We start from the raw sequence: 56302 nt of genomic DNA on the forward strand, positions 1-56302 counted from the left end.
GGCCGGGCCCAGCCCTTGAACGGGGCGCCGTCGTAGCCCAGTTCCACCCGCAGTCTGAGGGTCTCCCCCGTCATCTGTGCGTTCCTCCCGAGGACGACGACGCCGCCGCAGGAACCAGCGGCGGCGTCGTGACGGTCGTGCTACTCAGAAGTCCCGATCACTCGGAGATCTTCTGGGCGGCGGCACCGCCGGCGGGCTGGAAGCCGGCTGCCTCGGCATTGGCCGGGGAGTCGAACCAGATCTCGGCGGTCGTGCCGGAGTACCAGCGCGAACCGGGCACGTGGTACTTCATGGAGTTGCGGTTGCCCTTGACGGTGAAGCCCTCGGGGGCCTCGCCGGACTCGAGCGGCGCATGGGAACCGGCGAACTCGGCGTCCTGGTTCTCCTCGGCGACCTCGGCGGCCTCCTCGGAGCCAATGGCCGGAGCCTGCTCTTCGGCGGGGATCTCGTTCTTCTTGACGTCCTCGGCGGTAGAACCGGCGGGGGTGTCCACGGGAGCGGCGGGCTCGGCGGCGGCCTTGGTCGTGGCGCGCTCAGCCTCGGCCACGGTCTCCCGCTTGGCCACGGGCTCCATGACGAGCTCGATCACGGCCATGGGGGCGTTGTCGCCCTTGCGGTTGCCGATCTTGGTGATGCGGGTGTACCCGCCGTCGCGGCCTTCCATGGCGGGCGCGATGCTGGTGAACAGCTCGTGCACCACGGACTTGTCGGTCAGCTGACGCATGACGCGACGGCGGGCCGCGAGGTCACCGCGCTTGGCGAACGTGATCAGGCGCTCGGCCACGGGACGCAGGCGCTTGGCCTTGGTCACGGTGGTGGTGATGCGCTTGTGCTCGAACAGCTGCTGCGACAGGTTCGAGAGGATCATGCGCTGGTGGGTCGGCCCGGCGCCGAGACGGGGTCCCTTGGTAGGGGTAGGCATAGTAGGTCTCCTGATGATCGGGCCCGTGCGGTCCGCTCAGCGGCCGCGGGGCACGGAAAGTGGTGTGGGCGTCAGTCGAGATCGACGTCGAACGGGTTGTTGTTCTCGTCCTCGTCCTCGAGCGACGCCGCGTGGGCGGCGAGGTCGTAACCCGGAGGGGAATCCTTCAGGGCCAGACCGAGCTCACCGAGCTTCTCCTTGACTTCATCGATGGACTTGGCACCGAAGTTGCGGATGTCCATGAGGTCCGCTTCGGAGCGGCCCACGAGTTCACCCACGCTGTGGATGCCCTCGCGCTTGAGGCAGTTGTACGAACGCACGGACAGCTCGAGGTCCTCGATGGGCAGCGCCATGTCCGCGGCAGCCGCGGCGTCCGTGGGCGAAGGCCCGATCTCGATGCCCTCGGCAGCCGAGTTCAGCTCGCGCGCCAGGCCGAACAGCTCGACCAGCGTGGTGCCCGCCGAAGCCACCGCGTCACGCGGGGAGATGGCTTCCTTGGTCTCGACGTCCAGGATGAGCTTGTCGAAGTCGGTGCGCTGTTCCACACGGGTGGCCTCCACGCGGAAGGTCACCTTCAGGACGGGGGAGTAGATGGAATCCACGGGGATCCGACCGACTTCCGCGTCACCCGACTTGTTCTGCGACGCCGATACGTAACCGCGCCCGCGCTCGATGGTCAGCTCGATCTCGAGCTGGCCCTTGGAGTTCAAGGTCGCGATATGCAGATCGGGGTTGTGGACCTCGACACCGGCCGGGGCGGAGATGTCCGCCGCGGTGACCTCGCCCGGACCCTGCTTGCGCAGCCACGCGGTGACGGGCTCGTCCTCCTCGGAGGACAGGGAGAGTTTCTTGATGTTGAGGATGAGCTCGGTGACGTCCTCTTTGACACCCTCCACGGTGGAGAACTCGTGCAGCACACCGTCGATGCGGATGCTGGTCACGGAGGCCCCGGGGATGGAGGACAGGAGCGTACGGCGCAGGGAGTTACCGAGGGTGTAACCGAAACCCGGTTCCAGCGGTTCGATCACGAACCGGGAACGGTTCTCGGCCACAGCCTCTTCCGTGAGGGTGGGGCGCTGTGCGATGAGCACTGATGTTTCCTTTCAGCGTGCCTCCGCCATATGACGCACGCAGGTGGTGGAAAACAAAATGGGTGGGTGCCGCGGTGAGCAGGCGTGAAACACCGCGTCGAAGCGTGGTCACCCGCACCCAGGGGGCACGGGCGACCACGCGGGACGTGTCAGACGCGGCGGCGCTTGGGGGGCCGGCAGCCGTTGTGCGCGGACGGGGTGACGTCCTGGATGGACCCGACCTCCAACCCGGTGGCCTGCAGTGCGCGGATCGCGGTCTCGCGGCCCGAACCGGGGCCCTTAACGAACACGTCCACCTTGCGCATGCCGTGCTCCTGCGCGCCCTTGGCAGCGGCCTCGGCGGCCTGCTGCGCGGCGAACGGGGTGGACTTCCGCGAACCCTTGAAGCCCATGCCGCCGGCCGAGGCCCACGACAGGACCGCACCCGAGGGGTCGGTGATGGAAACGATGGTGTTGTTGAACGTGGACTTGATGTGGGCCTGGCCCTGCGTCACGTTCTTGTTAACCTTGCGACGCGGCTTGCGAGCAGCCGTCGCGCGAGTCTTCTGAGCCATGAATTCTCCTACAAAGATCTTCGACGTAGATCAGCCACCGGCGGCGGTGGCGACCACGATTACTTCTTCTTGCCGGCGACCGTGCGCTTGGGACCCTTGCGGGTGCGAGCGTTGGTCTTCGTGCGCTGGCCGTGGACCGGGAGGCCACGGCGGTGACGCAGTCCCTGGTAGCTGCCGATCTCGACCTTGCGGCGAATGTCGGCGGCAACCTCGCGGCGCAGATCGCCTTCGACCTTGTAGTTGCCTTCGATGTAGTCGCGCAGCTCCACGAGCTGGGCGTCGGTGAGATCCTTGACGCGCACGTCGCCCGAGATGCCGGTGGCATCCAGGGTTGCGAGAGCGCGCGTGCGTCCCACGCCGTAGATGTAGGTCAGCGCGATTTCCAGCCGCTTTTCGCGGGGGAGGTCGACGCCTGCGAGACGAGCCATATCGGCGGTTCTCCTTGTACTGTCCGGAGGTCTTGAACACTGCGTCCCGGATGTTTCGTCACATCCGGTCTCCGGCCTCCGTGCCGGGGGTTGCCGCACCCGTGGGTGCCAGCTGCAGTGCCCGTTCTGTCAATCCACTTGCGTGGGGGCGTTCCCGTCAGCCCTGGCGCTGCTTGTGCCGGGGGTTCTCGCAGATCACCATGACCCGCCCGTTACGGCGAATCACCTTGCACTTGTCGCAGATCTGCTTGACGCTCGGTTGGACCTTCATCGCATTCCTTCGCGTACTCGTAATGGCGTGTGCACCGGAGACACCGCGCCCGGGCCGAGGTACCGGCCGTGCACGGTGGTTCTGGGTCTTACTTGTAGCGGTAGACGATCCGGCCTCGGGAAAGGTCATAGGGGCTGAGCTCCACCACGACGCGGTCCTCAGGGAGGATCCGGATGTAGTGCTGGCGCATCTTGCCAGAGATGTGGGCGAGCACCTTGTGACCGTTGGTCAGCTCAACACGGAACGACGCATTGGGCAGTGCCTCGACCACAGTGCCTTCGATCTCGATGACTCCGTCTTTCTTGGCCATATCCTCCGCTAACTTCTCGAGGGGTCCGGTTGTCCTACCGGACGGCGGTGCCCGGACCGGTAGTCCCCCCAGACGAACAACCCCGCACTACGATTCGCAGTGGGGGTCATGGGATGGGTGGGCACGGCTCGGTCTGCGAGCACAAACAACCAACGCACGACACTACGCTGTTTCGCCCGTCTTCGCAAGCTGGAGGGCAGCGCCACGACGACGCCGCGCTGCCCCGCCGTCAGCCCCCGGCACCGCGGTAGTGCTCTTCCGTGAGTGTGGTGCTCTTCCGTGAGTGTGGTCCCGCTAGTCCCTGAGCCTGGTCCCGTCGGCCGACACCGGGCCGCCCGTTCGCTGGGCCCACTCCTCACGACGCGGGTGGCCCCGCGCCGGTTCAGACGTCCGTGGCCAATTGGCCGCACGCGCCGTCGATGTCGGAGCCGCGAGTGTCCCGCACCGTGGTGGGGATGCCGTGGGCGCGCAAGCGCTCCACGAAGTTCTGCTCCACGCCACGGCGCGAGGCCGTCCACTTGGAGCCGGGGGTGGGGTTGAGCGGGATGGGGTTCACGTGTACCCACCCGGCACCACGCTTGTTGAGCTTCTCCCCCAGCAGGTCCGCCCGCCAGCCCTGGTCGTTGATGTCACGGATCAGCGCGTACTCGATCGACACGCGCCGGCCGGTGGCGTCGTAGTAGTCGCGCGCGGCGTCGAGCGCCTCGTCCACCTTCCAGCGAGTGTTGATGGGGATCAGTTCGTCGCGCAGTTCGTCGTCCGGGGCGTGCAGGGACAGCGCCAGCGTGATGGGCAGCTTCTCGAGGGTGAACTTGCGGATCCCGGGAACCAGACCCACGGTGGACATGGTGAGCCCGCGCGCAGAGATCCCGAGTCCTTCCGGGGAGGGGTCGATGATCCGATGTACGGCGCCCATGGTGGCCTTGTAGTTGGCCAGGGCCTCCCCCATGCCCATGAACACGATGTTGGACACCCGCTGGGGCACGTCCTCCGGGTCCCCCACCACGCCGTCGCGCAGCGCCCGCACACCCTGGACCACTTGATCGGCGATCTCGGCGGCGGAGAGGTTGCGTGTGAGGCCGGACTGGCCGGTCGCACAGAACGGGCAGTTCATCCCGCACCCCGCCTGGGACGAGATGCACATGGTCACGCGCTTGTCGTAGCGCATGAGCACCGACTCGACCATGGCGCCGTCGAACAACCGGTGGACGGACTTGACGGTCATCCCCTGGTCCGCGCGCAATTGCCGCACGGTGGTCAACAGCGGCGGCAGGGCCTTGGCCGCGAGCTCGTCCCGCTGGGCGGCGGGCAGATCCGTCATGGCCGCGGGGTCCGCCTCGAAGCGCTCGAAGTAGTGCTTGGACAGCTGCGACGCCCGGAACGCGGGGTAGCCCGCGTCCTGCAGGAACTGCTTGCGGCCGGCCATGTCGAAGTCCGCGAGGTGCAGCGGGGGCTTGCCGCGCCGCGCGGGCTTGAACACGAGCTGGCCGGTCTTGGGTTTCGGGGTGATCTCAACGGGTTGTGCCGTCATGGGAATCCTCTCCCTGTTCTCGGGGTGGTTCTGTGGTGTCAGGGGTCGGGTGGACGTTGCGGGACGAGCTGTGACGATCGGACCTGCGGCGGCAGGCCGTCAGGCAGCGGGGATCGGGACCGGGCGGACCCCCAAGGGTTCGAGTTCGGAGCGGCCACCGTCCTCCGCGGTGAGCACCCACACGCCCTGGCTGTGGCGGCACACGGTGTGCTCCCACTGGCTCGCGCGCGAGCCGTCCGTGGTCACGACCGTCCATTCGTCCTCGAGCACGCGGGTCTCGATCCCGCCGCGCACGAGCATCGGTTCGATGGCCAGAGCCATGCCCGTGACGAGTTTGGGCCCGCGATTGCTGACCGCGTAGTTGGGGACGTCCGGGGCCATGTGCATCTCGGTGCCGATGCCGTGGCCCACGTAGTCCTCGAGGATCCCGAGACGCCCGCCCACGGTGTCCCGCACGTGGTCCTCGACCGCGCGGCCGATGTCCCCCACGTGGGTACCGGTGGCCATCGCGGCGATGCCGCGCCACATGGCCGCACGCGTGACGTCCGACAGTTCCTGGTCGGCGGGGTCGTGGGTCGTCCCCACGAGCACGGTGCGCGCGGAGTCCCCGTGCCAACCGGCCACGATCGCACCGCCGTCGATCGATACGATGTCACCGTCCGCCAAGACGCGCTGCCCGGGGATTCCGTGCACGACCTCGTCGTTGACGGAGGTGCACACCGTGGCCGGGTAGCCGTAGTAGCCCAGGAAGTTGGACTGCGCGTCGTACTCGTCCAGGACCTCGCGGAATGCACGGTCGAGGTCCGCGGTGGTGGCCCCGGGGACGGCGGCCGCGACCGCGGCGTCGAGCGCGAGTGACGTGACCACGCCCGCCCGGGACATGGCCGCCAACTCGGCGTCCGACTTCAATTGGATCTTGCGGCGTCCGAACACGGTGCTCGGGACCTCCCCTGATGGTTGATGTTCGTCTGACGGGCGAGCCCCCAGACCGACTCTTCGCGCCGGTCTGGGGGCTCGTGATGGTTCTGGTGTTCGACGGCGCGCCCCCGGCCGCGGCCGAGCGGCGCCGTTCGTGTGGATTGCGGCTCAGGCGGGCAATGCCGCCAGGATGCGCTCGGTGACCTCGTCGATGCCGCCGAGTCCGTCCACGCGCGTGACGATGCCCCGGTCCTCGTACAGCTCCACGACCGGTGCGGTCTGCTCGTCGTAGACGTCCAGACGGTGCCGGATGACGTCCTCGGTGTCGTCCGTGCGGCCCTGGTCCTGGGCGCGGCCCAACAACCGGGAGACGAGTTCCTCGTTGTCCGCGGTAAGCAGCAGCACCACGTCCAGGGAGACCCCGTTGGCCTCGAGGATCCGGTCCAGTTCACGGACCTGGGCCACGGTGCGCGGGTACCCGTCCAGCAGGAAGCCGTCGCGGACGTCGTCGTGCGACAACCGGTCACGCACCATGTTGTTGGTCACGGAATCCGGGACCAGGTTCCCGGCGTCCGTGTAGCGCTGGGCTTCCTTGCCGAGTTCGGTCTGTTCCTTGATGTTGGCGCGAAAGATGTCACCGGTCGAGATGGCGGGAACGCCTAGTCGCTCGCAGATCCGCGCGGCCTGGGTGCCCTTGCCCGCGCCCGGCGGTCCAATGATCAACATGCGGGTCATGTTCTCTCCTTGCGTCAACGTCAGGTTCTCCCCCACTCTACCGGGCGGTGGACCAGCCTGCCGTGGCCGTGCACGGGCTCAGGTGCGCAGCAGACCCTCGTAGTGGCGCTGTTGCAACTGGGCGTCGATCTGCTTGACGGTGTCCAGACCCACGCCCACCATGATCAGCAGCGACGGGCCGCCGAAGGGGAAGTTCTGGTTCGCGTCGAAGAGCACGAGCGCCACGAGCGGGATCATGGACACGATGCCCAGGTACAGCGCACCGGGCAGCGTAATCCGGGAGAGCACGTAGCGCAGGTAGTTCTCGGTGGGACGGCCCGCGCGGATCCCCGGGATGAAGCCGCCGTAGCGCTTCATGTTGTCGGAGACCTCTTCGGGGTTGAACGTGATGGACACGTAGAAGTACGTGAAGGCCACGATCAGCAGGAAGTAGACCGTCATATAGATCGGGTGGTCACCGCGAGCCAGGTACGTGTTGACCCAGTTGACCCACCCCGGAACGGGGCTGCCGTCGTCGGGCATCGCGAACTGCGCGATCATCGTGGGCAGCATGAGCATGGAGGACGCGAAGATGATGGGGATCACGCCGGCCATGTTGACCTTGAGCGGGATGTAGGTGCTGGTCCCGCCGATGGTGCGGCGGCCCACCATGCGCTTGGCGTACTGCACCGGGATCCGGCGCTGCGACTGCTCCACGAACACCACGCATGTGATGACCACCAGTCCCACGGCACACACGCCCAGGAACAGGCCCCAACCGCGGGTGCGCAGGATGTCACCGAGCGCGGACGGGAACGTGGCCGCAATGGAGGTGAAGATCAGCAGGGACATGCCGTTACCCACGCCGCGGTCCGTGATGCGCTCACCGAGCCACATGATCACGGTGGTGCCCGCGGTCATCGTGAGGATCATGATCACGAGCACCAAGAGGGAGTCGTCCGGAATGACGGGCAGGGGGCAGTTGCCGAGCAGGTTGCCCGAACGCGCCAGGGAGATCACGGTGGTCGCGTTCAACGCGGCCAGCCCGATCGTGAGGTAGCGGGTGTACTGCGTGAGCTTGGTCTGCCCCTGCGCACCCTCCTCGTGCAGTTCCTGGAACCGCGGGATCACCACGCGCAGCAACTGCACGATGATGCTCGCGGTGATGTAGGGCATCACGCCCAGCGCGAAGATGGACAGCTGCAACAGGGCCCCACCGCTGAACAGGTTGACCAGGTCGTACGCGCCACCCGTGGTGTTGCCCAGGGCGAGACACTGCTGCACGTTGCCGTAGTCCACACCCGGTGCGGGGATGAACGTCCCCAACCGGTAGATCACAATGATCCCCAGTGTGAACAGCAGCTTGTTGCGCAGCTCCGGCGTGGTAAACGCCCGTGCGAAAGCACTGAGCACAGGTCCTCCTCCAAAAACGTGGTGGCCCGGTGGGTTCCGACCCCGGGCAAGTCTAGCGAAGGATCCGCCGCGACCCCGGCGGTCGGTCTTGCGACATCCTGGTAAAGCGATTCGGGCGACGCGGTCCGGGCGTCGTCGTGGGGGTAACGCAACGGGCCCCGCGGCCCCGCCAACCCCCCGCGGGCGCGGCCGCGAAAAGGGGGAAACCAAAAAAACACACAAAGGGGGGGGGGGGGGGGGGGGGGGGGGGCCCCCCCCCCCGCCCCCCCCCCCCCCCCCCCCCCCCCCCCCGCGCCCCGGGGCCCCCCCCCCGCCCCCCCCCCCCCCCCCGCCCGCCCGCCCCCCTCCCCCCCCCCCCCCCCCGTCCGCCGTCGTCAGATGTACCGCCTGGATCCCGGGAACGGGCGGCGACGTACGAGGTCGTCAGCCTCCGAAGCCGATGTCCAGGGACACGACGCCCACGCCGATCACCATGGCGGTGGCCAGCAGGAACGCGAGCACGATCAGAATGAGCCCCCACGGGGTGCCCTTCTGCGGGTTGCTGGGCTGAGTTTTGGGCGTGTCTTCCATGATCTTCCCTTCGTGTGGTCGGAGTTAAAGTCTGGCAGGTCGCGGAGAGTTCAGGGGAAAGTGACATGGGGCGGGGCGGTTGCCGCTCTTGCCCTGGCGTCTGTGCGTGCTGTTGTGGCCATGAACACTTTCTTCAACTCCATGCGCAACCTCGGCTTCCGACGCGAGTTCCCGCGAGCAGCGTTCCCAACCGTTCGCCACCCCCGGTCCCGAGATCCACTGATCGGGACGCACTGCGCACGGCCGCGAGACAGTCCGCCTCGACATCCCACGGTGGCTCAGTAGCGGTCAGTCGGCCTTCCAACCGTGAGAAGTCCCAGCCGACCATCCGGGTGCGGTCGTAAACGGCGCGCAATGAGTCGATCGTCATGCTTCATTGTGGTCTCCCACCGCGCCCCGTGAGGCTGTGTGTTCTCAGCTGCCGGAGCTCTCTGCCCCATCGAGTTCCTCGGCGGCGGCGCCGTCGGACTCCGGATCCTGCAGTGCGGGCCCGCCCACGGCCCGGTCCTGCCAGGTGAGCACGCGCCATGCGCCGGGCTCGCCGTCGAGCACGACGACGCCCGTGTTCGACAATCCGTTGGTCGCCGTGAACTTACGGTCCAGGTTGGCGCACCGCAGCGCACACCACGCACGGATGACGGCGCCGTGCGACACGAGAACAGCCACGCGGTCCGGTGCCAGAGCAGTGGACGCTTCCTCGACGACGGCGTCGAAGCGCGCCATGACGTCGTGGCCGTTCTCGTCCGACCCGGGGATCCTCGAATCAAGGCCGCCATCCGCCCAGCTCAACGCTGATTCCAGATAGGTCTCGATCGAATCGTGGTCGTTGGCCATTTCCAAATCCCCGGCACCGATCTCACGCAGACCCTCACGGATCTCGGTCGACAACTCGCGCGCATCCGCGAGCGGGGCGGCCGTCTGCTGGGTGCGCACGAGGTTGGAGGCGTAGATCGCACTGATGGGCTCACCCGCCAGCGCCTGCACGAGGGCCCGCGCCTGCTCACGCCCCAGGTCGGTGAGGTCCGCGCCGGGTGCGGCGGTGTCCAAGTGATGGCCCACGTTGGAGGAGGTCTGGCCATGACGCACCAGGATGAGTCGCACGGGGATATGCCCCTTTTCAGTTGCCGGGGGTCTTGGAGGTCCTACCCGGTCCACGGTAGCTCAGGGAGGAATCCTCTGAGCCACGCACCACGACTGCGGGCCGAGGAGCGACCCTGGCCGTACTGGCCGTCACGCTGCTCACCGGGTGTGGGGGCGGGACGCCCCGTAGCGCAGGACCGCCCCGGAGCCGAGCCACTCCACGACCCGGTCTGCCAGCAGACGGCCGATCGTCATGGTTGCGGAGAAGGCACCACAGGCGACGGCCGCGGTGCCCGCGGAGGTGCCGAGCGCGTCCTTCAGGCTGCGCTCGCGCGGAGCTCCACCCGATTGTCACTGACTCTCCCGCCGCCGAGACGGACGTGGCGTCCCTGCGTGCGACAGGAGCCACCGTCACTGTGACGGCCTAGGGCTGAGCCGCAGGAAATACCCTAGAGTAACTTCTATGTCTGACCACCGGAACTCCCCCGTAGCCGGCATCCGCCGCGAAAACCTGAGCATTCCCGTCGCCTCGGACGCCGTGGCGGGCACGCTGTGGCTGCCCGAGAGCGAGCCGCGCGGCGTCGTCGTCATCCACCCCGCCACCGCAACGCCCGAACGGTTCTACGCCGGGTTCGCCGAGTACGTGACGGGCCGCGGTCTTGCGGCGGTGACCTATGACTACCGCGGCACGGGCCGCTCCGGGGAGCCCCGGAAGAACCCGCACCTGCGCATGCGCGACTGGATGGGCGGGGACGTCCCCGCCGTGGCCGCCTGGACCCGCGCACGGTTCCCCGGGCTTCCACTGCACGCCGTGGGTCACAGCATCGGCGGGCACGCCATGGTCCTCGGCCACGGGCTCGAGGGCCTCGACCGGTTCGCGGTGGTCTCCTCCCACCTGGCGCACACCCGCACGATCGCCCCGCGGAAGGAGCAGCTGCGCGTGGCCGCCATGCTGCATGTCGTGGGCCCGGCACTGAGCCGGACCCTGGGGTACATGCCCGGCAAGCGGCTCGGCATCGGAGAAAACATGCCCACAGCCGCGATGGTCGAGTGGGGGTCGTGGGTACGGCGTCCCGGCTACTTCTTCGACGACCCGTCCATGGACGCGACGGCCCGTGCGGCCGCGGTCACCCAGGATGTGCTCGCGCTCGGCGCCTCCGACGATCCCTGGGCCAGCCCCGCGCAGATGAGGGCCCTGACCGGGCGGCTCACCTCCGCCGCGGTGGAGCACCGCACGTTCACCCCGGAGCAGCTGGGCGTTCCGCGCATCGGCCACCACGGCCTGTTCCGCCGCTCCGCCGCCGACGCCGTGTGGCCGGGCCTCGTGGACTGGCTCACCGCGCCGTCACCCCAGGGCTGAACGGCCCGGCTTCCCGGGACTGCACGCTCCGGGTGGAGAAGGGCAGCCGCGACGTCGCCCTGGGCGCTCAGGCGTTGACGGGTCGGCGCACGGGCCTGTCCGCCGGCTGGCGCCACACGAGGGCCGCCACGGTCAGCATGAGCACCTCGGCGATGAGACCGAACGGCACGGGCAGCAGCGGGATCAGTGCAGCAGCAGTGTGACGGACAGCGTCGTGGGCTCGAGGGCCCTCACGGCGTGCAGCAGCCCCTCCGTGAGGTGCAGCACCTGGCCCGGCCGCAGCTGCACGGGACCCTCCGGGAGCTGGAAGTCCACGCTCCCCCGGACCACCTGGATCAGCGCCGGGTGCGGTGCGGCGTGCTCGTGGAGCTCGTCGCCCTCGTGGAACTCGAAGGCGACCACCTTGACGCCGTCCTCCTCCACCACCGTGGCAGCACTGGGGCGGCCCGGACGGGGTTCGCTGCGGCCGACCAGCTCTGTAAGGGTGGCGACTCCACTCCCGGAGCCGTGGTGGGTGGTGTGCTCGAACGAGTGGTGCGCCATCGCTTCTCAGGTCCCCTCCGTGAATTGCTCGAAACATAATCAGCATATTGCGTGCAAGTTATTGGATCAACGGGGGTTCACCCGGCCGGAACCGCCGAGGGGCAGTCGCCCTCCTCCTGCGGCACCTCCCAGCTGACCCGGCGCACCGAACGGCCCACCCGCGAGGAGGTCGTGGCCCGCCTGAGGACGCGCCCCCAGACACTCACCCGAGGGGCGCTCACACGAGGGCCAGCACGAACGTCCACACGCACACCACTACGAGCATGCCCAGGCTGTAGGCGATGGAGCCGCGCATGATCTCACTCTCCCGCCCGTTGAGACCCACCGCCCCAGCGGCGATCGCGATGGACTGCGGGGAGATGACCTTTGCGGTGGTGCCGCCTGTCGTGTTGGTCCCCACGAGGAGGGACGGGGCGGCGCCGATGCCCTGCGCCGTCGCCACCTGCAGCGGCGCGAAGAGGGTGTTGTTGTTGACCACCGAGCCCGTGAGGAACACGCCGATCCAGCCGATCACCGGGGCGATGAGCGGGAAGATGGGACCGACCGCGGCGAGCGCGGTGCCCATGGCGGTGGAGCCGCCGGAGTAGTTGGCGATGTTCGCGAGCACCAGGATCACGGCGATGAGCAGGATGGCCGGGCCCAGCGCCTTGAGTGCGCCCGCCAGCTCCTCCCCCAGTGCTTTGGCGTGCAGCTGCGGGGTGGTGAAGAACGTGATGAGCACCGCGATCAGGATGGCCGTTCCGGTGGCACCAAGGATCGAGAAGGTCCAGGTGGCATTGACGACCGTTCCGGCGGCGGTGGTCACGTGACCGGTGAGCCCGGGCATGGGCACCTTGAAGGTCGTGAAGCTCAGCGCACCCTCGGTGAAGAGGCCCTGCACGGCGGGCACGGACCACAGCAGGATCACACCGGTGAGGATGTAGAAGGGGCTCCACGCGCGGATCACCTCGCTCGCGGGATGGCTGGCCTCAGCGGTCTCGGGGGCCTCCGGGGCACGCGAGATCCGGCGCGGTGACCACACGTGGCACACCGCGAACAGGGCGACCATGGCTAGCAGGCCGGCCGCGAGATCTGCCAGCTCGGGGCCCATGAACCACAGCAGGCCACCCTGCACCGCGCAGAAGACCACCGAGGAGACGAGCGCCGGGAGCCAGGTCTCGCGCAGGCCGCGCACCCCGTCGACCATCCACACGAGCAGGAACGGAACGAGGAACGTGAGCGGCTGGAGCAGAAGCACGAGGGCTCGCGAGAGTTCCTGCGTCTCCATGCCGGTGACCTGCGCGCCCACGAGCACGGGCACGCCAATGGCGCCGTAGGCACCGGCGGCCACGTTGGCCACGAGGCACAGCACTGCGGCGCGCACGGGCGGGAACCCCAGCTGCACGAGCAGTGCCGCGCAGATCGCAATGGGCACGCCGAAGCCGGCCACGCCTTCCAGGAACGCGCCGAACGCAAACGCAATGAGCAGCACCTGCACGCGCTGGTCAGCGGAGACCGCGGCGATCGAGGAGCGGATCACGTCGAAACGGCCCGAGCGCACGCTCAGCCGGTACAGCCACACCGCCATGACGATGATGTACGCGATGGGCCACAGCGCGGTGAGCAGCCCCAGCAGACCTGCACCGGCCGCGGCGGAGACGGGCATGTGGAACACGAGCAGCGCCACCAGGATCTGCACCACCAGCGCGATGAGCCCCGATGTCAGCCCCGTGAGCTTGAACAGCATCATGCAGGCCAGGAACACGACTATCGGGATCGCGGCCACGAGCGCGGTCAGGGGCAGGCTGCCTAGGGTGTCAAGAGATTGGGTCCACATTGGAGCCTCCACGACGTCCGGCGGGTGAGCAGTCTTCAAGGCGGGCTCGCGACGTCGCCGCGGTGCGCGCCGTCGTCAGCCGCCGGTCGCGCAGCGGGGCGGTTTCTGGGAGCCAGCGGACTCTCGTAGCACCACGTGCGACGCGCCGCAGCGACGCCTTGATCACAGGGTCAACGCTAGTCCTGAACCGGGCAGTTCGGGCGGGAACCCTCCGGGGAGAGTGACAGGTGCGAGGCGAGACACTCGGCTGCGGAACTCCTGGGCAACGGCACAGCCGCCCAGGGGTCCGGAACCCCGCGAGTGGGAACAGGACACCGTAAAAATACCCACACTGTGAAATTACAATAGGCAAATCTTAGTTATTCTCAATGCCCTCGGCACCCGCCACAACCCTTTCTGGCGGCAGTACCGGAAACGCCTCAGAACGCGTCCCGCAAGACCCCTCCCGGCGTAGAATTGAGGGTGATGAACTCCCGGAGTTCAGCACTCGGCTCGCCCACTGACGAGGGGCAACGATGACGGCGACCATTCAGCGAAAACAACGCACGTCAGCCCCGCCGCGCACACGGCTGCCGGTATCGAACTTCGCCGCGAAAACCACCATGGCCGTCACCGGTCTCATTTTCGTCGGATTTGTGTTCGTGCACATGTACGGCAATCTGCACATCTTCCGCGGCCAGGAGGAGTTCGACCACTACGCACACTGGCTGCGCGAGATCCTGATGCCGCTCATGCCCTACGAGGGTGTCCTGTGGGTGCTGCGCGTCGTACTGCTGATCAGCCTGGTGCTGCACGTGGGCTGCGGGCTCCTGCTGTGGACGCGCGCCCGTCGAGCCCGCGGGGCGTTCCCCCGCACCGGGCTGCGCCGCGGCGAGGCGTGGCTGGCCCGGACCATGCTGGGCACCGGTGTGGTGATCCTGCTGTTCGTGATCTTCCACATCCTCGACCTCACGCTGGGGGCGCCACCGGCCGCCACCGGCTCGTTCGAGGCCGGCTCGGCGTACGCCAACCTCGTCGCCAGCTTCCAGCGCCCCGTCGTCGCGGCGTTCTACATGCTCACGATGCTGGTGCTCACCGCCCACGTGGCCCACGGCACGTGGACCGCCGCCAACGACCTCGGTGCCACGGGCAGGCGGCTGCGCCAGGTCGCGGCCTGGGTGGCCGGGCTGGTGGCGATCGCCATCTGCGTGGGCAATGTGACCATCCCCCTCATGGTTCTGCTGGGAGTGATTCAGTGATGACGGCATCCACACAGGCCCAGGCCCTGCTCGACGAGCTCCGCACGGTGGGTTCGGACCTGCCCGGCCTGCAGGCGGAGGTCCCCGCGTCCCAGATCTGGGCGGACCGGCGGCTGCACTACCGCCTGGTCTCGCCGCTGAACCGCCGCAAGTTCACGGTCATCGTGGTGGGCACCGGTCTCGCGGGGGCGGGCGCCGCCGCGGCCCTCGGGGAGCTCGGGTACAACGTGGAGTCGTTCACCTTCCACGACGCCCCGCGCCGCGCCCACTCGGTGGCCGCCCAGGGCGGCATCAACGCAGCACGCGCCCGCACGGTGGACAACGACTCGATCGCCCGGTTCGTGAAGGACACCGTCAAGGGCGGCGACTTCCGCGGCCGCGAGGCCGATGCCTGGCGGCTGGCCGAGGAGAGCATCCGGGTCATCGACCACATGAACGCGATCGGCGCGCCCTTCGCCCGCGAGTACGGGGGCGGGCTGGCCACCCGCTCGTTCGGCGGCGTACAGGTCTCCCGGACCTACTACACGCGCGGGCAGACCGGTCAGCAGCTGCAGGTTGCCGCCGCCCAGGCGCTGCTGCGGCAGGTCTCCACGGGACAGGTGAACCTGCACACTCGCACCGAGATGCTGGACCTCATCGTCGTGGAGGGCCGCGCCCAGGGCATCGTGGTGCGCGACCTCGTGACCGGGAAGATCTCGGCGGTCACCGGGGACGCCGTGGTGCTCGCCACCGGCGGCTACGGCAACGTCTACTACCGCTCCACGCTGGCCAAGAACTCGAATGTCACCGCCGCATTCCGGGCTCATCGGCGCGGCGCGCTGTTCGCCAACCCGTGCTTCATCCAGTTCCACCCCACGGCCCTGCCGGTCTCCAGCGAGTGGCAGTCGAAGACCACTCTCATGAGCGAGTCCCTGCGCAACGACGGCCGAATCTGGGTTCCCGTGAAGGCCGGGGACCACCGGCCCCCGAACGAGATTCCCGAGGACGAGCGCGACTACTACCTCGAACGCCGGTACCCGGCCTTCGGCAACCTCACACCGCGCGACGTCGCCAGCCGGGCCGCGCGCACCGAGATCGACGCGGGGCGCGGCGTCGGGCCGCTGAAGAACTCCGTCTACCTCGACTTCCGGGACGCCATCGAGCGCCTGGGCCGCAAGGTGATCGCGGAGCGCTACGGCAACCTCTTCGAGATGTACTCGGACGCCACCGGCGAGGACCCGTACGAGGAGCCCATGCGCATTGCGCCCGGCGCGCACTTCGCCATGGGCGGGCTGTGGAGCGACTACGACATGATGACGTCGATCCCCGGGCTGTTCGTGGGCGGCGAGGCCGGCTGGGGTTACCACGGCGCCAACCGCCTCGGGGCCAACTCGCTGCTCTCCGCGTGCGTGGACGGGTGGTTCACGCTCCCCTACTCGGTGCCCAACTACCTGGCACCGCTGCTGGGCAAGCCGAAGCTCTCGCCGGACGACGACGTCGTGCGGGCCGCGGTGGCCGAGGCCGAGGCGGGCGTGCAGGCGCTGGTCGAGATCGGCGGCACGCAGGGCCCGGAGCGCTTCCACCGCCGGCTGGGCGACCTGCTGTACAAGAAGTGCGGGGTGACGCGCACCGCCGAGGGGCTGGCCGAGGGTCTGCGAGGCATCCAGGAGCTGCGCAGGGAGTTCTGGAGCGACCTGCGGGTGCAGGGGCGCCCGGACGGCTTCAACCAGGAGCTCGAGCGCGCCGGCCGCGTGGCCGACTACCTGGACATGGCCGAGCTCATGTGCCTGGACGCGCTGGACCGGGACGAGTCCGCCGGTGCGCACTTCCGTGAGGAGCATCAGACCGAGGGCGGCGAGGCCCAGCGCGACGACGAACACTGGCTGTTCGCGTCCGCGTGGGAGCGTGCTGATTCCGGCGAGACCGGCGAAACGGGACCGCGCTACATCAGGCACCAGGAGCCCCTGGAGTTCCCCAGCGTCCCGCCCGAGACCCGCGACTACCGATGAGAGGACCATCCTCATGAAACTCACGTTGAAAGTCTGGCGTCAGGAGTCCGGCGCCGCGGAGGGGCACTTCGAGGAGTACCTGCTGGAGGAGGTCGGACCCGAGTTCTCCCTCCTGGAGGCGCTCGACAAGCTCAACGACGACCTCGTTACCCGTGGCGAGGAGCCGATCGCGTTCGACTCGGACTGCCGCGAGGGCATCTGCGGGGCGTGCGGCGTGACCGTGGACGGCAGACCCCACGGCCCTCAGGAGAAGACGCCGTCCTGCCGGCAGCACCTCCGCTCCTTCGAGGACGGCGCCACCGTGCAGCTCGAACCGTTCCGCAGCGGCGCGTTCCCCGTGGTCAAGGACCTCGCGGTGGACCGCAGCGCGCTGGACCGGGTGATCGAAGCCGGTGGTTTCGTCTCCACCTCCGTGGGCACCGCCCCGGACGCGGACGCCATCCCGGTGTCCCACGAGGCCGCGGAGTGGGCGCTGGACCTGGCCGCGTGCATCGGCTGCGGTGCGTGCGTGGCCGCGTGCCCCAACGGTTCCGCCCAGCTGTTCGCCGGGTCCAAGACGATGCACCTGGCCACGCTGCCCTCCAGCCAGAAGGAGCGCAGCCGCCGGGCCAAGGGCATCACGCGTGCCGCCGAGGAGGAGTTCGGCCCGTGCTCGGTCTACGGCGAGTGCGCGGAGGTGTGCCCCGCGGGCATCCCGCTCACCGCGATCGCCGGGCTCAACCGGGAGAAGCTGCGGCAGGTGCTGCGCAACAAGGACGACTGACCCGGCCGCTTTCCACAACAGACGACGACGCTCGGTGCCCCGGGGGGGGTACCGCGCGTCGTCGTGCGGGGAGGGTTTGCCGGGCGGACTACATGGCGAGGTCGCCGAGGACCCACATCCAGCCGCTGCCCACCACGGTCCAGATGACGATGATCGCGACGGACATGATGAAGGCGACCTTGAACCACTCGGAGACCTTGACGTACCCGGAGCCGTAGACCACCCCGGACGGGCCGGACGCGTAGTGGCTGATGGCGCCGAAGAGGTTGCCGATGAAGCCGAGAGCGAGGGCCGCAAACATCGGCGGGGCACCGGCGGTGATGGCCGCGCCCAGGAACACGCCGTACATGGCGACGATCTGCGCGGTGTTCGAGGCGAACATGTAGTGCGCGTAGAAGTACACGAGCGCCAGGATGGCAAAGGCAACAGCCCAGGGCATGCCGCCGACGGCACCGGAAACCACCGAGCCGATCCAGGTGATGACGCCCAGGTTGTTCAGGTTCTCCGCCATGCCCACCAGGACCGCGAAGAAGATCAGGGTGTTCCAGGCGGAGCCGTTCTTGGCCATGTCGTTCCAGGTGAGCACCTTGGTCACGAGCAGCACCGCAATGCCGACGAAGGCCGCCGTGGTGGCGTTGACGCCAATGGCCGTGCCGAAGACCCACAGCAGCAGGAGCAGCACGAACGTGGCCGCCATGATGATCTCACCGCGGGTCATGGACCCCATCTTCTGCAGCTCGCTGCGCGCCATGGTGGGCGCTTCCGGGGTGCTCTTCAGCGTGGGCGGGTAGACCTTCATGAGCAGCCACGGGACCACCGCCAGGCTCACGAGGCCGGGAATCAGGGCGGCAAGGGCCCACTGGCCCCAGGAGATGTGCACGCCGAGCTTTTCGGCGGAGGCCACGGCCAGCGGATTGCCGGCCATGGCGGTGATGAACATGGCGCTGGTGATCACGTTGACGTGGGCAGCGGTGAACGTGAGGTAGGAGCCGAGCTTCCTGCGGGACTCGTCGGTGTCCGGGGTGGAACCCTGGACCTCCGCGACGGAGCGGACGATCGGGTAGATCACACCACCCGCGCGGGCCGTGTTGGACGGGGTGGCCGGTGCGAGCAGGAGGTCCGTGACGGCCATGCCGTATGCGATGCCCAGGGGCGATTTGCCGAGGACCCTGAGGAACATCAGGGCCACGCGGCGCCCCAGCCCGGTGAGCAAGAAGCCGTCCGCGATGAAGAACGCCGCGACGATGAGCAGCACGGCGGAGTTGGAGAATCCACTCAGCGCCTCCCCGCTCTTGACATCCATGGCACCGGTGATCATGGCCGTGGCCAGACCGATCAGCGCCACCGACGGGGTGGGCAGAGGCTGCAGGATGAGCCCCAGGATGGTGGCAACGAAGATGCCGAGCATGTGCATGCCGCGGGGGTCCACGCCCTCGGGTGCCGGGATGAAGAAGATCACCGCGCCCACCAGCACCATCAGTCCGAACTTCCAGAGCATGGAGACGGTGCCCCGATCCATTCTTCTCGAACTGGTTGTGGAATCGACCTGGCTACTCGACATTGTCCTCTCCGGGCCTCGCTTCAGCGAAGGACGTTTACGGTAACAACTGTAGACCTGGTGCTGGCCCGCCCTGGGGGGCCACGCCGGGGTATGCAGACAGGGACCGGTTGCTGTTTGAACGCGCCCTCATGTCCGGCGGGGTCTGCCAAACCGATCGGCCTGAGACATATGTGCTGGGTCGTACGGGTTCGTGCCCCATCCCCCGGAAAGCTTCGGATTGGGCGCTTCTCGCCCCCCTCCCCCCGCACAAATGTTTCATGCATCCAGGACCGCAAGGGAACCAGAAGGAGGAAGAATGACCACATGGCCAAGGAGAGCAGGACAGCAATCGATTCGTTCGTCACGGCTTCACGACCGACGCCCGACATGGATATCGCGCGGGACGTGCACGATCTGATCTCTCACATGCTGGGGGATGGCGCCTCAACCATAGATCCACACACGAAGATCTGGACGGTCGACGCTGCAGAAGACCTTCGCAGGCGCGTGGAGGACAATCCCATCGAGGGCACGGCACAGGGACAGTGGGACAAGCTGGAAGTGCAGCTGACCGGAGCCTCGCGCGCCGTCGTCCTTCTGGCCGCGGAAATTTCCTTCCTGCGCGAGCACCCAGTGCGGAACGCGCGACCCGCAACACGCCGACAGCACGTTGAAAGAATTCTGCGCCACCTCGACGACCCGTCCATCAGCATACCGGCCGTCATATCACGCTGTTTGGACCGCCGTTCCAACACTGCTGGTTTCGTACCTGGCATGGGGTACAACGGGGCCTTGTGGAAACACATCATCTGGGTCTCCACATTCATTCGTCACTGGGATTCGTTGAGTGATCCAGAACGGGAAAAAGCGCGCGCAGACCCGTGGGCTCTGCAACGAGTGATGCTCGCTTCTGGAACCGACCGTCCCGACATTCGAAACGCCTTCCAGTTCCTCGCCGCCCCGGACACGTTTGAGCCGATCTCTTCCATGCAGATGAAGAGAAACATTCGAGATGCGCTGGCCAACCGGGTCTCCACTTCCTCCGGAGACGACCCTGCGGCCATCGACCGCGACCTTTTCGCCATTCGTGGTGATCTGGCCAAAGAGTTCTCGGAACCGTTCCATTTCTGGACAGCGGGCGTCGCGGAGCTCTGGCAACCAGACCCGACGAACCCCTCCGAGGAGGAGTCGAGTGTCACCTCGGCGGAGCCCCGCCCCACCCACTACTGGCTCTACTCCCCTGGGCCCCAGGCATGCATGTGGTCCCAGTTCTTCACCGAAGGAATCATGGCCATCGAATGGGACGAACTGGGCGATCTTGCGCAGTACCCGAGCCGCGAGTCGATTCGCCAAGCCCTGAGTCGAGAAGGATCCGGTGCCACCGCTCACAGTCATGACGCACTAGCCCTGTGGCAATTTCAGCACGACCTCAAAATTGGGGACGTGGTCTACGCCAAGCGAGGACGACGCGAGGTGATCGGGCGCGGCGTGGTCGTCTCCGAGCCCAGGTTCGAGCCGGACCGGGAGACGTACCGCCATGTGGTAGCCGTGGAGTGGGACCGGCAGGGTTCTTGGCCGCATCCGGGCGACGCCGTGACAAAAACACTGACCGACATCACGAAGTACCGTGACTACGTCGAACAGCTCGAAGAACTCACCACTGGGGAAACCGGGGTGGAACTGACGGCGTCATCGAGACCCGCCCCTGCATACGGCAAAGAAGACTTCCTGGAGACGGTGTTCATGTCTGAGGACAGCTACGACCGCCTGAGTTCCCTGCTGCGGCGCAAGAAGAACGTCATCATGGCAGGGCCGCCAGGAGTCGGGAAGACGTACGCGGCGAAGCGTCTGGCGTACTCCATGATCGGGGCGAGAGACCCTCACCGCGTGCAGATGGTGCAGTTCCACCAGAGCTACTCGTACGAGGACTTCATCATGGGTTATCGACCCACGGAGTCCGGGGGTTTTGTCCTGACCGAGGGCCCCTTCTACAGGTTCTGTGAAACCGCCCGCGCGGATGACGGTTCCCGCCCGTACTTCTTCATCATCGACGAGATCAACAGAGGGAACATCTCCAAAATATTTGGTGAGCTGCTGATGCTCATCGAGGAGGACAAACGGGGTCAGGAGATCCGCCTGCTGCACAAGAATGAGTTGTTTTCTGTACCCGAAAACCTTCACATCATCGGCATGATGAACACCGCTGATCGAAGTCTTGCTGTGCTCGACTACGCCCTGCGCCGCCGTTTCGGGTTCTTCGACATGCGTCCGGGGTTTGATTCCGAGGGTTTCCGGACGTGGCTCGACGAGGCGGAGAACCCCGCACTGGAAAGAGTCGTGGAGACGGTCGTGCAACTCAATAAAAAAATTTCTGGGGACCCCGCACTGGGGCGGGGATTCGAAATTGGCCACAGCTTCCTCTCCAAGCCTTCGAGGGCCGTGGAAGCGGACCGGGCGTGGTTGGCGTCGGTCATTCGTCACGAACTGGTTCCGCTGCTGGAGGAGTACTGGTTCGACGAGACGGCCAGAGTCAAGGAGTGGTCGGACAAACTGTGGGCCGCCGCAGCATGAAAGATCGCACGGCCACTATCCGCAACATCTACGTGATGCTGGCCTATGCCTTCCGCGCGATACGCACTCCGGACGCGTCTGACGTGGGCACGGAGGAATTCACCCACATCCATGACCTTTTCGCGGAGATCTTGGCGCAGGGAGTGTCCGCGCAGGTGAAGCGCGGGGTGCATCACGACTACCTGCGCCGCGATGAGCAGCTGACAACAGTGCGTGGACGAATCGACGTGACCGCCACCATGGTGGCCCGGGCCGTCACCCCGGGCAGTGTCTCCTGCACCTTCGACGCGTACGAACCGGACACGCCGTTCAACCAGGCCCTCAAATCAGTAATGGTGCTGCTGATCCGTCATGGCGAGGTGGGGCAACCCCGCAAGGACGCGTTGCGGCGGCTGCTCCCCTATTTGGACGCCGTCACGCTGGTATCGCCCCGGTCGATCCGCTGGGAGAAATTCACCTACCACCGCAGAAACGCCGCGTATCGAATTCTTCTCGGAGTGTGCCAGCTCGTTGTGGAAGGGTTGCTGCCCACCGAAAACTCCGGCGATACGCAACTTGCCGAATGGTTGTCTCAGGAAGCCATGAGTGCCCTGTACGAGCGTTTTCTCCGGGAGTACTACGCTTTCCACCACCCGGAGCTCTCCCCCGCGGCACGACACGTAGCCTGGGACTACGACCCTGTGACCGCCGTGGGGGCAGATCAGCTACCCGCGATGAGAACTGATGTGACGCTGACGTCTGGCACCCGCACCCTGATCATCGACGCCAAGTACTACTCCCAACCGTTGACGTCAGGTGCCTACGGCAAACTGACGGTGCACTCCGCCAACCTCTACCAGATGCTGTCGTACATCAAGAACGCCGACGTCAGCAACGATGGGACTGTCAGCGGCCTGCTCTTCTACGCCCGTACCGACGCACCGGCGCAACCCAACGTGGACGTGGTCATCCAGGGAAACCGGCTCGGAGCGCGGACGCTTGACCTGGCTGCCCCGTGGCCCGATCTGAGGCATGAGCTCGAGGCCCAGCTTGCGTGGCTGTGACCGGCAAAACTTTTGATGGTCCCCATGCCCGGGACCGGGTCTGGGTCTGTTGCCAGTCTTAGACGTTAAACCGGAACTCCACCACATCCCCATCCTGCATCACGTACTCCTTGCCCTCCATGCGCACCTTGCCCGCGGCCTTCGCATCGGCCATGGACCCGGCGGCCATGAGGTCGTCGTAGGAGACGATCTCCGCCTTGATGAAGCCCCGCTCGAAGTCCGAGTGGATCACCCCGGCGGCCTTGGGGGCGGTGTCGCCCCGGTTGATGGTCCACGCACGGGCCTCCTTGGGGCCGGCGGTGAGGTAGGTCTGCAGGCCCAGGGTGGAGAAGCCCACGCGGGCCAGCTTGTCCAGGCCGGACTCGTCCTGGCCCTCCATCTCCAGCATCTCGCGGGCCTCCTCCTCGGAGAGCTCCACCAGATCCGCCTCGAGCTTCGCGTCCAGGAACACGCACTGCGCGGGCGCCACCAGCGCCTCCAGCTCAGCCTGACGCTCGGGTGAGGACAGCACGCCCTCGTCCGCGTTGAACACGTAGATGAACGGCTTGGCGGTGAGCAGGTTCAGCTCGCGCAGATTGTCAGTGTCCAGCTTCTCCGGCCCGGCGGCCTCGAAGATCGTGCGGCCCTCCGCCAGCACCTTCTCCGCGGCCTGGTACGCCGCGAGCTGCTCGGGCGAGCCCTTCTTGATCTTGACCTGCTTCTCCAGCTTGGGAATCGCGTTCTCCAGCGTCTGCAGGTCCGCCAGGATCAGCTCGGTGTTGATGGTCTCGCGGTCCGAGGCCGGGTCGATCTTGCCGTCCACGTGGATCACGTCCGGATCGTCGAACACGCGGATCACCTGGGCGATCGCGTGCGCCTCACGGATGTTCGCCAGGAACTGGTTGCCCAGCCCCTCCCCCTCGGACGCACCCTTCACGATGCCCGCGATGTCCACGAAAGACACCGTGGCCGGCACCACCTTCTGCGAACCGAACATCTCCGCGAGCCTGTCCAGCCGCTCGTCCGGCAGGTTCACCACACCCACGTTCGGCTCGATGGTCGCGAACGGATAGTTCGCGGCGAGCACCGTGTTGCGCGTGAGCGCGTTGAACAGGGTTGATTTTCCGACGTTCGGCAGACCGACGATTCCAATAGTAAGAGCCACGGCAGACCAGTCTACCGGTGCCCGGTCCGCCGGGGGGCCCGCCCGCGCACGTTCCGTCCCCGCGTCAGCAGGTTCCATCGGAAGTGCCCACCCCTGACACTTGTCACCCCCACGTCGTGACAAACCACGGTTCCGGGCCCGGGCCGCCCGCGGGAGGGTGGAGTCATGAACACCACAGCACCCCGGGAAGCCCCCGCGATCACCGTGACGGACGCCGTCAAGTCCTTCCGCACCCGCCGGGAAACGGTGCGCGCCGTGAGGGGTGTCTCGCTGCGGGTCCCGCGCGGCGACGTCGTCGCCCTGCTCGGTTCCAACGGCGCCGGGAAGACGACCCTGCTGGACATGGTCCTCGGCATGACCGACCCCACCGAGGGCGAGGTGCGCGTGTGCGGTGAGACGCCGCGCGCCGCGGTCGCGTACGGGAAGGTCGGCGCGGTGCAGCAAGCGGGCGGGCTGCTCGGGGACCTGTCCGTGCGCGAGACCGTGACCATGATCGCCTCGCTCTACCGCGACCACGCGCCGGTGGCCGAGGTGCTCGAGCGGGCCGGAGCCGCGCAGTTCGCGAACCGCAAGGTGTCCAGGTGCTCGGGCGGTCAGCAGCAACGCGTACGGTTCGCGCTCGCTCTGCTCCCCCGCCCCGAACTGCTCGTGCTGGACGAGCCCACCGCGGGCATGGACGTGCAGTCCCGCGCCGAGTTCTGGGACACGATGCATGTCGAGGCCCAGCGCGGGCTCACGGTCGTGTTCGCCACCCACTACCTCCAGGAAGCGGAGGATTTTGCGCGGCGCGTAGTGCTCATGGACCACGGCATGGTCCACCACGACGGGACGCTCGACAGCTTCCGTTCCGCCTCCACCCGTCAGACCGTCTCCTTCTCCTGGCCGGGGACGACGCCGCTGCCGGACCTTCCCGGCGTCACGCACCTCGATCGGGCGGGCACCCGCGTCACCGCGCACACCCGGGAATCGGACCGGCTGGCCCGCGTCCTGCTCACCGAGACCCCGGCCACCGAGCTGGAGATCTCCCGCGGCGGGCTCGAGGACGCCTTCGCCGCCCGCGTGAACCGCTCTGGCGAGCACTGAACCGCAGCGTCCCCGCCTCATCCGACCCACGAAGGATCCCGTCATGAACCTCACCTACACACTCCACGATTTCTGGCGCCAGGTCAGGGACGTCGCGAACATGTTCTTCATCGCCGTCCTGCCCGCCGCATTGTTCGTCATGTTCGGCGTCACCCAGGGCTGGTCCGGGGAATCCTCGGGCCACGGCAACGTCTCCGCGTACCTCATGGTGTCCATGGCCGCGTACGGAGCCGTCACCGCCACCACGTCCATCGCGGGCAGTGCGGCGGTCGAGAGGCTGCAGGGGTGGGGCCGCCAATTGGCCATGACCCCCATGGGCACGGGCGGGTACGCCGCGACCAAGGTCACGGTGGCGGTCTCCGTGGCCGTGATACCGGTGATCATCGTGTATCTGGCCGGCCTGCTCACCAATTCCATGCTGGACGACCTCTGGCGCTGGTTCGCGACCGCCGGGATCGTGGTGGCCAGCTCCTCGGTCTTCGCGCTCTACGGACTGGCCGCGGGGTTGTTGTTCCGCTCGGACGGGGCCGTGAGCGCGGCGTCCGGTCTGCTCGTGGTGCTCGCATTCCTGGGCAACGTGTTCATGCCGCTGTCCGGTGCATTGCTGGACTTCGCCCGCTTCACGCCCTTGTATGGGATCGTGGGACTTGCCCGCTATCCGATTACCGAAGGCTGGGTGGTCGCCGTGGACGGCACGGCCGAACAGGACAGCGTGTGGCTGCTACTGGCCAACGTGGGTGTCTGGGCCGCGATCTTCGGCGCCATCGCCCTGATCGCGGCCCGGAGAGCAACGGCCCGCCGATGACCACCAGGACTTCCGAGAACCCCGCGGTCCGGGGTACCGCGTGCGCGAGCGACCCCGCCCCGGGGACATCGACGTGGCCGGACGTCCTCTACGCGTCCGTGTGGTTGGTCTTCCTCTTCTTCCCGGCCTCCGGGGTGCTCTCCGCACCCGTCTCGAGCGGCACGAAGGCGCTGGGCCTGACCGGTCTGGGCCTGTTCGCCGCACTCTACGTGGTCTCGTGGTTGCTCGAGTACCCGTTCCCGCGCCGCAGCGAACGGGCCAACGCCCTGTTCTGGTGTCTCGTTCTCTTACTGCCGCTGGCTCTCGTGGTGCCGGCCGCGGGGCTGGCCGTCACGTACGTGGCGCCGTTCTTCGTGGCCGTGTGCATCTTCCGGTTCAGTATGCGGGCCTCACTGATCTCCGCGGCGGTGGTGGTGCTCGCGGCGAGCGTCCCGTGGCTGCTCGCCCGACCGCCGCACGAGTGGGGGTGGCCGCTGATCGGGACCCTGCCCGCGGTCTTCCTGCTGCTCATCTCCCGGTGGATGATGGAACGCTCCGGGGTCCAGGAGGAACTGAAGCGGGAGCTGGAGCTGGCTCGGCAGCGCGAGGCGGTGGGCCGCGACGTCCACGACATCCTGGGCCATTCCCTCACCGTGGTGTCCATGAAGGTCCAGCTGGCCCAGCGGCTGCTGACCACCGATCCGCAGCGAGCCGCCCAGGAACTCGACGACGTCCTGGTCCTGACCCGCGACTCCCTCACCGACGTGCGCTCCACCGTGGGCAAACTGCGCGAACCGGAGCTGAGCGTCCAACTCGTCCAGGCCCGCGCCGCTTTGCGCTCGGCAGGCATCACGCCGCACCTGCCCGACACCGTGCCCTCGATCGACGCAGCACGGCGTTCCGCGTTCGCCTGGATCCTGCGTGAGGCCGTGACCAACACGGTGCGTCATTCCGCGGCTTCCTCGTGCCGGGTCACGCTCACTCCCACCACGTTGACCATCACCGATGACGGCGTGGGCCTCGCACGAACGGACGACGACGCTGTACCCGCCCCACCCTCCGACGCGGCCACGCGCGCATTGGTCGACGACGTCGTCATGTCCCCCGTGCGTGGCAACACTGGCTCGGGTGGAGCGGCCGACGACCCCGGGTCGGGACGGACCGGGGACAGCACCGGGCCGGGCCACGTGCGGAACGGGGCGGCAGCGGCGTCGTCGTCCGTGCTGCACGGCAACGGACTACCCGGCAATGGCCTGCGGGGCATGCGGGAGCGGACCGAGGCCGCCGGATTGCGGTTGACCCTGACCTCGCCCGTGGTCGGCACGGACGGTGGATTGCGGATCGTGGTGGAGCCGGCATGAATCCGATCTGCGTGGTGATCGCCGACGACCAAGCGCTCGTCCGGGCCGGGCTCGCAGCCTTGCTGGACCTGGAACCGGACATCCGCGTGGTGGCCCAGGTGGGCGACGGCAGGGAGGCCGTGGCCGCGGTGACCTCACAGCACGTAGACGTGGCGCTGCTCGACGTCGAGATGCCCGTACTGGACGGGCTCGAGGCCACCCGGGAGATCACAGCCGGCGGCTCGGGAACGCGGTGCCTGATCGTGACCACGTTCGACCGGCCGGGGTACCTGCGCCGCGCCTTGGAGGCCGGGGCGAGCGGCTTCGTGGTCAAGGACACGCCCGCGGAGCAGCTCGCGGAGGCCATCCGGCGCGTTCATGCGGGGCTGCGCGCGATCGACCCCGCGGTCGCGGAGGAATCACTCGTGGCCGGTGCCAACCCGCTGACCCAGCGGGAGCAGGACGTGCTGCGCGAGGCCGCGAACGGCGCGTCCGCCAAGCGGATCGCCGCGGCCCTGCACCTCTCCCCCGGTACGGTGCGCAATCACCTGTCCTCCGCGATCGGCAAGACGGGTGTGCAGAACCGGTTGGAGGCCGCGGCCCTGGCCCTGCGCAACGGGTGGATCTGAGCCGCGGTCACCCGTGCGCTTGTGCGTGTCGGACGGTCTTGTCATCGTGAGCCCATGGACGGTTCCGTGATGTCTCAGGTGTGGTGGCTGTGGGCGCTGTTCGCGCTCGTGGTTGGCGGGGTGCTCGGGTACCTCGTGGCCTCGCGGAAGGCCAGGGTGCTGGAAACCGAGCTGGACGAGGCCCAGGAACAACGACTCGCCGCGCTACAGGAAGCGGCCGCGGATCGTTCCGCCCGCGAACAACTCGAACAACGGGTGGATTCACTCGAGGCCCGCTCGGTGCAGGACCAGAACGTGATGCGCGCCCTGGCTCCGCTCAACGATCAACTCTCCACCGTGGGGCGACACGTGAACCAGTTGGAACGGGACCGCGCCCAGCAGTTCGGCGCGGTCGCCCAGGCGTTGGAAGCGGCCCGCACCACGGACCGGCAACTCCTGCAGGCCACGGGCTCGCTCGAATCCTCGCTGCGTTCCACCACCGCGCGCGGTGCGTGGGGTGAGATGCAGTTGCGCCGCGTCGTGGAGGCCGCCGGGATGACCCGCCACGTGGACTTCACCGAGCAGGCCGTGCGTACCACGGACAGCGGCGTGCAGCGACCCGACATGGTGGTCAACCTGCCCGGTGCGCAGACCGTGGTGGTGGATGCCAAGGCCCCCATGAACTCGTACTTGGACGCCCAGGCGGTCGCGTCGGACGGCGCGGCGGAGAGCGAGCAGCGCCGCGCCCAGTTGCTCATGGCCCACGCCAAAGCACTGCGCTCCCACGTGAACACCCTGGGCACCAAGAGGTACTGGTCCGCGGAGGAGAACTCCCCCGAGCTCGTGATGTGTTTCGTGCCCATCGAGTCCGCGCTCGCCGCTGCCCTGGACGCGGACGCGTCCCTGTTGGAGTACGCCGCGCGCAACAACGTGGCGTTGGTGTCCCCCGTGTCCCTGTTGGCGGCCCTCAAGGCCGTGGCATTCAGCTGGCGCCAGGCCACCCTCACGGACAACGCGCGGGAGCTCTACCGGTTGTCGCGGGAGCTGTATGACCGCATGGGCGCGGTGGGCAAACACCTGGCCGACATGGGCGGGTCACTGCGGCGCTCCGTGGACGGGTACAACAAACTCGTGGGGTCGCTGGAATCACGGGTGCTGCCCTCTGCCCGGAAGATCGCCGAACTGGATCCCACGAGCGCGGGAACCGATGCCCTGGACACCAAACCCGTGGACTCGGTCCCCCGGCCGCTGACGGCCACGGAATTCGTGGAGGACTGACGCGGCTCAGCGGGTGGGCTTGGCCCCGCGGCCGCCCAGCCGACGGGACGTGTCCCCGTCCTGGGCCAGCTTGGCGCGCAGTTCCTTGGGCAGGGAGAACAGGATGTCCTCCTGGGCGGTCTCCACTTCCTCCACGGACCCGTAGCCGTACTCCGCGAGCAGATCCAGGACCTGGCGCACGAGGACCTCGGGAACCGAAGCACCGGAGGTCACGCCGACGGTTGCGACACCCTCGAACCAGGACTCGTCCACCTGATGGGCGAAGTCCACGCGTTCGGCGCGCCGGGCCCCGTACTCGAGGGCCACCTCCTTGAGGCGCACGGAGTTCGACGAGTTGGCCGAGCCCACCACGATCACCAGGTCCGCTTGCGGGGCGATCTCCTTGATCGCCGCCTGGCGGTTGGAGGTCGCGTAGCAGATGTCGTCGCTGGGGGGATCGATCATGTTGGGGAACCGGGCACGCAACCGGTTCACGGTCTCCATGGTCTCGTCCACGCTCAACGTGGTCTGGGACAGCCACACGAGTTTGTCCGGGTCCTGGACCTCGATGCTGTCCACGTCCTCCGGGGAGTTCACGATCTGGATGTGTTCGGGGGCCTCCCCGAACGTGCCCTCGACCTCTTCGTGGCCCACGTGGCCGATGAGCAGGATCTCGTAGTCGCTCTTGGCGAAGCGCACGGCCTCGCGGTGCACCTTGGTCACGAGCGGGCACGTGGCGTCGATGGTGTGGAGGTTGCGGTCGTGGGCGGACTGCACCACGGCCGGAGACACCCCGTGGGCGGAGAACACCAGCAGGGAGCCCTCGGGCACCTCGTCCGTCTCCTCCACGAAGATCGCACCGCGCTCCTCGAGGGTCTGGACCACGTGCTTGTTGTGCACGATCTCCTTGCGCACGTACACCGGGGCACCGTAGTGCTCGAGCGCCTTCTCCACGGCGATCACCGCGCGATCCACGCCCGCGCAGTATCCGCGCGGCGCGGCCAACAGGACCTTGCGCTCTCCGGTGACCGGAGCGGCGTCGGCAATTTCCTGGGGGGTGCGACGAACCCGGGGAACGGTGGGCATGGACAGGTCAACCACAGTGGACATGTCCTTAATGGTAAGTGACCGTACGGGAGCGCACCACGGCGCCGATCACACCCACCAGGGCCACGCACGCGGCACCGATCATGCCCGTGACGCTGCGTCCCACGAAGGATTCTCGCAGCAGAGTGATGATCTGTTCCGTGACCAGGTGCGCCACGGGTTCCACACCGGACGCGTCCACCACGGAGCTCGCGGCCCACAGCACCATGGCGAGTAGGACACCTGTAAACAACACACCGGCCAGGCCCACCCCGGCGATCGCGAGCCACCGCCGCGGGCTGACCACCACGGCGAGCACCGCGAGCAACCCCACGAGCCACGGCAGGGCATACCGCCATGGGGCGAGCCCCACCAGGGCGTCCAGCATGCGACCGGTCTCGGCACCGGGGACCGTCATGATCAGATCGTTGCGGGCGATCCCCGGGGAGATCCCGATGACGTCCTCGACCTGGTGATCCACGGCGGCACCCAACGCGGTGGCGTCCACCACGAGGTGTTCGGGCGCGTCCGCGGAATCGGCGCTCAGGGGTACGTTCGCGTCGTGGGTGTCCTGCAGGACCTGGATCCACGTCCCCTGTTGCTCGGGGGCGGTGAGCCAGGACTGTGCGGCGGTGACCGCCGTTTCCCGGACCCGCTCGATGGCCTGGTCCACGGGTTCGATCCCGACCTCGACGTCGCTCAGGGCGTTGAACGTCGCGCGGTCCAGGACGGTGCGCACGAGTTCGTCCTGGAAGGTCGTCTCGGTGACCACGGCCGCCGCGGTGTCCTGGAACCCCGAGGGCGAGAGCAGATGGTCCTGGACCCAGGTCAGCCCCAGCCACGCGGCGAACCCCGCACCGGCCACGATCGCGCACAGGGCGGCGCACAGGCTGCGCAGCAGCGCCGCGGGACGGGATGACGGAGATGAGCTCACGACTCCAATGTACGGAGAACCGGCTGTGCGTGTCCCCGTCGGGTGATACTTATGTCCCATGAGTACGTGGCCCCCGAGCGAAGACACCGGCGCACCGGAACGCCCCGCCGAGACGCCACGGTTGGCGCGGGACACCACGCCGGAGAATCCGTGGCCGCTCAGCAAGCTGTCGTACGGGCTGCATGGGTGGATCGAACGCGCACCTGCGGCCTGGGTCGAGGGTCAGGTGATCGAGGTCAACCACCGCGCCCGCGTCTCCTACGTGACGCTGCGCGACCTCCACGACGAGGTCTCGGTCAGCGTCACCATGTTCAAGGCGGAGATGTCCCGGTTGGAACGCCCCCTCGAACGGGGCTCCCGGGTGATCGTTAACCTCAAGGCGGATCTGTACGTCAAGACCGGGCGGCTGTCCATGATCGGGCGAGACATCCGCCCCGTGGGTCTGGGGGACCTCCTGGAACGCCTCGAACGATTGCGGCGAGCGCTCGCGGAAGAGGGTCTGTTCGATCCCGCCCACAAGAAACCCCTCCCGGTGCTGCCCCACCGGGTCGGGTTGATCACCGGGCGCAATTCCGATGCCGAGAAGGACGTGGTGCGCAACGCCACCAACCGGTGGCCGGGTGTGCAATTCGAGATCCGCGAGGTTCCGGTCCAGGGAGCCGGTTCGGCGCGCGCCGTGGTCCAAGCCCTCGCGGAACTCGACGCCATGGACGCCGTGGACGTGATCGTGATCGCCCGCGGCGGGGGCGCGTTCGAGGACCTGTTGTCGTTCAGCGACGAATCCGTGCTGCGCGCGGTGTTCGCCGCCCACACGCCGGTCGTCAGCGCGATCGGTCACGAGAACGACCAACCGCTGCTGGATTACGTCGCGGACCTGCGCGCCTCCACCCCCACGGACGCGGGCAAACGCATCGTCCCGGACGTGCACGAGGAACGCCTTCGCATTGCCCAGGCGCGCGGAGCCCTGGACCGTGCCGTGGCCACCATGATCGAGCGCGAACACCAGGGGCTCGAGACCATGCGGTCCCGGCCCTCCCTGGCCCAGCCGGACTCCATGATCCTGGTCCGTGAGGAGGACCTGGATCGCTGGCGTTCGCGCGCGTGGTCCGCGGTGAACGCCCAGACCGTGCGAGCGCAGGACACGGTGGCCCAGATGCGCGCCCGCGTGCGTGCTCTGTCCCCGCAGCAGACATTGGATCGCGGTTACGCGGTCGTGCAGACCCCGGACGGTTCGGTCCTCACCGATGCACGCGACGTCACCGAGGGGCAGGACCTCACCGTGCGCCTGGCCGCCGGGGAACTCAGGGTGAATGTCACCTCCCGCACCAACCGCCAGCCCGGGGACCACTGAACCCCGCCCTTCGATCTCCTCGACCCCACCGGAAGGACACACCGTGGCACAGCAGAACAGCAGCGAACAGCACAGCACCGGACAGGACGATTCCCGCCTCGGCGGCTCGGCCGGAACCCGCCCCGATCTCTCGGACGTGGACGGTCTGAGCTACGAGCAGGCCCGCGAGCAGCTCGTGGAGACCGTGGCCCGGCTCGAAGCGGGCGGCACCACGCTGGAGGAGTCCCTCCACCTGTGGGAACGGGGCGAGGCCCTCGCCACCCGCTGCGAGCAGTGGCTCGACGGCGCCCGCGAACGCCTCGACGCCGCCCGCGCCCGGCGCGAGGAGAACCGGGAGCAGGCGGCGTCGGAGGACTGACGCAGTGGAGTCCGGTCACCAGTAAACCCCCGGAGCGGTCCGGCCACGTCACCCCGTGGTGAGACGTCGCCCGGACCGCTGTCGGGGTCAGGAACCGGCTACTGGTGGTACCCGGAGAGGAACTCGCCGAGTCGATCCAGCGCGGTGTCCAGCATGTCCACCGCGGGCAGCGTGACCAGGCGGAAGTGGTCCGGCTTGCCCCAGTTGAACGCGGTGCCGTGGCTGAGCAGGATCTTCTGTTCCTTGAGCAGGTCCAGGGCGAACCGCTCGTCGTCCACGATCCCGAACTTCTCCACGTCCAGCTTCGGGAAGAGGTAGAGCGCACCGCGGGCCTGCTCGCACGTGATGCCGTCGATCTCGCTGAGCTTGCGGTGGGCGATGTCACGCTGGGCCTTGAGCCGCCCGCCGGGGAGGATGAGGTCGTTGATCGACTGGTATCCACCCAGCGCCGTCTGGATCGCGTGCTGAGCGGGCACGTTCGCGCACATGCGCATGTTGGCGAGCAGCTTGATGCCCTCCAGGTAGGACTCCGCGCGCCAGTTCGGCCCGGTGATCGCGAGCCACCCGGAGCGGTAACCGGCCACCCGGTAGGCCTTGGACAGCCCCGAGAACGTCAGGCACAGCACGTCCTCACCGGTGAGGGACGCGGTGTTGATCATCTCGGCGTCGTCGTAGGTGATCTTCTCGTAGATCTCGTCCGAGAACAGGATGAGCTCGTGTTCCTTGGCCAGGTCCACGATCTTCTGCAGGGTCTCGCGTGAGTAGACCGCACCCGTGGGGTTGTTGGGATTGATGATCACGATGCCCTTGGTGCGCGAGGTGATCTTGGATTCCATGTCCTCGAGATCCGGGTTCCACCCGTTCTCCTCGTCGCACGTGTAATGCACGGGCGTGCCGCCGGACAGCGCCACCGACGCCGTCCACAGGGGGTAGTCCGGTGAGGGGATGAGGATCTCGTCGCCCGGATTGCACAGTGCCTGCAGGGTCATGGTGATCAGTTCGGAGACACCGTTGCCCAGGTAGACGTCGTCTGTGTCCAGGTTCATGATCCCGCGCGTCTGGTAGTACTGCACCACCGCGGTGCGCGCGGAGTAGATGCCCCGGGAGTCCGAGTAGCCCTGCGCGTTCGGCAGGTTCTTGATCATGTCCACCAGGATGGCGTCCGGTGCCTCGAAGCCGAAGGGTGCGGGGTTGCCGATGTTCAGGCGCAGGATGCGCTGACCCGCGGCCTCCATCTTCTCCGCCTGCTCGAGCACGGGCCCGCGGATGTCGTAGAGGACGTTCTTCAGTTTGTCGGACTGTTTCACCTTTGCCATGGGGTCACCATACTCGGCGCCCCCATCCCGATTCGGTCGGCACGCGGCGGTGCTCCGCAGCTCAAGGGCCCACGACGTCGCTCGCTGCCTCCCGTCGCACGTCAGCACTTCTCGGATCACGTCAGCGCGGCTGCTCGCGTAGGAACGTGGCCGTCTGTTCGGGACTCATCGCGGGACCGGACCCGCCCGCGAGCCGGGTGATGGTCGTCAGGTCCTCCGACGTGAGATCTGCTGAGACCGCGTTCGCCGACGCCACCGCCCGGTCGTCCATGCCCTCGGAGCTGAGCACCACCGCGCGCTCCGGGCGAAACAGTCGGTTCGGGTCGTCCAGTTCCACGAGCCCGTCGTCGTCGATCGCGGGTTCGGAGGAACGCAGCACCGCGGCCTGCACCTCGTGGCTCAGCAGCGCATTCACGAGCTCACCGGTGGTAGCGAACTCCGGCACGGCCTTGGGCGCGCAGTCGTAATAGGCCTTCAGCCCGCGCTCTCCCTGGGCGCTGTCCGCGTAGCCCCGGGTCATCCCCACGGCCATCTCGGGGCAGTGCTCCCCGATCGTGTTCAGGCCCCCCAGGTTGTACTGCGCGTTCGTCGCGGCCGTGACCACCACGCGGTCCGTACGTTGCGCGGACGACGAATCGAGCACGGTCAGCCCGCGCGGCAGTGCCCCGGGCAGGGCGCGGTACACGTCGTCGTCGGACGGCCCGGTCTCCCCCGTGATGCCGAGCAACTGCCCGAGCGAGTCCAGCAGCCCGCGCGGGGTGTCCGTGTCCGGGGCGGGGGAACGCGTGGACGACGGGCTCACACTCGGTTGCGGCGAGGCCGGCCGCTCGTTCTGCCGCGCGTACACGTACAAATCACCGGTGAAGTCGGGGACCATGGTCGCGCGGCCGGCCTGCAGTGCGTCCACGATCTGTTCGCGCGTGGTCCCCACGTCCACCACGCTCGCGGTGATCCCGTCCGCGGCCAGCCGCTGTTGATACAGGTGCGCCAGCACGCGGGTCTGCAGGTCCACACCGGTCGCGATCTTCACGGTGGACTCCCCCGTGGCGTTCGACGACGCCGCCTGGCTCGCCGTCTCCGTGTCCGGCCCGCCGGTCCCGCCGCCCGCGCCGCACGCGCTCAGCAGGAGGGCCCCGCTCGCGAGCGCGGCGACGGCGCGCAGCCGCACCCCGTGACTCACCGGTCCCGGCCGGGCTCGGTGGCCACGTCCTGCTCGGGGATGTCCTCGGGTGGGGTGTCCGGGTCCGCGACGGCGCTCGTGAGCCCGGAGAGTCGCAGGCCCTGGTCCACGAGGTCCAGCCGCTTGAGGGAGTCGATGCGTGCGATCGGGAACCACGCGGCGTCGTCGGACGAACCATTCTGCTCGACCGCCAGCTCACCGCCCGTGACGTGGGCGGTGTACAGGACGCGGCACGCGTGATTGCCACGGGGCTGACCGTCCAGGCGCTGCTCGGGGGTCATCCAGTAGCTGTGCACGCCCACCAGGCCATCCGATTCCACGTGGAAACCGGTCTCCTCGAAGACCTCCCGGATCATGGTCTGCTCCGGCTGCTCCCCCGGTTCCATGCCGCCGCCGGGAAGGGTCCACGCGCCGTCGAACCCCGGGTGACGGGGGTTCCAGTGCGTCAACAGCACGTGCTCGTCGCGGGTGATCAGGGCATAGGCGCCCACGCGGGAATCGAACGGCTTGCTCATGAGCGCCAGTCTACTGACGCGTTCCGGGTGACCCCTGACAGCGGACTGGTTTCCCCGGGGCGGTGCGGGCGCGGCAGGGTGCGGTCGGTGCGGCGCGCGGGCGGGGCCCATAATGTCCGGGTGAGCATCGTGGAGAACGCCATTTACCGTAACGGGCGCAGGGTCGAGTCGCCCCGGTCCCTTGAGGAGACGTACGACCTGCTGCAGCGGATGCTGGAGCATCCCGGGGAGCCCTCCGCGTCCGAGAGCGGGGACGCGGTCGTGGCGTGGATCGGGCTGTACCGGCCCGAACCGGACGAGACCCGCTCGCTCGCCGAGCACTTCCACCTGCACGAGCTCGCGGTCGAGGACACCGTCCAGGCGCACCAGCGCCCCAAGATGGAACGCTACGGCGAGACGCTGTTCACCGTGATCCGCCCGGCGGTCTACCAGGACGCGACCGAGACCGTGGAGATCGGTGAGATCCACATCTTCACCGGACCCCATTTCGTGATCACCATCCGTCACTCCGAGTCCAGCGGCGTGGGGCGGGTGCGTAAGCGGGTCGAGGAGGACCGGGAGCTGTTGTGCTTCGGTCCGGACGGCGTGCTGTACGCGTTGCTGGACCAGATCGTGGACGACTACTTCCCCGTGCTCGACGGTCTCGAGAACGACATCGACGAGATCGAGGACGCGTTGTTCGCCGGGCAGCCGAACGTCTCGCAACGGATCTACGAGCTCGCCCGGGAGATCAACGACTTCCACCGCGGGGTGGCCCCGCTCAGCAACGTGATGCAGCGTTACTTCACGGGCTTCACCAAGTACGGTACGCACGAGGAACTGCAGCACCGGTTGCGTGACGTGCTGGATCACGTGATCCAGGTCAGCGGGAAGCTCGAATCCATGCGGGCCTCGCTCACCGACGCCATGAGCGTGGATTCCACCCTCACCACGGCGCGGCAGAACGAGGCCGCCATGCAGCAGAACGAACAGATGAAGAAGATCTCCTCGTGGGCGGCGATCCTCTTCGCGCCGTCCATCGTGGGCTCGATCTACGGCATGAACTTCACCCACATGCCCGAGCTCGACTGGCGCCTGGGTTACCCCATGTCCCTGGGCCTCATGCTGCTCGTGGCCGTGGTGCTCTACGCGGTATTCAAGGTCAAGAACTGGTTGTGAGGCGCGCAACGCGTCGGTTCGCTGGGGCGCGGACGGGCCGCACGGTGGGACGGTCCGGGGGCGACGTCGGCGGGTGACGTCCGCGGGCGACGTGGTCCGGCGGCCCTCTCGGAGGCCGCTCCCGCTCCGCGTTGAGCGGGCACGCATCCCGGGCCATTACCCTGGCGGGGATGGACAACTGGGAATTCTGGCTCGACAAACCGTTCCGCCTGGTGCTCGTGTTGCTGGGCGCCGTGGTGGTCTCCGCGCTCGTGCGCCTGCTGATCCGCAAGATCACCCGGGGGATTGCACGCGGCACCCAATCGCGGATCATCAAGCGCTTTGACCACGGCCAGGCCCGCTGGGTGCAGGACGCGGGGCTGGCATCCGAACGCCAGAGCCTGCGGGCCAGGACCATCGGGGCGGTGCTCTCGTCCGTGTCCACCGTGGCGGTGTGGGCGATCGCGATCCTCATGATCATCTCGGAACTCGGGTACAACATCGGGCCGGTGCTCGCCTCCGCGGGCATCGCGGGCGTGGCGCTGTCCTTCGGTGCGCAGTCCCTGGTCAAGGACTACCTCTCCGGGATCTTCATGGTCGCGGAGGACCAATTGGGCATCGGTGACTCCGTGGATCTCGGTGAGGCCGTGGGCACCGTGGAGAACGTGGGGTTGCGCGTGACCCAGGTCCGGGACGTGAAGGGCACCCTGTGGCACGTGCGCAATGGCGAGATCCTGCGCGTGGGCAATCAGTCCCAGGGCTGGGCCCGCTGTGTCCTGGACATCCCCGTCCCCTACGACACCAACATCGACCTGATCGCGGACATGATCGAACACGAAGCCCGGCTCGTGCGTGACGATCCGGACGTGGGTCCCAGCATCGTCGCGGACCCCGAGGTGTGGGGTGTGGAGAACATCTCGGGTGAGAGCATCACGATCCGGTTGGCCGTCAAGACCGCTCCCCTCGAGCAGTGGGACGTGGCCCGCGTGATGCGGGTGCGGATCAAAAAAATGCTCGACCGGGACGGGCTGCGCATCCCGCTGACCAACCAGGTCATAGTGCGCACGGGGGCCGAGCCCGAGACACAGGGAGAAGCACCCACCACGTCCTTCCCCGTGCCGCGTGTGCCTACGACCGGCAAGCTGCGCACCACCCCGGTGCGCCCCGAACCCGTGGACGTGGACAGCCACACCCCGGACGGCCGCACCCCCAGCCGCGACGAGTCCGGCGAGGGAACCACGTCCGCGGAACGCCGCGGGGACGGCTGAGCGCGGGCCGTCAGCTCCGCTTCCGGCGGACTCCCCCACCCCGGGAGGGCCGCCCGCGTCCCGGCTTCGCTGCGCTACGCTTCCCCGCCGATGACGCCGCTCGCCTGTCCCTGTCACGGGCCCCATCCTTGGTGCGGCCGCCGTCTCGCGGCGCTTCCCTGCCACTGGACTCCTTACGGCCACGCACGATCCCCACGAACCGCTGCACCGTGTCCTCGCCCTCGTCATCCAGGCCGCGAGGCCACACGAGGACCACGGGAACGGTGGGGGCGTCCGTGAGTTCTCTAAAGGTCACGTCCTTGCGGGCATGCAGGCGCGCCACGGACATCGGCAGCACCACGGGGCCCACGCCGGCGGCGGCGAGTTCGACGGCCATGGCGGCGTCGTCGATGTCGGCGTGCGCTTGCGGGGTGGACTCCTCGGTGAGCTGCGCGAGGGTGAGGGAGTCAAGGACGGTCAAAAGGTCGTCGGTGCTCAGCACCGCCACCTGCAGCTCGTCGTACAGGTGCACCGCATTGTGGGTGACCCGCAGGTCCTCGAGCGAAGGATCCCCCGGCGCCCAGCCGAGCCGCACGAAACACGCAGTGACGGCGGCGTCGTGGAGCGCCGAGCGCCATTCCGCGGCCGGGACCAGGACGTCCCGCAGCTCGGGGCGCATCCTGCGCTCGCGCCACAGGCCGAACCACTTGCCGGGCATGACACCGGGGACGTACCCCACGGTGAACGCGCCCGGCTCCGCGGGCTCAGAGGGGGGTGTCGGGGTGTCCGCTGCGGTCATGCTCCCACCCTAAGTGCACCCGTGCGTGCGCCATGTCCGGGCCTGTCCGAGCTGGGCGTGCAGGCCCATCCGAGCGATACGTACGGCTTCGTGGCGCACGGATGTGCGAAAACCGGCGCGGAGGGCTAGAGTGTTCCCTGTTGTTCGGGGCTTTAGCTCAGTTGGTAGAGCGTTTCGTTCGCAATGAAAAGGTCAGGGGTTCGATTCCCCTAAGCTCCACATTCTTCTCAGATCCCGTGTCCGGAAGGGCACGGGATCTTTGCTGTCCGCGCGCCGCGCTCCCGATCGATGGAGTCGGGAGCGCGGCCGCCGGACCGTCGCGAACATCTGTGCCCCGTGAAGACATGCGATTCGCCAAGGACATGTCTTTTCGGGACACACGTGCATCGCCACCCATTGCCCCCGGCAGAAGGGCCCCATGCCCCAGCACCGCAGCTACACGACGAGCGTCGCCAGCGTGTGCCCGCACTACGTGACCAAGGCGGGGAAGAAGAGCCGCACCAAGGACGAGGTGGACCAGATCATCTGCTGGCTCACCGGATACTCCCCCGAGCAGCTGCGGAGCCAGCTCGAAAACGACGTCGATTTCCAGACCTCCTTCACCGACGCCCCTGCCATGGAGAAGATCCTCCGAGGCTGACCCGCCGCGCGCGGATACTGTGAGCCCATGAAGATCCTCGTGACCGGCTTCGAGCCCTTCGGTGGAGAGACGGAGAACGCGAGCGGCGTCGCCGTCGACATGCTCCGCGAGTTCGCGCCGAGCGACGGCGTATGCATCGCCACGGCGATCCTCCCCGTCACATGGCCCGGAGCGGGTCCCGCGCTGCTGCGGGCCGTCGAGGAACACCGGCCCGACGCCGTCGTGGCCGTGGGTGAAGCGGGCGGCCGAACGGCCGTCACCCCTGAGCGGTGGGCCAGGAACCTGGGGCACGGGCGCATCCCGGACAACGACGGCGGGGTCCGCGACGCCGCTCCCCTCGCCGAGGGTCCCGAGCGCCTCGAGTCCCGCATTGACCCTTCCGCGCTCGCCCATGCCGTCCGGGACGCGGGCATCCCGGCCGAGGTCTCCGACGACGCAGGCGCTTTCCTGTGCAACGCCGTCTTCTGGACCGCGCTGCACCGCACGGATCTGCCCGCCGCGTTCATCCACGTACCCGCGGTCAGGTCGAGAGGATCAGCGGGGATCGGTGCCGAGACCGACCCGGATCACACCCCCGCGGATTCAGCGCTGAGTTTCGACGACCTCGCACACGCGCTGGCGGCCGCTGTCCACGCCGTCGCCCTCGAGCCAGGATCGCAGTCGGCCTGAACAGCCCCGGTAGGCCGGATCCACGCCACGGCCCCGAAAGGAGCTCAGCATGGTTTCCACATCACGTCCCGCAGCCACCGCGTTCCTTGTGTCCGGCCTTTTCCTTCTGACCTCGTGCAACGGCGACCGGACGTCCGAGCCGGCCCGAGCGAAACGGCCGCGGCGTCGTCGTCGTTGGGTGAGCCCCGGACCGTGACCGAAAACTTGGACGCACCGTGGTCCGTTGCCTTCTACGGGGGCACTCCCCTGGTCAGCGAGCGCGACTCAGCCAGGATTCTGGAGCTCGACGACGCCGGGCAGGCTCGCGGGGTGGGCGTCGTTCGCGGCGGCCAGGGCGACACATCGTCCCATGCTTTCCCGCATGCGGTGTGCAGCGATATCATCGCTCTATGGCGATTGAAGTAAGTGAGCTCCCCACGTTGGATGCACGAGCCACCGCGGCGTACGCGCACCTGTTCCAGGCGCTGAGTGAACCGACCCGGCTGGCCGTGGTTCAGCACCTGGCCTCGGGGGAACACCGGGTCCGGGACCTCGTGGAGCACATGGGCCTGGCCCAGTCCACGGTGAGCAAACACCTGAGCTTCCTCGTGGAGTGCCACCTGATCCAGGCGCGGCCGGAGGGGCGTGCCACGTGGTATTCCCTCACCCACTCGCATGAACTCGCGGCCCTGATCGCTGCCGCGGAACACATCCTGCACGCCACCGGCACCGACGCGGTGCTGTGCGCCCACCTGCGCCACCCCCCGCAGGGACCCGCCACCGGGACCGCTGCAGTGTGGGGCGGGGCGGCGTCGTCGTCGGGATGGGAGGCCGAGTAATGGGCGCCGGACACGTACACGGTCACACCCACGCTGGGGCCACGGGACACCCGGGGCGACTGCGGGTGGCCTTCGGGTTGACCGCGGGGATGGTCGTGGCCCAGGCGGCGGGGGCGGTAATCACGGGGAGCTTGGCCCTGCTGACCGACACCGTCCACGCCTTGACGGATGCGATCGGGCTGCTCGTAGCGCTCGTCGCGGCGCACCTGATGACGCGCCCGGCCAGTTCCAAGCACACGTGGGGCTTCCGGCGCGTGGAGGTGATCGCGGCCCTCGGCCAGGCCACCCTCCTACTGGGCGTGGGGATCTTCGCCGCTGTGGAGGGTGTCCGGCGGCTCGTGGAACCGCGCGAGGTACCGCCCACGGAGCTGTTGGTCTTCGGCACCGCGGGGTTGGCATGCAACGTGGTGGCCATCCTGGTGCTGTCCTCGAGTCGGGAGAGCAACTTCAACATGCGTGCCGCGTTCCTGGAGGTCGTCAACGACGCCCTGGGCTCGCTGGGCGTGATCGTGGCCGCCGTGGTGATCGCGACCACCGGGTTCCAGCGCGCGGACACCGTGGCGGCACTGTTCATCGCCGCGCTCATCCTTCCCCGCGCCGTGCGGATCATGCGCGAGACCGCAGCGGTGCTCATGGAGTTCACGCCGCGCGGCCTGGATCTGGACCTGTTCCGCGAGCACATCATGGCCCTGCACCACGTGGTGGACGTGCACGACGTTCACGCCTCCACGGTCGCCACGGGCCTTCCCACCATCAGCGCGCACGTGGTCGTGGAGGACGAGTGCTTCCGGGATGGGCATGCGGCAGACTTGCTCCGGGACGTGAAGACGTGTGTCGCGGAACACTTCGATGTGTCGGTACACCACTCCACGTTCCAGATCGAAACGGCGGACATTCGCGATTCGGAATCCCACGAGGTTTTGCACGCCTGACTCCGCCGCAACGCCCACACCCCGGGAGGACACCATGAGGGAACCCACCAGCACGCTGTTCACGGACGTCGTCGTCTTCGACGGCACGGACTTCCACTCCGGGACCAGGGACGTCCTGGTGCGCGAGGGACGCATCGAGCGGCTGGCCTCGCACGGTGAGATCCAGGCCTCGCAGGACACGCGCACGGTGAACGGCTCGGGACATACGCTCACCCCGGGGTTCATCGACTGCCACGTACACCTGACCGTGAGCAACGCGGGGTCCCTCGCGGGTTTCGCGGAACCGTTCTCCACGCAGTTCTACCGCTCGGTGGACAACATGCGCCGCACGCTCGACGCCGGTGTGACCACCGTGCGCGATGCCGGTGGTGCGGACGCCGGCCTCAAGCATTCCCTGGCCACCGGGCTGGTTCGCGGACCACGCGTGAAACTCTCGGTGAGCATCATGTCCCAGACCGGGGGCCACGGGGACAGCTGGTTGCTCTCGGGTGCGTGCTCACCCATGCTCGCGCCGCACACCGGCCGCCCCGACGGCGTGGCCGACGGTCCCGACGGCGTGCGGCGCAAGGCCCGCGAGATCCTGCGGGCCGGTGCAGACCAGATCAAGATCTGCTCCACGGGCGGCGTGTTGTCCCCCGACGACGATCCGCAGCACTCGCAGTTCGGCCCGGACGAGATCGAGGTCATCGTGGCCGAGGCCCGCGCACAGGGTGCCTACGTGATGTCCCACGCGCAGGGTGCCCCCGGGATCAAGAACGCCCTGCGCGCCGGAGCTCGATCCGTGGAACACGGGATCTTCCTGGACGACGAGGCCATCGAGCTGCTCCTGGAGAACGACGCCTTCCTGGTCCCCACGCTGCAGGCCCCGCTCGCGGTGATCACGGCCCACGAGGCGGGCGTGCCCATGCCCCCGGGCGTGGTCGAGAAGGCCCGCCGCGTGGCGCAAGCCCACAGCGCGTCCGTGGCCAAGGCCCACGACGCTGGCGTGAAGATCGCCATGGGCACGGATGCGGGCGTGGGCGCCCACGGCGAGAACCTCGAGGAGATCGAGCTCATGGCGGCCAACGGGATGTCCACGGTGCACGCGTTGCGTGCCGCGACATCCACGGCCGCGCAGCTCATCGAGGAACCGTGCCTGGGCAACCTCGAGCGTGGCGCCACGGCGGATCTGGTCCTACTCGAGGGTGATCTCCACCGCGAGGGCGTCACGCAACTGCGCGGCCGGGTCCGCGGGGTGTGGCAGGCCGGGGAACGGGTGCGCTGAGCGGGGCGCACCGCCCCGGCCCCCGGCAGGAACATCAGGCGCGCGCCAGACGCTCCCACGCGAGTTCGGCGAGGGCCGCGGCCTGGGCGCCGCTCCGCCGGGTCCCTCCTCGCCGGGCTGGACCATGAACACGACGTGGCCCGCCAGGTCGTCCCGGCGAGCGCTCAGCAGTGTGGCCGCGCCCACGAGACCAGCGGTGTGCAGGTCGGGCCGCAGTGATGTCGCGTCGTCCAGGAACGTCACGCGACCTCCTCGGTCCGGGCGGGCGGTCTCAGTCCCCGTCCGCCGGCATCCCCGTGAGTTCCGGTCCCGGCGCGAGCCGGACCGGGCCACGGGCTGTGGTGATGTCCACTGTCTCACCTTTTTGCTGCACTGTGATCTCCCCCACGTCCGCCAGTTCCCGGGCCACCGCCCGCACCCCGGGCATGTCGTCCCGCCATTCGTCCCCGCCCAGGGTCCGGGCAACGTCGGACGGGCAGATCGTCGTGCCCGCTCGGTGCCGCAGCAGCGCACGGATCGTGGCCGCACGCCGTTCCCGCAGCCCGGACTCCGAGGGGGTCTCCCACCACGGGTCACCTCGCTCCCCCAGCGCGACCTTCGCGTCCTGGACCCGCTCGCGCGCGTGTTCGTCCTTGGACTTCACGGCTCGCCGGGCACTCATGAGTTCGCGGACGAGTTCCTCCCGGAACTTCTCAGGGATGCACGGGTCCGTGGCGCGCCATGTGCGCCCGTTGACCACGATGTGGTGCCCGTCCGCAGTGCGTTCGGGGCCCGACGACGCCGCGGTCGCCGCGTCCTTCTTTTCCGGGCTCATCGGCGCAGCCCCCCGTCCAGTCCCAGGCGGGAGATGAGTTGTTCGTGGCGCGCCAGACCGGCCGTGACCACGGAAGGGTTCTGGGCGTACCAGCGCAGGTGTTCGGCCGCGATGTCCTGTTCCGGGATGTGTTCCCCGTGGATGATCCAGTCGTCGTGCGGACCCCCGATCAAGTCGTCGGGATCGTGACCGAGGGCTTCGAGCGTGCTCGCGTAGATCGGTGCGCGGATCCCGCCCAGCAGCACCCGCCCGGGATCGGGGACGGTCGCGCTGAGGCCGGCCTCCGCCAGGATCGCCGCAGCGACCTCCGTGAGCACCCCGTTACCCGGGTGATTGATCACGTGCACGGCATGGGGGCCGGCGGCATCCAGGATCGAGGCGGCATCGAGGGCATGGTGCGCGTCTTGCCGCACTCGCAGCTGTCGCAGCGACTCTTCCCGTGCCGCCCACACTGCCTCCGGGGTCGGGCGGGTCAGCTCCACCGTGGACTCACCCCGGGCCGCGGCGGTCAGCACCCGCAGGTCGTGGTACGGGGCCACGGGAGGGTCCCCCACGCCTGGGGCCCGCACGATCGCGAGCGTGGGCATGAGCGCGGTCCAGCGCATCACCGGGATGCGCACGATCCGGGCGTCGTCGGCCAAGCGCGGGAGGACGTCGTTGTTGCCCAGGGGCAGGCCGCGGTATCCGGCCGCCACGGGCTGGGTCACGAACAGCGAGAGCCGCGGCAGCAGGGTATGCAAGTGGGGCAGGTCCTGCTCGGTCAACTCGTGCACGGGCGGCAGGCGCACCCCGTGCCACTCACCGGCCAGGGCGCCGTGGAGCAGGACGCGCAGGGACTCGGCCTGACAGTTGCCGTACACCGCGAACAGCGGGACGTCGGGGAGCCCGTTGAGCCCGTAGAAGTCCCCGTAGTGCACCCGGCGGCCCGCGATGTGTGCGTCGTTCGTCGGTTCAGTGGTCATGTCCCACCCTGTCCTCGAGTCGTCGTGCGGTGTCCGCGGCGTGGACCGGGACCCGCGGATCGTCCGGGTCCACGTCCACCGGATTCGATTCTGCCCGGTTCACGGCACGCACGGAACGCACCGTGAGCAACCCCGGCACATGAGTTTCCCCGCGCTCGCTCCACCGACGCAGGGGCACGTCCAGTGTGAGGGGCGCGTGGACATCGGCGAGGACCACGGCCCGGTCGAGCACGTTCTGCGGTGGTGCACCGATCCGGATCCGGGGGTCCTCGGCGAGCGCGTCCGGGACCTCCGCGCGGTCCACGAACCACACCCCGGCATCCGTGTCGCGCAGGACGTGGGCGGCGGTGAGGTAGGCCTCGGCGGCGTCGTCGTGCCCGTGCACTTGCACGACCGCCCACGGTTGGCCGAACGCGACACCCGACCCGCGCGTGCTGCGCAGTGGGATCCGCCGGGCGAGGGCGAGAGTTTCGGCGTCCTTGACCGCGCGCGTGGCACTGCGGCCGGCGAGGTCGGGACCGTCGTGCCACGCCCCGGCCCCCGGTACGTGGGTGAAGCGCGCCCCCGCTTGCCAGCAGCGGTACGCCAGGTCCCAGTCCTCGCCGCCGTAGCCCACGAGGGTCTCGTCGAAGCCACCGCAGCGCTCGAAAAGTGCGCGGTCCATCGCGAGCAGCGCGCTGATCACGAGCCGGAAGTCCTCGGTCCCCGCGTCCGCCAGATCCGCCGTGCGGGCGTAGCCGTCCGCGAGCCACACGGGATCCTGCAGCCGACGTGCGCCGGGGACGTCCTCGCCCGCGACCCAGCGCAGCACGGCGGGCACGTTGAGGCCGTCGAGCGCCGCGTGATGGCGAGCGCCCACCGCGAGCGCGCCGTGGCCGTCATCCGCACGGGTGAGCCCGGTGAGCATCGCGGAGACGAACCCCGGCTCGGGGATCATGTCCCCGTCCAGGAACACGAGCACATCACCCCGCGCAGTGCGCGCCCCGAGATTGCGCGCCGCCCCCGCGCGGAAGCCCAGGTCCTCCTGGCGCACCACGGTGCACGTGAACGGGACGGGCGGGATCGCGGGGGCCTCTGCGGAGCCGTCGTCGGCGACCACAACCTCCAACTCTTCTACCGGGTGGTCCTGCTGCGCCAATGCGGCGAGCAGGCGATCCAGGCCGCGCTGGTTCTCGAAGTACGGGACGACGACGCTCATCGACGGCGCGCTCACAGCGCACCTCGCCGAGGTGTGAGTCGATCCCCTGTGATCCGCTCCCATTGCATTGCGGCGGCAGCAGCCGTGCCGGGGACCTGAGTCGCATCCCACGCGGCGGGATCGATCCACGTGGCGGCGGGATCCTTGAGTGCGCGAGCCAGCGCCGTCGGGAGGTCATCGGTGAGCGTAAGCGCCCATGGGGCCCGCGCCGCGAGTTCCTCGAAGAACGGGTGGGGCGTCACGAGGGGTTTGCGTCCGCTCGCGATCCACCGGCCCACCGACCCGGAGGCCGAGACGTGGGACGGTGCGACCACCGGGACCGTGACTTCTTGCGCGGCGCGGGTCAGGGCGGCGTCGGGCAGGAATCCCGTGGCGCTGAACGAGTGCCCGAGCGCGCGGGCCGCGGCGTTCAGGGCCGGGACGAGGTCGTCGTGACCGTCCGAGGGGCGGCCCAGTGCCACGACGTCAACCGGGGTGCGCACACCTTCGAGGGCCGCGACCACACGGTCGTGGCCCTTGCCCGGATACAGGAAGCCGAGCATCGCCACGCTCGGAGTGCCGTTCGCCGGATGACGTCGCGCGGCCGCCCACTCCCCCGGCTCCGGCGGATCGATGGGCAGCGGGTCCACGAAAACGGCGGTGACATCGGCTGCGACGAACCGCTCGAGCTGGCGACGTTCCGACGCGCTGCTCACGATCACGGTGCGCGCGAGGTCCGCGACGCGCGCATAGGCGGCACGTCGCGCCTCGAAGGCGTGGCCGTCCGACGGCTGGGGAATGTCGTGCAGGGTCACCGAGACGGGCCGGACCCGAGCCAACCGGGCGATCGTGTCCGCGGCGGCCGTGGCGGAATCGCCGAACACGCGGTCGGTGAAGTGCAGGTGCACGGGGGCGTCGTCGCGGAGCAGGTCGGGCAGGAGTTCGTCGACCGTGCCGGACACCGATCGGGCTTCCGGGGTGTGCCGCGCGAGTGCCTCGGCATGCATGCGGACACCGTGCTGGGCCGGGCCCACACAGGCGAGGAGGGGAACTGTCACCGCCCCACTGTATCGACCCGGCCATCCATCCGGCCCCTAACATCTGTGTCCCGGAACAACACGTGGATTCGAGAATCCGTGCATTTTCGGGCCCCAGGTGTTGTGCAGTCCGGCTGCCGCGGCGGCCAGGAGCGGGCGGGTGGGCGGGTACCGGGCGCGTCCGAGAGGACCCGGGTGGGCATCGCATGCGTCTTAAAGGACCCGGGTTGGCTGCCGGACACACCCCGCACGTCGTGGCGGAACTCACTTCATCCGTGCACTCGTTGCACTTGTGCAAATTTGCACTCGTGCATAGGATTTTCGTCGTGCCTGAATCCCATCTCTCCCTGCGTGAACGCCACCGTGTTCGCACCCTCGCGGAGATCCATCGCGCCGCGCTGGAGCTCGCGACGTCGGGGAATTACGCCGACACCGCCGTGGAAGCCATTGCCGAACGTGCCGGGGTCTCCCGCAGGACGTTCTTCAACTACTACTCGTCCAAGGAGGACGCGATGCTGGGGCTCACCCCGCCGCGACTGTCCGAGGCCGCTCGCGAGCGCTATACGGATCCTGACGCCGGGGACGAGTTCGCTCGCACCGTGCGCCTGTTCGTAGACGTCCTCCGGGACGCCACAGGCCCCCCGGAGCTCGCCACGCGCCGTCGTGAACTGATGTGCGCCCACCCCGAACTCAAACGGCGCATCGGGATGCACATCACCGCGGTGGAGAACCTCGTGGTCTCCACCGTCACCGAACACTCCGCGCGCGACACCCCTCCCCGCTCGGAGGAGACGACCCACGCGTTCGTCCTGCTGGCCGGCTCGGTCATCAAGTTCGTGTTCCGTACCAACACGCATCTGGCCACCACACCCGACGACGCCGCCATCCAGCGCGCGCTCGACCACGCCATCGGCGTCTTCCGCACCGCTCTCAAGGAGATCTCATGACCGCCACCGCCACCCGGGCTGTATCCAGCCCTCCTGTGGACGAGAAACCACCCCACCTCGGACTGCTGTTCGCGAGCCTCATGGTCGTCATGCTGCTCGCGTCCCTCAGCCAGACCATCCTCTCCACCGCCCTGCCCACCATCGTGGGAGACCTAGGCGGTGTGGACCACATGAGCTGGGTCATCACCGGCTTCATCCTGGCTTCCACCGTGATGATGCCGGTCTACGGCCGCATCTCCGATCTCCTCGGCCGCAAGCCCGTGCTGATCGCGGCCATCGTGCTGTTCATCGCGGGCTCCGCCCTGGGTGCGGCGGCCGGGACCATGAGCTGGCTCATCACCGCCCGCGTGGTGCAGGGCCTGGGCGGCGGTGGTCTGATGATCCTCGCCCAGACCTCCATCGCGGACGTGGTCCCCGCCCGTGAGCGCGGCAAGTACATGGGCGTGATGGGCGCCGTGTTCGCCGTGTCCTCGGTGGCCGGGCCGCTGCTGGGCGGCTGGATCACGGAGGGTCCCGGCTGGCGCTGGGCGTTCTCCTTCAACATCCCGCTCGGAATCCTGGCCATCATCGCGGTGGCCGTGTTCCTCAAGCTGCCCCGGCGGCCCCGCGAGGAGCGCGAACGCATCGATTATTTGGGCATGATCCTGCTGGCCGGTGCCACCACGTGCCTGATCCTGGTGTGCACGTGGGGCGGGACCCAGTACGACTGGAACTCCCCGCAGATCCTGCTGCTGTGCGCCACCACCCTGGCCGGGGCCATCGCCTTCGTGATCGCCGAGACCCGCGCGAGCAGCCCCGTGATCCCCCTGCCCCTGTTCAAGGACCGCAACTTCACCCTGACCACCGTGTCCGGGCTCGCGGTGGGCGTGGCCATGTTCGGCGCGATCGGCTACATGCCCACCTACATCCAGATGGTCAAGGGCGTGGACGCCACCCAGGCCGGTCTGCTCATGACCCCCATGATGGCGTCCCTGCTGATCACCTCGATCGTCTCGGGCCAGATCGTCTCCCGCACGGGCCGGTACAAGCTGTTCCCCCTGGTGGGCATGGTGATCATGGGCATCGGCTTGTGGCTGCTGTCCACCCTGGAAGTCTCGGACTCCACCGTTCGCATGTGCGTGTTCCTCGCGGTGTTCGGCGCGGGCATCGGGCTGAGCATGCAGATCCTGGTGCTCATCGTGCAGAACTCGGTGCCCAACCGGATCGTGGGCACCGCCACCGCCTCCAGCAACTTCTTCCGCCAGGTGGGAGCCACCGTGGGCTCCGCCGTGGTGGGCTCGCTGTTCATCTCCCGGCTGAAGGACCTGCTGGCGGAGAACCTGCCCAAGATCCCGGGCAAGTCCGCCGGGGCGATGGACGCCAACTCCTTCACCCCGCAGAGCGTGCACGGGCTGCCGGCCATGTTCCGCGACCCGGTGATCCAGTCCTACAACGACGCCCTGCTGCCCATCTTCCTGTTCATGATCCCGCTCGCGGTGCTCGCGTTCGTGCTGCTGCTGTTCGTGGAGGAGAAGCCCCTGGCCACCCGCGTGGACCTGAGCACGGGCGAGATCTCCACGGTCGAGGCCACCGCCACCGAGGCGCAGGCGGCAGTGGGCGCCTCGGACCGCCCCGCAGAATCCCCTCGTCAGCCGGGGACCGTGACGGACAGTGCCGCCTCTGAGTTCCCGCGAACCCGGGAGACCTCGCAGGCGTCGGCAGCCACGCAGACCGCGGCCCGCCCGCCGCGCAGAGGCCGACGCGGTGGCCGCCCGGCGCCGCGCCACCGGGCCTGAAAGAGCGCTCCGGGATCCGAGTGATGCACGCCGTTCGCACCCCGGGACCAGCCGCTCCGCGTTGACCGGGCGGGCGCTGAGGCGAGACGGCCCCGCCACGAATGCAGTGCCCGACCTCACGGGCCCGCAACCACGCGACAGCACCGCCCCGCCCCGGGGATCCCCCCCCGGGGCGGGGCGGTGCTCGTCAGTCCTCCGACGGCAGTACCTCGCACAGGTCCTCCACCAGATCCGCGAGGATCTCCGGCGCCTCCAGCATCCCGTCCCGCAGGTCGGACAGCTCCATCCCGTGCAGCAGGCCCACCGCGTAGCGGTCCTTGCCCGTGCGCTGGAAGGACCGGCTGGCCCGGGCCAACCACTCCTCCATGACGGCGGCGTCCGTAATCACGCCCAGATCGTCCTGGTAGTCCTTGGCCACCGCGGCCGCACGGACCCGCTTCTTGCCCGCCTTCGCGTGGGCGTGCCCCAGTGCCTCGGACACGTACCGCGCGGACTTGGCGGCCTTGCGGGTCTCGTGGACCACGTCGAACGCCGCGGCGGTCTGCATTGCGTCCAGACCCGGGAGGGTGATGCGTCGACCCACTTCGGCAGCCATGTCGCTGACGTCGGTCGCGACATCGGCGTCCGGGACCTTGGCGTTGGCGGAGACGAGCACACGGTTCAACGCGGCACCCAGTACGGTCTTGGCGAAGTCCTTGGCCGAAAGTTGCGCCGCGTCCTCGGTGATGTCCTGGCCCGCCGCGAGCGCTCGCAGGTCCCGCACGAGTTGCAGGTAGGCGGCACCGTCGAGTTCCCGGCGCACGGTGCGGCCCGCCACCACGCCGAGCTGGTCGGCCGAAGCACGCAGTTCCTGCTTGGCCTGTTCCGTCACCACGCCGGAGGGCTGGGCCTCGAGCAACACGTCGAGTCGCTGCCGGGCGACCTCTTGATCGCGGGCATCACCCAGGACCCTGGCAACACCCTTGAGGCGCTGTTCAAGATCCGCGACGACGTCCTCGGTCACGAACCCACGCGCGGCCTGCAGTACGGCCCGCAACGCCCGCGAGCGCACCCGCAACTGGTGCACCGAGTCCGGGGCGTCGATCCGCACGGCGAAGTCCCACCGCTGCAGCTCCCCGGTCAGGCGGGCGAGCATCGCCGCGAGAACGTCCGCTCCGGTCGGCTCGGACTTCGTTTCGGGCTCCGGCTCCGCAGCAGCGGGGGCCTGCGAGTCCTTGTCCGAGGACTTCCCTGATTTCTTCTTCGACTTCTTCCCGGTCTTCTCGGCCTTGGCCTTCTTGCCCGGCTTCTTGCCGGAGCCCTTGTCCGTCTCCGCATCGCCCGTCATCTCGGACTTCGTGGCCGAACCCCGCTCCGATTCCGCCGACGCCTTCGCGGCATCTGTTTCGCTCACACCACCGTCCGAGGACGTGGCGTCATCGGTGCCGGAACTGGCGTGGTCCGGGAGGGCGGCGTCGTCGGAGGCACCGGCCTCTGCGGCGTGCTCCGGGGCGACGACCCGCACCGAGTCGCCACCGTCCTGGCCCAGGGCGCGGGCGATCTTCGCGACCGAGGACGACGGCGCCGCCCCCGCCGCGTACAGCACGGACTCCACGGCCTCGAACACCGTGCGCGCCTGCTTCTGGGTGAGGTCGTCGCGCGTGAGCTCGACCTCGCACTCGGACCATTCCCGCGTGACCCGGCCGCGCTCGTCGCGCGCGCTGACCGCGTCCAGGCACAGCTCCGCGTACTGACCGTCCTCCCCGAGCACCGGGTACACCGTGCGGTGGGTGTTGATGGTCGCGACCGGGGTGAGCTCCTCGCCCAGGGTCAGGCCGGTGAGGACCCTGCGCAGCGCGGCGGGGATCCGCTGCGCCGAGGTCTTCAGCGGCTCGTAATGCAGTTCCCCGCGCACCTGCCCAGCCTGGTACTTGACGTGCCAGCCGTCGTCGCTGCCGCCCGTACGACGCCGCACGGCCACCTTCGCGTGCGCGAGCGCGAGATCGGCGGTGTCGTAGTACGTGGCGCTCATCTCGTGCTCCACGGGATCACCCACGGTGAAGTTCTTGAGCTTGTGCAGCTTGAGCCTGGGGGTGCGCTGCCCCGCGACATCGTACTTGCGTTCGATCTCGACCTGTTGGGTGACCATGGTGCTCCCTGTGTGGAACGCGCCGCGGCCCGGGGGGGGGGCCGCGGCGCGTTGCTGTCAACGAATGTTCTGCAGAGCTCTCAGGCCCGACGTCGCTTCAACACGTCGTCGAGGTTCAGCGCCGCAGGCTCCTGCTCACCGGCGCGCACGGCTTCCTTGAGGGACGTTGAACGAGCTGCCGGGCGCTCGGGCACGCGGAGGGGTTCCGGCTCGCTGCGCTCGACCACGGGCGCTTGCGTGTAGAGCGGCTTGGGCACCGGGACCGGCTGCCACGTGGTGGCGCTCGACGCGGCCGGTGCCGCACTGCGGGCGACCTTGAGGGCCTCGGCGCGCAACTCGGCGACGGTGTAGACGGGTTCCGCGGGACGTTCGGCGGTTCCGGTGGCGGGCTGTTCACCGTCCACGGGCAGATCCAGGGACGCGTGCAGCTCGCGGTCGTGCTGAGCGGCTTCCTGGCGGTCCTCGTCCTCGTTGTCGAAGATCGCGTACTGCACGGGGGCGACGTCCGCGGTGACGGGACGGGCGGCGGCGCGCTGTTCACGGTCGGTGACGGCGAGGTAGCGCAGACCGGCCACGCACCCGGCGCCCAGCAGGAACAGGACCACTGGTACGGCCCAGGACACGGCGGTCAGCGGTGCGGCGAGAGCGCTCACCACGGCGGCCAGGAGCAGCAACACCCCGGTGAGGAAGATGATGGTGCGGTCCCACTTGATCCGCAGCCCCGCCAGGGAACCGCGCTGGACTGTGGTCGCGCCCGGCGCGGGTGCCGTTGTCTCCATGGCTTTCGTCTCCCGTTCGTGGACGTGTGATGAGGCTACTGTGTGCACTGTAGTGGACTCCGCACCCACGCGCTCCTGCCTGTGGATCACGGCACCGGTCTGCAGATCTGGGGCCTCCACCTGGGCACGAACAGGAGCGTTCGTGCGCCGAGCCACGCGCGGTGCGAACCGCACGACGCACAGCACGATGATAATGGCCAATACGGCCGAACTGCTCACCCACGACAATCCCACCGTCTCAGCGTAGGACACCGCGCCGTGATCCCCCGGAACGCAAACGCGTGTTGCTCACATCAATGTAATTCGATGCAGTTATGACGCCGTCCGGAGCCTTTTCACATGGCTGTCAGCGAGACGCGCGCCGGACGGTGATCCCCCGGTCCTCGCCCGTGAACCGACGAACGAGCCCCTCCGGGACCTCCTCCGCGGTGAGCGCAAAGCTTCGGTGGTCCGCCCAGTCACCCGCGATGTGCAGGAACCGCGGGCGCAGCCCCTCGTCCCGGAAACCCAGCTTCTCCACGACCCGCAGTGATTTGGCATTCTCCGGGCGGATGTTGATCTCCATCCGGTGCAACCGCAGGTGCTCGAAGCAGTAGTCGGTGGCCATGGCCACCGCCATGGGGGCGATCCCGCGCCCGGCTTGCGCGCCGTCCACCCAGTAGCCCAACGTCGCGGAGCGGAACGACCCCAGGGTGATGCCCGAGACGGTCAGTTGCCCCACGAGTTCGTGGCGCCGGGTCCCGGGGTCCTGCTCGGTGATCAGCCACGGCAGGGTCTGCCCTTCCCGCGCCTGCTTGGTCATGGAGCGCACGAAACCACGAAACGACGGCGCCGCGCCGTCCGCCTCGGGGTTGCTCGCTTCCCATGGTTCGAGCCACTGCCTATTGCGGTAGCGCACCCGGTCCCATTCACCGCGGTCACTCATGGCCAGTGGGCGCAGCACGAGCTGCGCCCACTGAAGGGTGACCGGCCATTCTGCAGCCGTGTTCACGAAGGTGGGGACCTCAGCCTTCGAGGTCGCGGGCGTAGTCCTTGATCCAGGCGCGCAGGCCCGGACCGAGGTCCTCGCGTTCGCACGCGAGCTCGATGTTCGCCTTGAGGTAGGACAGCTTGTCCCCGGTGTCGAAGCGGCGGCCCTTGAAGACCACGCCGTACATGCCGTGGGCAGCATCCCCGCGGTCCGCGATGGTCTGCATGGCATCCGTGAGCTGGATCTCGTCACCGCGGCCGGGGGCCGTGTTCTCAAGGATCTCGAAGATCTCCGGGTGCAGCACGTAGCGGCCGATGATCGCGAGGTTGGACGGGGCGTCCTCCGGCGCGGGCTTCTCCACGAGGCCGTTGACCTGGACGTAGTCCTCCCCCTCGACGGCGGTGACGTCCGCGCAGCCGTACGCGCTGATGTTCTCGCGGGGCACCTCCATGAGGGCCACCACGGAACCGCCGGTGCGCTCCTGCACGCGGATCATCCGGGCGAGCAGGTCTTCCTTCTCGTCGATCAGGTCGTCGCCCAGCAGCACCGCGAACGGGTCGTCGCCCACGTGGGTCTTGGCACGCAACACCGCGTGTCCCAGCCCCTTGGGGTCCTGTTGCCGCAGGTAGTGGATCTCGCCCAGGTCCGATGCGTGCTCGACCTCGGCCAACAGTGCCTTCTTGCCGGACGCATCCAGTTGCGCCTCGAGCGCGGGGACGCGGTCGAAGTGGTCCTCGAGGGCGCGCTTGGAGCGGCCGGTGATCATGAGGACGTCGTCCAGGCCGGCGTCCACGGCTTCCTGCACCACGTACTGGATGGCCGGGCGGTCCACCACGGGCAGCATTTCCTTGGGCATGGCCTTGGTGGCGGGCAGGAATCGGGTGCCCAACCCCGCGGCGGGGATGACGGCCTTGTGTACGCGCTTGGTCTCTTCACGACTCATGGGATCAGGGTAAACGACCGCACACGGGCGCCCGCGTTCCAACGCCCGTGTGATACCGGGAATGCGAGAATTCTCGGGAAATGTACTCCCAACGGTGAACAGGGAAGGACGGTCGACGACGCATGGACCCCACGGCATCCCCCGCGGACGCATCCCCGGTCCCCGAGGACAAGGCGCGATTGCGCGCACGGATCCTGGCGCGGCGGCGTCGTCGTGGGGCGTCCGCACGGCACCGGGCGGAGACGGGGTTCGCGGAGCACCTGGCGCGCGTCCTCGCCGGGACCGGGACGGGTGACCTGGCTGCGTTCCTGCCCCTGCCGGACGAGCCGCCCCTGCTGTCCGCGCTCACGCAGGCGCATCACCGCGGCCACCGGGTCTGGTTGCCCGTGGTGGAACCCCTGCGGCAGTTGAGCTGGGTGCAGTGGCACCCGGATGCCCCTCTGGTCCAGGGGGCGTTGCCCGGGCTGCTCGAACCCGCCGGGGAACGGCACGGGGCGGAGGTGTTCACGGCGGTGCGGGTGTTGCTCGTGCCGGTGATCGCGGTGGACGAGGCCGGTGTGCGGCTGGGCTTCGGGGGCGGGTACTACGACCGGTTCCTGCCGCGCATTACGGGGACCCGGCACCGGCTGGAGGCCATGGCCTGCTGCTACGCGGACGAGGTGCTGCCGGCGGGGACCGTCCCCCGCGAAGCGCACGATGCCGTGCTCGGCAGCGTCCTCACGGAACGCGGCGTCGTGCCCCTGGGGCCCTCCGGGCAGTGATCGCAGCCGTGGACGGGCGAGTAGGATGTGAGGTCAGTAAACCACCCTCACCCCTCGAAGGAACACCCGTGCCCGTTTACGCCTATGCCTGCAAAGATTGCGGCCATGCTTTCGACATCCGCCAGTCCTTCTCCGACGACGCCCTGACGGTGTGCCCGGAATGCGGCGGCCGGTTGCGGAAGAAGTTCAACTCGGTGGGCGTGGTGTTCAAGGGTTCCGGTTTCTACCGCAACGACTCGCGCTCGGACTCCTCCTCGAGCGGGAGTTCCTCCGGCCCCTCGGGATCGGCGGATGCCACCGCGACCCCGGCCGCGGACAAGGGCGCAGGCAAGGACTCCGGCACCGCTGCGTCCGCCACCTCCGGCAGCGGCACGAGCTCATCCTCCGCCTCGACCGCGAGCGGGTCGACCTCCGCGTCCTGAGTCGACGTCGCTCCCACGGTCACTTCCGCCGAGCCCGCTGCTGACCGGACCAGCGCGGCGTCCCTGCACGACGGGACCCGGGTCGACAGACCGGCGCATGCCTGTCTCTCGCCGCGGCGAGCGCACTGCACGGGTGAGTGTTCGGCGCTGAGCCCACCCCCGGTCTCCACCGATCCACCACGCCGCTCCGGGACGACGACGCCGCCCGCCTAGCGTCCGGGTATGCGCTCCCGATCCCGTCCGTACTATCCGCTGGCCTTGCGCGTCCGCACCGCGGTGCGGCGCCGCCACCGCCTCGTGGCCGCCGCGCTGTGTGCCCTGGCCCTAACGCTCGTGATCCTGCGACTCGCCCCGCCGAGCGCGCAGACCACACCCGTGGTCACGGCGGCCCGGGAGATCCCCGCGGGCCAGTCCCTTGCGCCTGGTGACCTCACGGTCGCAGAGTTCCCGTCCGCCCTCAC

Annotated in this window: 55 protein-coding genes, 1 tRNA gene and 1 pseudogene (1 of these 57 cut by a window edge); 26 read left to right on the forward strand and 31 right to left on the reverse strand. The window is 68.6% G+C overall.

The window, feature by feature from the left end:
• Positions 1-157: 157 nt before the first annotated feature.
• The 12 genes from rplQ to A5728_RS11965 all read right to left on the reverse strand — a co-directional run bounded on the left by rplQ (position 158) and on the right by A5728_RS11965 (position 9823).
• The gene (gene rplQ / locus A5728_RS11915) at positions 158-922 is read right to left on the reverse strand and encodes a 50S ribosomal protein L17 (protein ID WP_064847277.1); all 765 of its coding nucleotides are present in this window, start codon (positions 920-922) and stop codon (positions 158-160) included.
• A gap of 71 nt (positions 923-993) precedes the next feature.
• Positions 994-2013: a DNA-directed RNA polymerase subunit alpha gene (locus A5728_RS11920; RefSeq protein ID WP_064847278.1), complete on the reverse strand. Its 1020-nt coding sequence runs from the start codon at positions 2011-2013 to the stop codon at positions 994-996.
• A gap of 149 nt (positions 2014-2162) precedes the next feature.
• Positions 2163-2567, reverse strand: a complete 405-nt coding sequence (rpsK, locus tag A5728_RS11925) for a 30S ribosomal protein S11 (protein ID WP_012397714.1) — start codon at positions 2565-2567, stop codon at positions 2163-2165.
• Between the two features lie 59 nt (positions 2568-2626).
• Positions 2627-2995, reverse strand: coding sequence for a 30S ribosomal protein S13 (gene rpsM, locus A5728_RS11930; RefSeq protein ID WP_035959599.1), 369 nt, complete (start codon positions 2993-2995; stop codon positions 2627-2629).
• 157 nt (positions 2996-3152) lie between these two features.
• A complete protein-coding gene (gene rpmJ, locus A5728_RS11935; protein ID WP_012397712.1) occupies positions 3153-3266 on the reverse strand; it encodes a 50S ribosomal protein L36 in 114 nt (37 codons plus the stop codon).
• 88 nt (positions 3267-3354) lie between these two features.
• Positions 3355-3576, reverse strand: a complete 222-nt coding sequence (gene infA, locus A5728_RS11940) for a translation initiation factor IF-1 (protein WP_012397711.1) — start codon at positions 3574-3576, stop codon at positions 3355-3357.
• Positions 3577-3958: 382 nt separating this feature from the next.
• The gene (gene rlmN, locus A5728_RS11945; protein ID WP_064847279.1) at positions 3959-5107 is read right to left on the reverse strand and encodes a 23S rRNA (adenine(2503)-C(2))-methyltransferase RlmN; all 1149 of its coding nucleotides are present in this window, start codon (positions 5105-5107) and stop codon (positions 3959-3961) included.
• Between the two features lie 99 nt (positions 5108-5206).
• On the reverse strand, positions 5207-6040 hold the full coding sequence (gene map, locus A5728_RS11950; protein ID WP_082943453.1) for a type I methionyl aminopeptidase: 834 nt from the start codon (positions 6038-6040) through the stop codon (positions 5207-5209).
• 153 nt (positions 6041-6193) lie between these two features.
• A complete protein-coding gene (locus tag A5728_RS11955) occupies positions 6194-6760 on the reverse strand; it encodes an adenylate kinase (protein WP_064847280.1) in 567 nt (188 codons plus the stop codon).
• A gap of 78 nt (positions 6761-6838) precedes the next feature.
• Positions 6839-8152 (reverse strand): preprotein translocase subunit SecY, encoded by a 1314-nt coding sequence (gene secY / locus A5728_RS11960; RefSeq protein WP_064847281.1) that lies wholly within the window; start codon positions 8150-8152, stop codon positions 6839-6841.
• Positions 8153-8575: 423 nt separating this feature from the next.
• Positions 8576-8722 (reverse strand): hypothetical protein, encoded by a 147-nt coding sequence (locus A5728_RS14305; protein ID WP_156523461.1) that lies wholly within the window; start codon positions 8720-8722, stop codon positions 8576-8578.
• Between the two features lie 414 nt (positions 8723-9136).
• Positions 9137-9823, reverse strand: a complete 687-nt coding sequence (locus A5728_RS11965; protein ID WP_064847282.1) for a histidine phosphatase family protein — start codon at positions 9821-9823, stop codon at positions 9137-9139.
• A gap of 442 nt (positions 9824-10265) precedes the next feature.
• Here A5728_RS11965 and A5728_RS11970 point away from each other — a divergent pair, with 442 nt between their 5' ends.
• Positions 10266-11162: a serine aminopeptidase domain-containing protein gene (locus tag A5728_RS11970; protein WP_064847283.1), complete on the forward strand. Its 897-nt coding sequence runs from the start codon at positions 10266-10268 to the stop codon at positions 11160-11162.
• A gap of 183 nt (positions 11163-11345) precedes the next feature.
• On the opposite strand, the gene A5728_RS11975 is transcribed toward A5728_RS11970, so the two are convergent.
• Entirely contained in the window at positions 11346-11705 is a 360-nt protein-coding gene (locus tag A5728_RS11975) for a cupin domain-containing protein (protein WP_064847284.1), read from the reverse strand.
• Between the two features lie 217 nt (positions 11706-11922).
• A complete protein-coding gene (locus tag A5728_RS11980) occupies positions 11923-13521 on the reverse strand; it encodes an L-lactate permease (protein ID WP_064847285.1) in 1599 nt (532 codons plus the stop codon).
• A 602-nt stretch (positions 13522-14123) separates the two neighbouring features.
• On the opposite strand from A5728_RS11980, the gene A5728_RS11985 reads away from it, so the two are divergent.
• Genes A5728_RS11985 through A5728_RS11995 form a run of 3 tightly spaced genes read left to right on the forward strand, consistent with a single transcriptional unit; the run spans position 14124 to position 17510 of the window.
• Entirely contained in the window at positions 14124-14759 is a 636-nt protein-coding gene (locus A5728_RS11985) for a succinate dehydrogenase cytochrome b subunit (RefSeq protein ID WP_231885639.1), read from the forward strand.
• A complete protein-coding gene (locus A5728_RS11990; RefSeq protein WP_064847287.1) occupies positions 14759-16747 on the forward strand; it encodes a fumarate reductase/succinate dehydrogenase flavoprotein subunit in 1989 nt (662 codons plus the stop codon). Before A5728_RS11985 ends, A5728_RS11990 begins: the two co-directional genes overlap by 1 nt.
• A gap of 13 nt (positions 16748-16760) precedes the next feature.
• A complete protein-coding gene (locus A5728_RS11995; protein ID WP_064847288.1) occupies positions 16761-17510 on the forward strand; it encodes a succinate dehydrogenase/fumarate reductase iron-sulfur subunit in 750 nt (249 codons plus the stop codon).
• 88 nt (positions 17511-17598) lie between these two features.
• Here A5728_RS11995 and A5728_RS12000 read toward each other — a convergent pair whose 3' ends face one another.
• Positions 17599-19029: an anion permease gene (locus tag A5728_RS12000; RefSeq protein WP_064847289.1), complete on the reverse strand. Its 1431-nt coding sequence runs from the start codon at positions 19027-19029 to the stop codon at positions 17599-17601.
• A 345-nt stretch (positions 19030-19374) separates the two neighbouring features.
• Between A5728_RS12000 and A5728_RS12005 the strand changes: the two genes are divergently transcribed.
• Positions 19375-21621 carry an AAA family ATPase gene (locus A5728_RS12005; protein WP_064847290.1) on the forward strand — a complete coding sequence of 749 codons (2247 nt, stop codon included), beginning with the start codon at positions 19375-19377 and terminating at the stop codon, positions 21619-21621.
• Positions 21603-22664 (forward strand): 5-methylcytosine-specific restriction endonuclease system specificity protein McrC, encoded by a 1062-nt coding sequence (mcrC, locus tag A5728_RS12010; protein WP_231885641.1) that lies wholly within the window; start codon positions 21603-21605, stop codon positions 22662-22664. The genes A5728_RS12005 and mcrC overlap by 19 nt, the downstream gene beginning before the upstream one ends.
• 58 nt (positions 22665-22722) lie before the next feature.
• On the opposite strand, the gene ychF is transcribed toward mcrC, so the two are convergent.
• Positions 22723-23808 carry a redox-regulated ATPase YchF gene (ychF, locus tag A5728_RS12015; RefSeq protein WP_064847291.1) on the reverse strand — a complete coding sequence of 362 codons (1086 nt, stop codon included), beginning with the start codon at positions 23806-23808 and terminating at the stop codon, positions 22723-22725.
• Between the two features lie 165 nt (positions 23809-23973).
• On the opposite strand from ychF, the gene A5728_RS12020 reads away from it, so the two are divergent.
• Genes A5728_RS12020 through rmuC form a run of 5 tightly spaced genes read left to right on the forward strand, consistent with a single transcriptional unit; the run spans position 23974 to position 28901 of the window.
• On the forward strand, positions 23974-24891 hold the full coding sequence (locus A5728_RS12020) for an ABC transporter ATP-binding protein (RefSeq protein WP_064847292.1): 918 nt from the start codon (positions 23974-23976) through the stop codon (positions 24889-24891).
• 43 nt (positions 24892-24934) lie between these two features.
• Complete coding sequence (locus tag A5728_RS12025) at positions 24935-25696, forward strand: ABC transporter permease (RefSeq protein ID WP_064847293.1); 762 nt, start codon at positions 24935-24937, stop codon at positions 25694-25696.
• Positions 25693-27036 (forward strand): sensor histidine kinase, encoded by a 1344-nt coding sequence (locus tag A5728_RS12030; RefSeq protein WP_082943455.1) that lies wholly within the window; start codon positions 25693-25695, stop codon positions 27034-27036. Before A5728_RS12025 ends, A5728_RS12030 begins: the two co-directional genes overlap by 4 nt.
• Positions 27033-27644: a response regulator transcription factor gene (locus A5728_RS12035; protein ID WP_064847294.1), complete on the forward strand. Its 612-nt coding sequence runs from the start codon at positions 27033-27035 to the stop codon at positions 27642-27644. The genes A5728_RS12030 and A5728_RS12035 overlap by 4 nt, the downstream gene beginning before the upstream one ends.
• 54 nt (positions 27645-27698) lie before the next feature.
• A complete protein-coding gene (rmuC, locus tag A5728_RS12040; protein ID WP_231885642.1) occupies positions 27699-28901 on the forward strand; it encodes a DNA recombination protein RmuC in 1203 nt (400 codons plus the stop codon).
• A 6-nt stretch (positions 28902-28907) separates the two neighbouring features.
• Here rmuC and A5728_RS12045 read toward each other — a convergent pair whose 3' ends face one another.
• Positions 28908-29990, reverse strand: a complete 1083-nt coding sequence (locus A5728_RS12045) for a 4-hydroxy-3-methylbut-2-enyl diphosphate reductase (RefSeq protein WP_064847295.1) — start codon at positions 29988-29990, stop codon at positions 28908-28910.
• 4 nt (positions 29991-29994) lie between these two features.
• Positions 29995-30900: a hypothetical protein gene (locus A5728_RS12050; protein WP_064847296.1), complete on the reverse strand. Its 906-nt coding sequence runs from the start codon at positions 30898-30900 to the stop codon at positions 29995-29997.
• A 58-nt stretch (positions 30901-30958) separates the two neighbouring features.
• On the opposite strand from A5728_RS12050, the gene xseA reads away from it, so the two are divergent.
• Both xseA and A5728_RS14910 read left to right on the forward strand, forming a co-directional pair.
• Positions 30959-32251, forward strand: coding sequence for an exodeoxyribonuclease VII large subunit (gene xseA, locus A5728_RS12055; protein WP_064847297.1), 1293 nt, complete (start codon positions 30959-30961; stop codon positions 32249-32251).
• Positions 32252-32294: 43 nt separating this feature from the next.
• Entirely contained in the window at positions 32295-32609 is a 315-nt protein-coding gene (locus tag A5728_RS14910) for an exodeoxyribonuclease VII small subunit (RefSeq protein ID WP_064847298.1), read from the forward strand.
• A gap of 98 nt (positions 32610-32707) precedes the next feature.
• Here A5728_RS14910 and A5728_RS12065 read toward each other — a convergent pair whose 3' ends face one another.
• The 3 genes from A5728_RS12065 to A5728_RS12075 all read right to left on the reverse strand — a co-directional run bounded on the left by A5728_RS12065 (position 32708) and on the right by A5728_RS12075 (position 35620).
• Complete coding sequence (locus tag A5728_RS12065; protein ID WP_064847299.1) at positions 32708-33925, reverse strand: pyridoxal phosphate-dependent aminotransferase; 1218 nt, start codon at positions 33923-33925, stop codon at positions 32708-32710.
• 121 nt (positions 33926-34046) lie between these two features.
• Positions 34047-35105 (reverse strand): glycine betaine ABC transporter substrate-binding protein, encoded by a 1059-nt coding sequence (locus tag A5728_RS12070; RefSeq protein ID WP_064847300.1) that lies wholly within the window; start codon positions 35103-35105, stop codon positions 34047-34049.
• Positions 35102-35620, reverse strand: coding sequence for an NUDIX hydrolase (locus A5728_RS12075; RefSeq protein ID WP_064847301.1), 519 nt, complete (start codon positions 35618-35620; stop codon positions 35102-35104). Before A5728_RS12075 ends, A5728_RS12070 begins: the two co-directional genes overlap by 4 nt.
• Positions 35621-35740: 120 nt before the next feature.
• Here A5728_RS12075 and corA point away from each other — a divergent pair, with 120 nt between their 5' ends.
• Together corA and A5728_RS12085 are read left to right on the forward strand one after the other, a co-directional pair.
• A complete protein-coding gene (gene corA / locus A5728_RS12080) occupies positions 35741-36778 on the forward strand; it encodes a magnesium/cobalt transporter CorA (RefSeq protein WP_064847302.1) in 1038 nt (345 codons plus the stop codon).
• A gap of 170 nt (positions 36779-36948) precedes the next feature.
• Positions 36949-38025, forward strand: coding sequence for a mechanosensitive ion channel family protein (locus tag A5728_RS12085; protein ID WP_064847303.1), 1077 nt, complete (start codon positions 36949-36951; stop codon positions 38023-38025).
• A gap of 10 nt (positions 38026-38035) precedes the next feature.
• Here the strand turns inward: A5728_RS12085 and A5728_RS12090 are convergent, their stop codons facing one another.
• Entirely contained in the window at positions 38036-38803 is a 768-nt protein-coding gene (locus tag A5728_RS12090) for a LysR substrate-binding domain-containing protein (RefSeq protein WP_082943457.1), read from the reverse strand.
• Positions 38804-38949: 146 nt separating this feature from the next.
• Here A5728_RS12090 and A5728_RS12095 point away from each other — a divergent pair.
• From A5728_RS12095 to A5728_RS12120, 6 genes are all read left to right on the forward strand, one after another.
• Positions 38950-39022: transfer RNA gene (locus A5728_RS12095), tRNA-Ala, on the forward strand.
• A gap of 199 nt (positions 39023-39221) precedes the next feature.
• Complete coding sequence (locus A5728_RS12100; RefSeq protein WP_082943458.1) at positions 39222-39443, forward strand: DUF2200 family protein; 222 nt, start codon at positions 39222-39224, stop codon at positions 39441-39443.
• A 27-nt stretch (positions 39444-39470) separates the two neighbouring features.
• Positions 39471-40112: a pyroglutamyl-peptidase I gene (locus A5728_RS12105; protein ID WP_082943459.1), complete on the forward strand. Its 642-nt coding sequence runs from the start codon at positions 39471-39473 to the stop codon at positions 40110-40112.
• 389 nt (positions 40113-40501) lie between these two features.
• On the forward strand, positions 40502-40930 hold the full coding sequence (locus A5728_RS12110) for a helix-turn-helix transcriptional regulator (protein WP_064847304.1): 429 nt from the start codon (positions 40502-40504) through the stop codon (positions 40928-40930).
• Positions 40930-41862 (forward strand): cation diffusion facilitator family transporter, encoded by a 933-nt coding sequence (locus A5728_RS12115; protein ID WP_064847305.1) that lies wholly within the window; start codon positions 40930-40932, stop codon positions 41860-41862. The genes A5728_RS12110 and A5728_RS12115 overlap by 1 nt, the downstream gene beginning before the upstream one ends.
• A 34-nt stretch (positions 41863-41896) precedes the next feature.
• Positions 41897-43126 (forward strand): amidohydrolase family protein, encoded by a 1230-nt coding sequence (locus A5728_RS12120; protein ID WP_064847306.1) that lies wholly within the window; start codon positions 41897-41899, stop codon positions 43124-43126.
• Between the two features lie 84 nt (positions 43127-43210).
• Here A5728_RS12120 and A5728_RS14915 read toward each other — a convergent pair.
• The 5 genes and pseudogenes from A5728_RS14915 to A5728_RS12140 form a co-directional block, all read right to left on the reverse strand.
• A pseudogene (locus A5728_RS14915) lies at positions 43211-43333 on the reverse strand (M20/M25/M40 family metallo-hydrolase); the annotation flags it as partial.
• 64 nt (positions 43334-43397) lie between these two features.
• Entirely contained in the window at positions 43398-43940 is a 543-nt protein-coding gene (locus A5728_RS12125; RefSeq protein ID WP_064847307.1) for a DUF3253 domain-containing protein, read from the reverse strand.
• A complete protein-coding gene (locus A5728_RS12130) occupies positions 43937-44902 on the reverse strand; it encodes a WcbI family polysaccharide biosynthesis putative acetyltransferase (protein WP_064847308.1) in 966 nt (321 codons plus the stop codon). Before A5728_RS12130 ends, A5728_RS12125 begins: the two co-directional genes overlap by 4 nt.
• Positions 44892-46115, reverse strand: a complete 1224-nt coding sequence (locus A5728_RS12135) for a glycosyltransferase family 2 protein (protein ID WP_231885643.1) — start codon at positions 46113-46115, stop codon at positions 44892-44894. The genes A5728_RS12130 and A5728_RS12135 overlap by 11 nt, the downstream gene beginning before the upstream one ends.
• A complete protein-coding gene (locus tag A5728_RS12140; protein ID WP_231885644.1) occupies positions 46112-47137 on the reverse strand; it encodes a hypothetical protein in 1026 nt (341 codons plus the stop codon). Before A5728_RS12140 ends, A5728_RS12135 begins: the two co-directional genes overlap by 4 nt.
• Positions 47138-47442: 305 nt before the next feature.
• Here A5728_RS12140 and A5728_RS12145 point away from each other — a divergent pair, with 305 nt between their 5' ends.
• Together A5728_RS12145 and A5728_RS12150 are read left to right on the forward strand one after the other, a co-directional pair.
• Positions 47443-48063 (forward strand): TetR/AcrR family transcriptional regulator, encoded by a 621-nt coding sequence (locus A5728_RS12145; RefSeq protein ID WP_064847310.1) that lies wholly within the window; start codon positions 47443-47445, stop codon positions 48061-48063.
• Complete coding sequence (locus A5728_RS12150; protein WP_064847311.1) at positions 48060-49838, forward strand: MDR family MFS transporter; 1779 nt, start codon at positions 48060-48062, stop codon at positions 49836-49838. The genes A5728_RS12145 and A5728_RS12150 overlap by 4 nt, the downstream gene beginning before the upstream one ends.
• Before the next feature lie 187 nt (positions 49839-50025).
• Here A5728_RS12150 and A5728_RS12155 read toward each other — a convergent pair whose 3' ends face one another.
• From A5728_RS12155 to galU, 4 genes are all read right to left on the reverse strand, one after another.
• Positions 50026-51966 (reverse strand): CYTH and CHAD domain-containing protein, encoded by a 1941-nt coding sequence (locus A5728_RS12155; protein WP_064847312.1) that lies wholly within the window; start codon positions 51964-51966, stop codon positions 50026-50028.
• Positions 51967-52046: 80 nt separating this feature from the next.
• Positions 52047-52997, reverse strand: coding sequence for a hypothetical protein (locus A5728_RS12160; RefSeq protein ID WP_231885645.1), 951 nt, complete (start codon positions 52995-52997; stop codon positions 52047-52049).
• A gap of 94 nt (positions 52998-53091) precedes the next feature.
• Positions 53092-53736 carry a GNAT family N-acetyltransferase gene (locus A5728_RS12165; RefSeq protein WP_064847314.1) on the reverse strand — a complete coding sequence of 215 codons (645 nt, stop codon included), beginning with the start codon at positions 53734-53736 and terminating at the stop codon, positions 53092-53094.
• 13 nt (positions 53737-53749) lie between these two features.
• Complete coding sequence (galU, locus tag A5728_RS12170) at positions 53750-54658, reverse strand: UTP--glucose-1-phosphate uridylyltransferase GalU (RefSeq protein WP_035965884.1); 909 nt, start codon at positions 54656-54658, stop codon at positions 53750-53752.
• Positions 54659-54780: 122 nt separating this feature from the next.
• Here galU and A5728_RS12175 point away from each other — a divergent pair, with 122 nt between their 5' ends.
• The 3 genes from A5728_RS12175 to cpaB all read left to right on the forward strand — a co-directional run.
• The gene (locus A5728_RS12175; protein ID WP_064847315.1) at positions 54781-55419 is read left to right on the forward strand and encodes a 5-formyltetrahydrofolate cyclo-ligase; all 639 of its coding nucleotides are present in this window, start codon (positions 54781-54783) and stop codon (positions 55417-55419) included.
• Between the two features lie 68 nt (positions 55420-55487).
• A complete protein-coding gene (locus A5728_RS12180) occupies positions 55488-55841 on the forward strand; it encodes an FmdB family zinc ribbon protein (protein WP_064847316.1) in 354 nt (117 codons plus the stop codon).
• Positions 55842-56063: 222 nt separating this feature from the next.
• Positions 56064-56302, forward strand: the 5' portion of a protein-coding gene (gene cpaB, locus A5728_RS12185; RefSeq protein WP_064847317.1) for a Flp pilus assembly protein CpaB. 436 nt of this gene lie beyond the right edge of the window; the window shows 239 of its 675 coding nt (coding positions 1-239); it begins with the start codon at positions 56064-56066; the stop codon falls past the right edge of the window.

Origin of the sequence: Kocuria sp. ICS0012, from assembly GCF_001665945.1 — a bacterium.
GTDB lineage: Bacteria > Actinomycetota > Actinomycetes > Actinomycetales > Micrococcaceae > Kocuria > Kocuria marina.

Excerpts from the sequence above, each read along its gene's own strand:
- rplQ (WP_064847277.1), bottom strand. The coding sequence starts at position 922 with ATGCCTACCCCTACCAAGGGACCCCGTCTCGGCGCCGGGCCGACCCAC.
- rpsK (WP_012397714.1), bottom strand. The coding sequence starts at position 2,567 with ATGGCTCAGAAGACTCGCGCGACGGCTGCTCGCAAGCCGCGTCGCAAG.
- rpsM (WP_035959599.1), bottom strand. The coding sequence starts at position 2,995 with ATGGCTCGTCTCGCAGGCGTCGACCTCCCCCGCGAAAAGCGGCTGGAA.
- rpmJ (WP_012397712.1), bottom strand. The coding sequence starts at position 3,266 with ATGAAGGTCCAACCGAGCGTCAAGCAGATCTGCGACAAGTGCAAGGTG.
- infA (WP_012397711.1), bottom strand. The coding sequence starts at position 3,576 with ATGGCCAAGAAAGACGGAGTCATCGAGATCGAAGGCACTGTGGTCGAG.
- rlmN (WP_064847279.1), bottom strand. The coding sequence starts at position 5,107 with ATGACGGCACAACCCGTTGAGATCACCCCGAAACCCAAGACCGGCCAG.
- A5728_RS11955 (WP_064847280.1), bottom strand. The coding sequence starts at position 6,760 with ATGACCCGCATGTTGATCATTGGACCGCCGGGCGCGGGCAAGGGCACC.
- A5728_RS14305 (WP_156523461.1), bottom strand. The coding sequence starts at position 8,722 with ATGGAAGACACGCCCAAAACTCAGCCCAGCAACCCGCAGAAGGGCACC.
- A5728_RS11970 (WP_064847283.1), top strand. The coding sequence starts at position 10,266 with ATGTCTGACCACCGGAACTCCCCCGTAGCCGGCATCCGCCGCGAAAAC.
- A5728_RS11975 (WP_064847284.1), bottom strand. The coding sequence starts at position 11,705 with ATGGCGCACCACTCGTTCGAGCACACCACCCACCACGGCTCCGGGAGT.
- A5728_RS11980 (WP_064847285.1), bottom strand. The coding sequence starts at position 13,521 with ATGTGGACCCAATCTCTTGACACCCTAGGCAGCCTGCCCCTGACCGCG.
- A5728_RS11985 (WP_231885639.1), top strand. The coding sequence starts at position 14,124 with ATGGCCGTCACCGGTCTCATTTTCGTCGGATTTGTGTTCGTGCACATG.
- A5728_RS11990 (WP_064847287.1), top strand. The coding sequence starts at position 14,759 with ATGACGGCATCCACACAGGCCCAGGCCCTGCTCGACGAGCTCCGCACG.
- A5728_RS11995 (WP_064847288.1), top strand. The coding sequence starts at position 16,761 with ATGAAACTCACGTTGAAAGTCTGGCGTCAGGAGTCCGGCGCCGCGGAG.
- A5728_RS12000 (WP_064847289.1), bottom strand. The coding sequence starts at position 19,029 with ATGGATCGGGGCACCGTCTCCATGCTCTGGAAGTTCGGACTGATGGTG.
- A5728_RS12005 (WP_064847290.1), top strand. The coding sequence starts at position 19,375 with ATGGCCAAGGAGAGCAGGACAGCAATCGATTCGTTCGTCACGGCTTCA.
- A5728_RS12020 (WP_064847292.1), top strand. The coding sequence starts at position 23,974 with ATGAACACCACAGCACCCCGGGAAGCCCCCGCGATCACCGTGACGGAC.
- A5728_RS12025 (WP_064847293.1), top strand. The coding sequence starts at position 24,935 with ATGAACCTCACCTACACACTCCACGATTTCTGGCGCCAGGTCAGGGAC.
- A5728_RS12030 (WP_082943455.1), top strand. The coding sequence starts at position 25,693 with ATGACCACCAGGACTTCCGAGAACCCCGCGGTCCGGGGTACCGCGTGC.
- A5728_RS12035 (WP_064847294.1), top strand. The coding sequence starts at position 27,033 with ATGAATCCGATCTGCGTGGTGATCGCCGACGACCAAGCGCTCGTCCGG.
- rmuC (WP_231885642.1), top strand. The coding sequence starts at position 27,699 with ATGGACGGTTCCGTGATGTCTCAGGTGTGGTGGCTGTGGGCGCTGTTC.
- A5728_RS12045 (WP_064847295.1), bottom strand. The coding sequence starts at position 29,990 with ATGTCCACTGTGGTTGACCTGTCCATGCCCACCGTTCCCCGGGTTCGT.
- xseA (WP_064847297.1), top strand. The coding sequence starts at position 30,959 with ATGAGTACGTGGCCCCCGAGCGAAGACACCGGCGCACCGGAACGCCCC.
- A5728_RS12065 (WP_064847299.1), bottom strand. The coding sequence starts at position 33,925 with ATGGCAAAGGTGAAACAGTCCGACAAACTGAAGAACGTCCTCTACGAC.
- A5728_RS12075 (WP_064847301.1), bottom strand. The coding sequence starts at position 35,620 with ATGAGCAAGCCGTTCGATTCCCGCGTGGGCGCCTATGCCCTGATCACC.
- A5728_RS12085 (WP_064847303.1), top strand. The coding sequence starts at position 36,949 with ATGGACAACTGGGAATTCTGGCTCGACAAACCGTTCCGCCTGGTGCTC.
- A5728_RS12090 (WP_082943457.1), bottom strand. The coding sequence starts at position 38,803 with ATGACCGCAGCGGACACCCCGACACCCCCCTCTGAGCCCGCGGAGCCG.
- A5728_RS12100 (WP_082943458.1), top strand. The coding sequence starts at position 39,222 with ATGCCCCAGCACCGCAGCTACACGACGAGCGTCGCCAGCGTGTGCCCG.
- A5728_RS12105 (WP_082943459.1), top strand. The coding sequence starts at position 39,471 with ATGAAGATCCTCGTGACCGGCTTCGAGCCCTTCGGTGGAGAGACGGAG.
- A5728_RS12110 (WP_064847304.1), top strand. The coding sequence starts at position 40,502 with ATGGCGATTGAAGTAAGTGAGCTCCCCACGTTGGATGCACGAGCCACC.
- A5728_RS12115 (WP_064847305.1), top strand. The coding sequence starts at position 40,930 with ATGGGCGCCGGACACGTACACGGTCACACCCACGCTGGGGCCACGGGA.
- A5728_RS12120 (WP_064847306.1), top strand. The coding sequence starts at position 41,897 with ATGAGGGAACCCACCAGCACGCTGTTCACGGACGTCGTCGTCTTCGAC.
- A5728_RS12125 (WP_064847307.1), bottom strand. The coding sequence starts at position 43,940 with ATGAGCCCGGAAAAGAAGGACGCGGCGACCGCGGCGTCGTCGGGCCCC.
- A5728_RS12130 (WP_064847308.1), bottom strand. The coding sequence starts at position 44,902 with ATGACCACTGAACCGACGAACGACGCACACATCGCGGGCCGCCGGGTG.
- A5728_RS12150 (WP_064847311.1), top strand. The coding sequence starts at position 48,060 with ATGACCGCCACCGCCACCCGGGCTGTATCCAGCCCTCCTGTGGACGAG.
- A5728_RS12155 (WP_064847312.1), bottom strand. The coding sequence starts at position 51,966 with ATGGTCACCCAACAGGTCGAGATCGAACGCAAGTACGATGTCGCGGGG.
- galU (WP_035965884.1), bottom strand. The coding sequence starts at position 54,658 with ATGAGTCGTGAAGAGACCAAGCGCGTACACAAGGCCGTCATCCCCGCC.
- A5728_RS12175 (WP_064847315.1), top strand. The coding sequence starts at position 54,781 with ATGGACCCCACGGCATCCCCCGCGGACGCATCCCCGGTCCCCGAGGAC.